At 51.4% G+C, this 57,671-nt stretch carries 39 protein-coding genes (1 of these 39 running past the window's edge); 17 read left to right on the top strand and 22 right to left on the bottom strand.

Annotated features, from left to right (window positions below; all coding sequences use genetic code 11):
* The 4 genes from B036_RS0107885 to B036_RS0107870 form a co-directional block, all read right to left on the bottom strand.
* Nucleotides 1-66, bottom strand: partial view of a carboxypeptidase-like regulatory domain-containing protein gene (locus B036_RS0107885; RefSeq protein ID WP_020568154.1) — the beginning only. It extends 1,137 nt beyond the left edge of the window; only the first 66 of its 1,203 coding nucleotides appear in the window; the start codon lies at nt 64-66; its stop codon lies off the left edge, out of view.
* 229 nt (nt 67-295) lie between these two features.
* Nucleotides 296-1,111, bottom strand: coding sequence for an SDR family oxidoreductase (locus B036_RS0107880; protein ID WP_026231791.1), 816 nt, complete (start codon nt 1,109-1,111; stop codon nt 296-298).
* A 279-nt stretch (nt 1,112-1,390) separates the two neighbouring features.
* Complete coding sequence (locus tag B036_RS0107875; RefSeq protein WP_020568152.1) at nt 1,391-2,137, bottom strand: LytR/AlgR family response regulator transcription factor; 747 nt, start codon at nt 2,135-2,137, stop codon at nt 1,391-1,393.
* Nucleotides 2,134-3,258, bottom strand: coding sequence for a sensor histidine kinase (locus B036_RS0107870; RefSeq protein WP_020568151.1), 1,125 nt, complete (start codon nt 3,256-3,258; stop codon nt 2,134-2,136). The genes B036_RS0107875 and B036_RS0107870 overlap by 4 nt, the downstream gene beginning before the upstream one ends.
* Nucleotides 3,259-3,408: 150 nt before the next feature.
* Here B036_RS0107870 and B036_RS0107860 point away from each other — a divergent pair, with 150 nt between their 5' ends.
* The 6 genes from B036_RS0107860 (at nt 3,409) to B036_RS0107835 (ending at nt 10,689) form a co-directional block, all read left to right on the top strand.
* Nucleotides 3,409-4,128 (top strand): tetratricopeptide repeat protein, encoded by a 720-nt coding sequence (locus B036_RS0107860; RefSeq protein ID WP_157472076.1) that lies wholly within the window; start codon nt 3,409-3,411, stop codon nt 4,126-4,128.
* A 212-nt stretch (nt 4,129-4,340) separates the two neighbouring features.
* The gene (locus tag B036_RS0107855) at nt 4,341-6,467 is read left to right on the top strand and encodes a carboxypeptidase-like regulatory domain-containing protein (RefSeq protein WP_026231789.1); all 2,127 of its coding nucleotides are present in this window, start codon (nt 4,341-4,343) and stop codon (nt 6,465-6,467) included.
* A gap of 171 nt (nt 6,468-6,638) precedes the next feature.
* Nucleotides 6,639-7,163, top strand: a complete 525-nt coding sequence (locus B036_RS0107850; protein WP_020568148.1) for a DUF1761 domain-containing protein — start codon at nt 6,639-6,641, stop codon at nt 7,161-7,163.
* A gap of 1 nt (nt 7,164) precedes the next feature.
* Nucleotides 7,165-8,523: a helix-hairpin-helix domain-containing protein gene (locus B036_RS31805; RefSeq protein ID WP_020568147.1), complete on the top strand. Its 1,359-nt coding sequence runs from the start codon at nt 7,165-7,167 to the stop codon at nt 8,521-8,523.
* 258 nt (nt 8,524-8,781) lie between these two features.
* Nucleotides 8,782-9,663: a cysteine synthase CysM gene (gene cysM / locus B036_RS0107840; RefSeq protein WP_020568146.1), complete on the top strand. Its 882-nt coding sequence runs from the start codon at nt 8,782-8,784 to the stop codon at nt 9,661-9,663.
* A 114-nt stretch (nt 9,664-9,777) separates the two neighbouring features.
* Entirely contained in the window at nt 9,778-10,689 is a 912-nt protein-coding gene (locus tag B036_RS0107835) for a competence protein CoiA family protein (RefSeq protein WP_020568145.1), read from the top strand.
* Here B036_RS0107835 and B036_RS0107830 read toward each other — a convergent pair.
* From B036_RS0107830 to B036_RS0107775, 10 genes are all read right to left on the bottom strand, one after another.
* Nucleotides 10,686-11,435, bottom strand: coding sequence for a hypothetical protein (locus tag B036_RS0107830; RefSeq protein ID WP_020568144.1), 750 nt, complete (start codon nt 11,433-11,435; stop codon nt 10,686-10,688). The two genes, B036_RS0107835 and B036_RS0107830, sit on opposite strands and share 4 nt — an antisense overlap.
* Nucleotides 11,432-12,136, bottom strand: a complete 705-nt coding sequence (locus tag B036_RS0107825; protein ID WP_020568143.1) for a hypothetical protein — start codon at nt 12,134-12,136, stop codon at nt 11,432-11,434. Before B036_RS0107825 ends, B036_RS0107830 begins: the two co-directional genes overlap by 4 nt.
* A 398-nt stretch (nt 12,137-12,534) precedes the next feature.
* Nucleotides 12,535-13,122, bottom strand: a complete 588-nt coding sequence (locus B036_RS0107820; protein WP_020568142.1) for an SOUL family heme-binding protein — start codon at nt 13,120-13,122, stop codon at nt 12,535-12,537.
* A 124-nt stretch (nt 13,123-13,246) separates the two neighbouring features.
* A complete protein-coding gene (locus B036_RS0107815; protein WP_169435040.1) occupies nt 13,247-15,769 on the bottom strand; it encodes a LamG-like jellyroll fold domain-containing protein in 2,523 nt (840 codons plus the stop codon).
* A gap of 393 nt (nt 15,770-16,162) precedes the next feature.
* Nucleotides 16,163-17,977 carry an FAD-dependent oxidoreductase gene (locus tag B036_RS0107810; RefSeq protein ID WP_020568140.1) on the bottom strand — a complete coding sequence of 605 codons (1,815 nt, stop codon included), beginning with the start codon at nt 17,975-17,977 and terminating at the stop codon, nt 16,163-16,165.
* Between the two features lie 171 nt (nt 17,978-18,148).
* Nucleotides 18,149-19,945 (bottom strand): thiamine pyrophosphate-binding protein, encoded by a 1,797-nt coding sequence (locus tag B036_RS0107800; RefSeq protein ID WP_020568139.1) that lies wholly within the window; start codon nt 19,943-19,945, stop codon nt 18,149-18,151.
* A 416-nt stretch (nt 19,946-20,361) separates the two neighbouring features.
* On the bottom strand, nt 20,362-21,564 hold the full coding sequence (locus tag B036_RS0107795) for a radical SAM protein (RefSeq protein ID WP_020568138.1): 1,203 nt from the start codon (nt 21,562-21,564) through the stop codon (nt 20,362-20,364).
* A 59-nt stretch (nt 21,565-21,623) separates the two neighbouring features.
* Nucleotides 21,624-23,261: a hypothetical protein gene (locus tag B036_RS0107790; protein ID WP_020568137.1), complete on the bottom strand. Its 1,638-nt coding sequence runs from the start codon at nt 23,259-23,261 to the stop codon at nt 21,624-21,626.
* Between the two features lie 591 nt (nt 23,262-23,852).
* Entirely contained in the window at nt 23,853-24,956 is a 1,104-nt protein-coding gene (locus B036_RS0107780; protein WP_020568135.1) for an aminotransferase class V-fold PLP-dependent enzyme, read from the bottom strand.
* 45 nt (nt 24,957-25,001) lie between these two features.
* Nucleotides 25,002-26,411: an HTTM domain-containing protein gene (locus B036_RS0107775; protein WP_020568134.1), complete on the bottom strand. Its 1,410-nt coding sequence runs from the start codon at nt 26,409-26,411 to the stop codon at nt 25,002-25,004.
* Nucleotides 26,412-26,645: 234 nt separating this feature from the next.
* On the opposite strand from B036_RS0107775, the gene B036_RS28485 reads away from it, so the two are divergent.
* Both B036_RS28485 and rfbC read left to right on the top strand, forming a co-directional pair.
* A complete protein-coding gene (locus B036_RS28485) occupies nt 26,646-27,197 on the top strand; it encodes a DinB family protein (RefSeq protein WP_020568133.1) in 552 nt (183 codons plus the stop codon).
* 157 nt (nt 27,198-27,354) lie between these two features.
* Nucleotides 27,355-27,882: a dTDP-4-dehydrorhamnose 3,5-epimerase gene (gene rfbC / locus B036_RS0107765; protein WP_020568132.1), complete on the top strand. Its 528-nt coding sequence runs from the start codon at nt 27,355-27,357 to the stop codon at nt 27,880-27,882.
* 115 nt (nt 27,883-27,997) lie between these two features.
* Here rfbC and B036_RS28480 read toward each other — a convergent pair whose 3' ends face one another.
* On the bottom strand, nt 27,998-28,852 hold the full coding sequence (locus B036_RS28480) for a glycoside hydrolase family 16 protein (protein WP_020568131.1): 855 nt from the start codon (nt 28,850-28,852) through the stop codon (nt 27,998-28,000).
* A 138-nt stretch (nt 28,853-28,990) separates the two neighbouring features.
* Here B036_RS28480 and B036_RS0107750 point away from each other — a divergent pair, with 138 nt between their 5' ends.
* From B036_RS0107750 to B036_RS0107735, 4 genes are all read left to right on the top strand, one after another.
* The gene (locus tag B036_RS0107750; protein ID WP_020568130.1) at nt 28,991-30,109 is read left to right on the top strand and encodes a glycosyltransferase; all 1,119 of its coding nucleotides are present in this window, start codon (nt 28,991-28,993) and stop codon (nt 30,107-30,109) included.
* On the top strand, nt 30,109-31,887 hold the full coding sequence (gene asnB, locus B036_RS0107745; protein ID WP_020568129.1) for an asparagine synthase (glutamine-hydrolyzing): 1,779 nt from the start codon (nt 30,109-30,111) through the stop codon (nt 31,885-31,887). The genes B036_RS0107750 and asnB overlap by 1 nt, the downstream gene beginning before the upstream one ends.
* A 399-nt stretch (nt 31,888-32,286) precedes the next feature.
* Nucleotides 32,287-32,970 carry a 5-oxoprolinase subunit PxpB gene (pxpB, locus tag B036_RS0107740; protein ID WP_020568128.1) on the top strand — a complete coding sequence of 228 codons (684 nt, stop codon included), beginning with the start codon at nt 32,287-32,289 and terminating at the stop codon, nt 32,968-32,970.
* Nucleotides 32,955-33,812 (top strand): 5-oxoprolinase subunit C family protein, encoded by an 858-nt coding sequence (locus tag B036_RS0107735; protein WP_020568127.1) that lies wholly within the window; start codon nt 32,955-32,957, stop codon nt 33,810-33,812. Before pxpB ends, B036_RS0107735 begins: the two co-directional genes overlap by 16 nt.
* 156 nt (nt 33,813-33,968) lie before the next feature.
* On the opposite strand, the gene B036_RS0107730 is transcribed toward B036_RS0107735, so the two are convergent.
* Both B036_RS0107730 and B036_RS0107725 read right to left on the bottom strand, forming a co-directional pair.
* Nucleotides 33,969-38,477 carry a DUF7619 domain-containing protein gene (locus tag B036_RS0107730; protein WP_020568126.1) on the bottom strand — a complete coding sequence of 1,503 codons (4,509 nt, stop codon included), beginning with the start codon at nt 38,475-38,477 and terminating at the stop codon, nt 33,969-33,971.
* A 414-nt stretch (nt 38,478-38,891) separates the two neighbouring features.
* Nucleotides 38,892-42,179, bottom strand: coding sequence for a DUF7619 domain-containing protein (locus B036_RS0107725; protein WP_020568125.1), 3,288 nt, complete (start codon nt 42,177-42,179; stop codon nt 38,892-38,894).
* Nucleotides 42,180-42,387: 208 nt separating this feature from the next.
* Here B036_RS0107725 and B036_RS0107715 point away from each other — a divergent pair, with 208 nt between their 5' ends.
* On the top strand, nt 42,388-43,791 hold the full coding sequence (locus B036_RS0107715; RefSeq protein ID WP_020568123.1) for a hypothetical protein: 1,404 nt from the start codon (nt 42,388-42,390) through the stop codon (nt 43,789-43,791).
* 55 nt (nt 43,792-43,846) lie between these two features.
* Here the strand turns inward: B036_RS0107715 and B036_RS28475 are convergent, their stop codons facing one another.
* On the bottom strand, nt 43,847-44,656 hold the full coding sequence (locus tag B036_RS28475; protein WP_169435039.1) for a DUF547 domain-containing protein: 810 nt from the start codon (nt 44,654-44,656) through the stop codon (nt 43,847-43,849).
* Between the two features lie 427 nt (nt 44,657-45,083).
* On the opposite strand from B036_RS28475, the gene B036_RS0107705 reads away from it, so the two are divergent.
* Together B036_RS0107705 and B036_RS0107700 are read left to right on the top strand one after the other, a co-directional pair.
* The gene (locus B036_RS0107705) at nt 45,084-46,235 is read left to right on the top strand and encodes a helix-turn-helix domain-containing protein (protein ID WP_020568121.1); all 1,152 of its coding nucleotides are present in this window, start codon (nt 45,084-45,086) and stop codon (nt 46,233-46,235) included.
* 163 nt (nt 46,236-46,398) lie between these two features.
* The gene (locus B036_RS0107700; RefSeq protein WP_020568120.1) at nt 46,399-48,780 is read left to right on the top strand and encodes an outer membrane beta-barrel family protein; all 2,382 of its coding nucleotides are present in this window, start codon (nt 46,399-46,401) and stop codon (nt 48,778-48,780) included.
* Nucleotides 48,781-48,790: 10 nt separating this feature from the next.
* Here B036_RS0107700 and B036_RS0107695 read toward each other — a convergent pair whose 3' ends face one another.
* Nucleotides 48,791-49,678, bottom strand: coding sequence for a porin family protein (locus B036_RS0107695; RefSeq protein ID WP_026231785.1), 888 nt, complete (start codon nt 49,676-49,678; stop codon nt 48,791-48,793).
* A 323-nt stretch (nt 49,679-50,001) separates the two neighbouring features.
* On the opposite strand from B036_RS0107695, the gene B036_RS0107690 reads away from it, so the two are divergent.
* Nucleotides 50,002-50,616 carry a NifU family protein gene (locus tag B036_RS0107690; protein WP_020568118.1) on the top strand — a complete coding sequence of 205 codons (615 nt, stop codon included), beginning with the start codon at nt 50,002-50,004 and terminating at the stop codon, nt 50,614-50,616.
* 179 nt (nt 50,617-50,795) lie between these two features.
* Here B036_RS0107690 and B036_RS0107685 read toward each other — a convergent pair whose 3' ends face one another.
* Complete coding sequence (locus B036_RS0107685; protein ID WP_020568117.1) at nt 50,796-51,425, bottom strand: porin family protein; 630 nt, start codon at nt 51,423-51,425, stop codon at nt 50,796-50,798.
* A 484-nt stretch (nt 51,426-51,909) separates the two neighbouring features.
* Between B036_RS0107685 and B036_RS31800 the strand changes: the two genes are divergently transcribed.
* A complete protein-coding gene (locus B036_RS31800) occupies nt 51,910-54,372 on the top strand; it encodes a zinc-dependent metalloprotease (protein ID WP_020568116.1) in 2,463 nt (820 codons plus the stop codon).
* A gap of 260 nt (nt 54,373-54,632) precedes the next feature.
* Here B036_RS31800 and B036_RS0107675 read toward each other — a convergent pair whose 3' ends face one another.
* Together B036_RS0107675 and B036_RS0107670 are read right to left on the bottom strand one after the other, a co-directional pair.
* Nucleotides 54,633-55,286: a hypothetical protein gene (locus B036_RS0107675; protein WP_020568114.1), complete on the bottom strand. Its 654-nt coding sequence runs from the start codon at nt 55,284-55,286 to the stop codon at nt 54,633-54,635.
* Nucleotides 55,287-55,493: 207 nt separating this feature from the next.
* Nucleotides 55,494-57,545: a hypothetical protein gene (locus B036_RS0107670; protein ID WP_020568113.1), complete on the bottom strand. Its 2,052-nt coding sequence runs from the start codon at nt 57,543-57,545 to the stop codon at nt 55,494-55,496.
* Nucleotides 57,546-57,671: the final 126 nt, after the last annotated feature.

The following is a 57,671-nucleotide window of genomic DNA, read 5'->3' as shown; positions in this document are numbered from 1 at the left end:
TAACCCCTCAATAGCTTCGTCCATACGATCCAGCTCAATAGCTTTTCTAATTTCTTTTGGGGTCATATCCAGGTGGTTTGTTGTGCAACAAATATAGAATTTATTACTCCATAATAAAATGCTTTATTGTTGCTCTTTCTAAGCAGAAAGAAATCGTAGTAAGTTTCAGGCTACCTCCTCAAGCGCAGCGAGCTGACTCTTGCGGCAACCCTATCAATTTATCTTCTATCAAAGCCCAAGGCCGTCTATTAAGAAAACGAGCGGAGCGAGTTTTCGCCTACTTTAGGCCTCCGGCCTATAGCCCCGCAAAATTAGAGAACCCCCCATCCACACGAACCACCGTACCGGTAACAAAGCTTGAAGCATCGGAAGCCAGGAAAAGCAACGCCCCCTGTAGTTCTTCCGGTTCACCAAAGCGGCCCATCGGGGTTTGATCGAGGACCTGTTTGCCACGTGCGGTGGGCGTACCGTCTTCGTTCATGAGCAGGGCGCGGTTTTGGTCGGCGATGAAGAAGCCGGGGGCGATGGCGTTGACGCGTAGTTTGCCGTCGTAACGTTGGGCGAGTTCGGCGCCGAGCCAGCCGGTAAAGTTATCGACGGCGGCCTTGGAGGCGGAGTAGCCCCCTACCCTGGTCAGCGGCCGATCAGCGGCCATGCTGGAGATATTGATGATACTACCACCTTCGGTCATCGCCTGGCCGAAGATAATACTGGGTAAAACGGTGCCCATCAGGTTGAGATCGATGACGGAGCGCCAATCGGCGGCAGAAGTGGCGAAGAGGTCGGCCGCTGGCATTACGGTGGCACCAGCGCGGTTGCCGCCGGCGGCATTGACCAGGATGGTGGGGCGCCCCCAGGTGGATTTCAATTCCGCCAATGCTTCGCGCAGAGAGTCTTCGTCGGTAACGTCACAGGAAAGTGCCAGGGTTGGGTTACCGGAAGCTTTCGTTAGCTCCTTACACGCTGTCTCCAGCTTTGATTTGGTCCGGCTGAGCAGCGCCACCTTCGCGCCTGATTGAGACAAGGCATGGGCCATTGCCATACCCAGGACACCGGCTCCGCCGGTTAATACGGCTACGTGGCCAGTTAGGTTTGCGGTAAGATTGGACATGTTTTCGGGGGTTGGTTTGTGCAAGTTTAGGGCTTTTTGGGTAATACTGGCAATATTGAAACCTTTTCGTGTCATTAAAACACAGTTTAGGCGCAAACTACCTCACTTCCTCTTGGAGGACGAATGAATTATTGGAAGTAGTAGTGTTATAAAATTAGCTGGCAGACAAACTTTTGTCCGGCTTCGCCAGGCCAAAAGGATTTGTCGGACGGCCAAGCCAACCATCCGACGGGTTTTGGAAAACAGGTGTCGTTGTAGACCCTTAATAAAGGGATACGCCTACAGCAACCGATCCCCCACCAATCGCCGTTCCAACTCCTCCCGATTAGGCCGGCTAATGGGTAGTAACTGCGTTCCGATCCGCACCTGATTTCCTACAATCGCATCAACCGCCTTCAGGTTAATAAGGTAAGAGCGGTGAACCTGAAAGAAGTCATCGGCTGGCAGCGCGCTCAAGAGTTCCTTTAGCGGCAACAGCGGCAGATGGCTGCCGTGCACGGTATGGATCCGGCAATAATTCTGCATGCTTTCTGCGTAGAGGATGTCCTTCAGCAGCAGGCGTTCCACACGGCCTTCTTCTCTGATGAAGAGGTCTTCAGGGACAGTATGTTCAGGCGAGGCCGCAGGTGCAGGGAAAGTTAATGGAGCAGGGCTGGCACCCGGCAACAGTTTGTTCCGGGCCTTGAGCACTGCCTTAAGGAACCGGGGAAAAGAGATAGGCTTCAGCAAATAATCAAGTGCGTTCAGTTCAAAGCCTTCCACCGCAAAACCGGGATGCGCCGTAGTAAAGATGACTGCGGGCGGACGCTGCAGGCTTTGAACCAACTCAGTGCCACTCAGGCCGGGCATTTGCACATCAAGCAGCAGCAGGTCAATGTCCTGGGTTTCGATCATAGACAAGGCCTCCATACCATCCCGGGCCTGGCCGGCCTCGGTCAGGAAGTCTACCCGCCCCACGTAGTCACTCAGTCCGGTTCTTGCCAGGGGTTCATCATCGACGATCAGTGTGCGAACGGTGTTTTTCAAGCGAGGGGTATTTCAAGGTTTACGGTAAAGTGCTCCTGCTGCTTAGAAGTCTCCAACTGGTGATTTCCAGGAAAAAGCAACGCTAACCTCCGGCGGATATTGGTTAGCCCAATTCCGCTCGCCATAGGATCGGTTTGTAAAACCTGCTGGCCAATCCGGTTCGTCAGCGTAAACTTCAGTCGTCCGGCATCTGCCTTACAGGTGCCGACTATTCTGCCCCCCTGAGCGGGACCGTATTTAACCGCGTTTTCCAACAGTGGTAACAGCAACATCGGTGGGACTTGCTGTTCCTTCAAACCGGCGGGTGTTTCCAGGGCGAACACAAAGTCTTCTTCCAGGCGCAGCCGGCTAAGGTCAATGAATTGTTGCAGCTGGTCCAGTTCCTCGGCAAGGGGTACCAATGCTTCTTCCGACCGGTACAACTGGTAGCGCAGCAAGTCTGAGAAACCGCTCAATGCTTCCTGCGCCTTATCCGGGCTCCGGGGGATCAACACGTAGATGCTGTTGAGGGCATTAAACAGAAAATGAGGGTTGAGCTGCCCGCGCAGGAAGGCCAGTTCCGTCTGCGTCCGGTCGTGCTCCAGTTCGCGTTCCCGTTTTTCCTGTTCGCGCCGTCGGCCGAATAGATAGATGGCGCCGGTCAGGGCCACGGCCATGGTCATGCCACCCAAGATGGCGCCAGACCAGTAATTCCAGAACCCCTGGACAAAGACTCCAGTGGACTTCTCGCCCAAGACGGCGGCAAAGAAGGCATAAATTTCAAGGCCACTTAAAACCGAACAGACGGTGATCAGCAACATTACGCCAAGGACATACAAGGGCAGGGAGATCAAGCCATTGGTTCTGGGGCGGAGCAGGTAGTAATGATGCAGGTAAGTGGCGGTGGCCTGCCAAAAAGTTAGTATTCCCGAAATGATGAGGTTGGGCCACACTAATGTTTCCGGAGAAAATACCAGGTGCCAAAACATACCGTACAGCAACCAGAATGCCAGGTCTGCCAGCGGTCCGCGACGTAGCACGTAAGGGAAGGATTGCTCCTTAGGAATTATAGTTTGTGATTTGGCCACACCCGAAGGTAAGGAACGAACCAGCCAGACCATGAACCAATTTATCGATTTCATGACTTACTTGACGAATCGGCAAAATTGCTTGATGAACGGTAAAAGTGCCATTCATCAATGAATTCCCGGCACCCGACAAGATGATTTTGACTACGGATGAATTCCCTGCTTCTTGAAAGTAATTCCTTCATCACCGTAAACAACCAAGCCATGCTCTACCTCACTTTGCTCCTTGTACTTATTGCCTGCACCAGCGGCCGCGCCCAGTGCGACCAACAAGCTACCCTCCAGACCGAAGCCCGCAAGGCCTACCTGAATAATGACCTCGATGACTGGGATAAAGTACTCGCCACCGCCCATGCTTTGCCTGACACCCCCGACAACCAGTTATCGACTGCCCGTCTTGCCTTTGGTGCCGCCGGAGCCGCCATGGCCCACCAGAGCGACGAACACCTGACCACCTATCTGGACCTAATGGAAGCCTCCCTGGACGAGTTCTGGAAAACCGACAAAAAACACCCCGCGGCTCATGGTTTATACAGCGCTTACCTGGGCATGCTCATTGCACAATCTCCAATGAAGGGGATGTTGTACGGCAGCAAAGCCAACAAATACGCCGCCAAGGGCGTCAATTTTGGTCCTACCAGCCAGGAAGCCCAATACTGCCTCGGCTCGTACCTTTTCTATACCCCCACCACCTGGGGCGGAGATCCGCAAAAAGCTGTGGAGCACCTCAAAGCTGCTGCAGCCACCGCACCAGCCGATCAGGCCTCCTGCGACTGGTTCCACCTCCAAACCCTTGCCCTTCTGGGCCAGGCCCAGGCCAAAACAGGAGACACCCAGGCTGCCCGGATGACTTACCTGCAAGCACTGAAGCTGGAACCTGAGTTTGCCTACGTTAAAAATGTTTTGCTGCCAGGGTTGGATTAGGCGGGCAGGGTTGAGTGTTTAGGATTCAGGTCACGCACCCCAGTTCAGACCCGGAGGGTCGTCCTGCGTAGTGAGGGGTGAGCGACGATCCGCAGGATTGAGCGGAGCCCCTCGTGTTCGTTGGCTATCCAGGCCGTTTGCCCCGCATCATCCATAAAGTAGTTCGCCCCTATCCGCACCAGACCGCATCCCGCCCCCAAAATCCCACCATCATGTACAAAACACGCTATACCCTACTAACCCTGCTCCTATTCACCCTGATTTGCACCAGCGGCCGTGCTCAAATCACCCTAAATGGTACGGTACAGAGCCAGGTGGATAAGCTGCCTTTACCAGGTGCTTATGTTTACCCGAAAAACGATCTAGGGAAGGTTACAACGACGGATAAAGCGGGGCACTTTGACCTTAAGCTGGAGCAACCAGATACTATATTGGTGAGTTTTCTCGGTTTCCAGGCTTTTAGCCGTTACGTTACCGCATCCGATACGGGTCTGGTATTTAAGCTACTCCCAGCTTCCGCCGCTTCGATGGATGCCGTTACCGTTCGGGCACGGAAAATTCCCAGTGGCGAACTGGCCAGTACGCAAATCAGCCAGCTGGACATTTACCTCAATCCTGCGGCCAACGCCGATCCGCTACTCGCGGTTAATACCCTTCCTGCGGCCACAAATGTAGACGAGACCGCTAACGTTTCTCTGCGCGGCAGCCCGTCGGCGGCCACCGGTGTTTACCTTAACGAAGTACCCATCCGATCGGCCGTCCGCCTCGACCAGAGTAATGGGGTTGGCCAATTTAGTATTTTCGGGCAGATTCCGCTGTCGGCAGTCCGGATTTACGCCAGTTCGCCACCCGTTAATTTTTCTCAGACCAGCGCGGGAGCGGTGGCGCTGTACACCAGCAAAATGCTGCCGACCGAACGTACTTCGGGCTTGTCACTTAACCTGGCAGGCGGCGGACTTTCCCATGCCCGGCCACTGGGTAAAAAAAGTGGCATACGCGCCTTCATCAATTTCTCCAATCTCGATGCTTTTAGACGCCTAAACCGCCAGGGGCTCCCAGAGTTAAAAGCCTCCAGTGGGTTCGATGCAGCGGTACAGCTGGTGCACCAATTCGACGACAACTCTGCCCTCCAATTGTTCTACCTGGGGTTCAATGAGCGCTTCCGATTCGAAACCACGACGCCTTACTACTCGGGCGATTTCGAGCAACATAAACCCCGGCACCTGGCCATCCTGAATTGGCAACTGGACCGGGGAGATTGGTCCTGGACCCTGAACCAGTCGGTTGATTGGGAAAATGCGGAATATAGGTTTGGCAATAGTCTGACGGCTCCACGTCGGCTTACCGGCCACCTGGCGACCCATGGTCAGTACAGTAAGCCGGGGGTGAAGCTGCTGACGGGCGGGACGTGGAACGTGTATGCCGACCGGGTAAAGGGCCAGTTCCCCCTCACCGGTTATGAACTGAGGCCGGAAGACCCATCGGGAAGTTTTACTGAAAACACCGACCATCAACTGGCGGAAGCCTACGCCTACACCCAGCTAAGGCTGGGCGACAAATGGCTGGCGGGATTTGGTCTGAAGCCATTATACCGGCCAATGGCGGGAGAAGTGAAGTACACCGTACAGGCATCCGTGAAATACCGGGCGGGCAATTGGCATCGCTTCAATCTTGGCGGCGGAACGTTCGCTCAATTCCTTGCCCCCGGCCCTGACATCCGCGAATGGCAGTGGCTGGAGCTACAACAGGCAGCGTTGGAGTACACTTACGAACGGCGTTTCTGGCAAGTTGAAGCGGCGGTATTCATCAAGCAGGAAAGCTATGAGCAACTCCCTGACTTAAAGGTTTCGGGGGCTGAAGGTCGGGTGACTTTCGACGATAAAAGTCTGCGGGCCTGGGCGAGTTTGGCTCTCGTAAAAAGCAAGTCGGTAGCAGGTGACATTCCTTCGCGGCGCGATCTACCTTTTTTGGCGCGGGCGCAGGTGCAAAAAGAGTTGGGTGGCAATGTGAACATCGGCATTGCCGCAACCTGGCGCAGGGGGACCTACTTCCTCCCGGTAATTGGCCAAACGCCGCTACCGGGAACCGAAGGCTGGCAAGCTCCCGTTTTCGCCGCACCTTTTGCCGGAGAACGACACCCAAATTACCGACGTATCGATTTGTCTACCTCCAAAATCCTTCCCCTGGGAGAAGGTCAACTCATCCTTTACCTCAGCGTCAACAATTTGCTGGATACAGAGAACATTCGCAACTACACTTACGACGCTACCTATCTGGAGCGGTCGAATGAGGTATTCACCCGGCGGATCGTTTTTGTGGGCGGGGTTTATAATTGGTAGTGGGTAGTGGGTAGTGGGTAGTGGGTAGTGGGTAGTGGGTAGTGGGTAGTGGGTAGTGGGTAGTGGGTAGTAAAGTTTTAAAATAAACACAAATAAACAAATTATTAGTAAATATTTGTAACTACGCGGCGCAACACCTAGATTTAGCCTAACCAAACTACTTACTAAACTATGGTACCTACTAATTTCTGGGTTAACTTCCTGATCGCCCTGGTTCCCCTTGCCGTCGGAGCTGTTTACTACGGTCCGCTCTTCGGCAAATTATGGCAGCGTGAAGCTGGTGTTACCGATGAGCAGATGCAGAACGCCAATATGCTAAAGATTTTTGGCCTGACGTACCTCTACAGCTTCCTATTTGTCACCTTCCTACCGCTCCTGGTTGTACACCAGACCGGTCTTTCCGGCCTTTTTGGTATGCTTCCAGAATGGGCAGAAAGCGGTAGTGCCCTTTGGCAGGACCTCAACCTACTGGACGAAAAATGGGGGATGTACTCTCGCCACCTTCACTTTGGTCATGGTGCTTTGCATGGTGTCCTTGGTGCGCTGTTCATCGTAGCCCCGGTCATCTGCATCAATGGTCTATTTGAGCGTAAAAGCTGGAAATACATGCTTATTCATGTGGGTTACTGGATAATTATCATGGCATTGATGGGCGGGCTGGTGTGTCAATTCCTCAACTGGCCATTACCTTTATAGCATGCAATACCGCTTTGGTGCGTATACCCGTGCACAGCGGATGGCCCTTCTTTTTCTCGTTTTAGTGGCTACCGCCGGCTGTTGGCTGGCGGGCAGGATTTTTTTGCTGGGCGAAGCGACCTTACCGGTCATCAAAGCAGCTGCGATGCTACGTAATGAACGGGCGGCGGAGGACGCGAAAAATTTCCGTCCGCCGCCTGCCTCATTTGCTTTTGATCCCAATACGGTTTCTGCAGCAGAGTTGGTTAGCCTGGGGCTGAGCGAGAAACAGGCGGCGGGTTGGTTGAAATTCCGGGGAAAGCGCAGCAATGCCTTCCGGGCTCCCGAAGACATTGGTAAACTGTACGTGTTGAGCGAAGAGGATAAGACTCGTCTGATCCCTTTGGCCTACGTGCGTGAGCAGACGGGAAGGTCTTCCCGCAGTACTGCGAGACAGGTGCAGGGTTTTGTTTTTGATCCCAACACCGTCGGCGCAGCCGACCTGGAGCGTTTGGGGCTTAGTCCGAAACAAGCCGCCGCATTCGTCAAGTACCGAAGTAGCTCTAAATACGGCCGGGCCTTTCGCAAACCGGAAGATCTGCGTAGGTTGGGAACAATGTCTGACCAGCAAAAGGACCACCTGATAAGATTTGCCGAGATTCCTCCGGAAGAGCCATCGCCAACTACCCCACCCCAGCGTTTCAGCTTTGACCCGAACACCATCTCGGCCGACAGCTTTGCCTTACTGGGCTTTCCAAACTGGCAGGCCAAATCGTTGCTGCGGTACCGGGGGGACCGCCCGGTAACTTTCCGCCGCGCAACCGACCTGCGGAGGGTAAAATCATTGGACTCCGCACTTGTCGAAGCGGTCATTCCGTTGATTGATATTGCTCCTCAACCTTATAATGCACCAGCGGCCGCGCAAAATACTCCTGCCCGCCCAACTACCTATAGCTACCGTCCTAAAACACCACTGCCACCGCCCGGAAGCTTCGACATCAACTCCTCGGACACCTCTGCCTGGCAGGCTCTTCCCGGTATCGGGAGTTACCGAGCCATGCGCATCGTCAGGTACCGGGACGCTCTCGGTGGATTTTACTCCGTCGACCAGGTGGCCACCACCCGGGGGCTGCCCGACAGTACCTTCGCCGCCATCACTGCTTTTCTGAAAAGCAGCCCTGTATACCGACCGATGGCCATCAATAAAGTCAGTTATGAGGTGCTAAAAAAGCACCCTTACATCAACCGAAATCTCGCCAACTCCATCGTCAACAACCGGGACAAGGCCGGTAGATTCAACGGACCTGAAGACCTCAAGCGGCTGCGGCTGATTAAAGCATCGGAATTACCCCGACTTATCCCTTATTTTTCCTTTGAATAATCAGGTTGCCTGCCAACAATAGCTTTTTAACTGGGAGTTCTGCAAATCTGTCCCGGCTCTTGGTTTCCGCGCAAGAACTAACAGCGATCACGCGCGGAAACCAGGAGCAAAGGAGGATCGCGGAGAAGGCAATTCTACCAGACTGATATTGATGAAGTTCTGAATTTCCTAATTGTCCAGAACCTACCCTATCGTCGTGATGTTAGCGTGCAGCAACGATCAACTGCAACAACCTACCTACAAAATTTACTACCCACCATGTCTAACCTGTTCTCCCTAATTGGCAATACTCCTTTGCTTGACCTGTCAGATTTATCCGACAACCCCGCCGTGCAGATTTTCGGCAAACTCGAAGGCCAAAACCCTGGAGGTAGTGTAAAAGACCGGGCAGCCTTAAGCATGATCCTTGGCGCCTGGGAACGCGGCGATCTGGATGGTGGAAAATCCATCGTGGAAGCAACTAGTGGAAATACGGGTATTGCCATGGCCATGATTGCCGCTAAACTTCGGATTCCGATTACCTTGATCATGCCGGAAAACTCCACCCCCGAGCGGGTGGGCACCATGAAGGCCTACGGTGCTAAGGTGATGTTGACCCCATCAGATAAAACCATCGAATACAGCCGGGAACTTGCCCAGGAGATGGAAGACTCGGGAGAAGGCTACATTCAGCTCAACCAGTTTGCCAACCCTGACAATTGGAAGGCGCACTATCGGACGACCGGTCCCGAAATATGGAGGGATACTGATGGGGAGATCACCCATTTTGTTTCCAGTATGGGCACCACCGGAACGATAACCGGAACGGGGCGCTACCTGCGGGAGCAATCAGATACTGTACAGATTATCGGTGTACAACCAACGGACGGCAGCAGTATTCCCGGGATCCGCCGCTGGAGTCCGGAATTTGTGCCCAAGATCTATGACGACAGCGTGGTACACCGTAAAATCGACGTTAGTACGGACGAGGCCGTGGCTACCATGCGGACGCTGGCGCGGGAGGCTGGAGTCTTTGCCGGCATGTCATCTGGCGGGTCTACCGCAGCTGCGCTGCGGCTGGCAGAAGAGATCGATGAGGGACTGATCGTTTGTATTATTTGTGACCGGGGGGATCGGTATTTGTCGAGCGAGCTTTACTAGGAACCAGGCAAATAAAACCTATATTTGTTTAACGGCGCGCAATTATCAACATTTTATCCGACTTTATCGTCCTTCCCCGCTCGCGCAAATTCTTTTCCATAAACTGCCGGCCTTATGTCTGCCGCAAGACTGCCCCTCATCGTTGGTGTGGGGGAAGATGGGTTACTTATTCCCATTCGCCGCGCGCAGCGCGGCCTCAAGTGCAAATGTGTCTGTCCCGCCTGCGGGGCCCGGCTTTCCGCTAAACGGGGAAAGATCAAAGCCCACCACTTTGCCCATTACCGGGTGGAGGAGTGTGCGGGGGCAGTAGAAACAGCCCTGCATCGATTTGCGAAGGCGGTGTTGCATCATCATCCAAAGATCGTTTTGCCTCCGGTATATGCCCGGGGCGTGAAAAGGGCGATTGAGCCCGTTCGTCGGTTCGCCTACCGGCGAACGACGGAAGAGGCTGGGGTTAAGGGTTTTGTAGCCGACGTTGTTTTGTACGGAGCATCGAGATTGATCGTAGAGCTAAAGGTCAGCCATGCCGTTGATCCTTACAAGCAACGGGTATTCATCCGGTCAGGTATTCGCTCAGTGGAGATCGACGTGCTGGCGATTTTCAAAGAATTGGTACAGGAACATCGGGCGGCAGATACGAAGGAGCTGGCTCGCCGGATCATTAACTTTGGAGGTCGGGAGCATGGGCTCGACGTCCACGGCCACTGGTTATTTCATCCGGCCCAACACCAGGCGGAATATCGGCGGCGGCAGGCGGCGGCGTTATTGAAAGTCCGACACTCGGAGTGGAAAGACCGCCATCATTATCGGACAATTGGCTGCCCTTGTCCGGAACGGCAGCGGTTTACCCGCGGCGATAACTGGCAACGAGCTTATGCTAAAACCTACCAGGATTGCGCAGGATGTCCACACTTGGTAGAACTGGTACATGATTTTGCCTGGGTGGGCTATCAATGGGTACCGGTGCGGCTGGCGGGGGTGCGGTGTGGGTTTGCGTCTAGCAATGAACGACTACCTATAAATTAAGTCATTAGGTTCCAGGTTTCTCCTTCAGCATCTATGAAGGCTACGATGCCTTGATTGTAGTTGTAGTAAAACTTGAATAGTGGGAGCCTTCCCAGGTAAATATTCGGATCGCTGGTAATGACGTCTTCGTAGTTTTCTCCATTAAAGGAAATGCTGTCGTAGTTCGTTCTGGGATAAAGTAAGACCGTAGTCATTTCCGAATCTCGCTGTCGGTTCACCTCAAACTCGAACTGGCCATTCCTCATTAAGGGGACATCCTCGATTCTATCTATTTCCAACATGTCCAGGACAATCAGTTCATTTTGGTCTGATAGATTGTAGACACGAGGAGAAAGGGTAACGATAAACCTGTAACCCAACTCATCAATGTCCAGCCTGACTTCCTGACTAAAAACGTCCCGGCAACTCTGTATATGCATACCTGGCAGATTACAGGCATTTAGCCTTTGGCTAGTCCGCAATCGGTAAAAATCTACGTTCGCTTTGACTTTCATAGTTACCGATCTACCCGCCGCATTGCTAAAGGTGTACTGGGTCCCCGCTCTTCCGTAAGGGATGGCCTCATAGGAAGATTCTAGTGGCTCAAAAGCACCGAGATATTCTGCACTACAGGCATCTTCGTCAAGTTCTCCGCATGTGCCGGCTGGCACATCAATATCAAACCCCAAGTCTCTCTCGTCTTCCGGAAGGCAACTCGCAACAGAAAGGGAGAGAAATGTCCAAAGAATTAAAAACATCTTTCTCATAGCAGGTCGTATTTAAGCGAAAGCCCATATTGACGAATCCGATTATCGAATAAAGGAGGCCCCACAAACCTGCGGGAGAGATTGTATCGGCTCCATAGCTGTATACTTACATCTCGGTTTTTTACTGTAAAAATTCTACTTCCAATCCCGTAAGTACAAGCCCAAACAGAGTTACCGTTAATAGGATCGAAGTCTCCAAAACTACCCATACTTTGTAATTCACCAAACTCATAAAATGAGGAAGTGTATTTTCCAGACAAGAGATATTCCTTATCTACCCTGCCAAAAATGAAAACAGGCTTAAACAGTTTGAATTGAGCGCTCAGCCCAATTTCAGCAGTAGACAGGTTAACATCGTATCGCCTTAATAAACTACGTCGATTAAACACCAACTCAGGAGGGGTGTACTGTTCTCTAAAGTAATTTTGGCGGCTGTAGATCAAGATAAGTCCTAAACTCAATCTATTCCATTTGAACTTAGGGTTCATCCCCACTTTTATTCCATCTCCTGGAGCCGTCCGGTGCAATTTGGCCCGGTAGCTGTCTCCCGGGATTTTATGGACAAAATTCCGGTTGTAAGACAATTGAAAGGTTAGGCCGAATTGGCGATCAATTATGGTGTCTGTATGCCCCGTCTGTGCACAAGTAGTACTGGATAAGCTAAAAGCAAACCACAAAAAACATAAAGTTCTAAAGGCCATTCCAGGTAGACTTCAAAAGTTAATAAGATAATGTCTGATAGGTGCTTGAAGCCTATTTTCGCGTCTCAGTTGAGTACTGAGAATTGAGTTTCAATACTTGTCGGTAGCTGTAAATTTACAATGAAAATCCGTGACGAGTTCGCCCTGTTTCAAATCGTGTGCAGAACAATTCTAGTCTCCATTTCAGATCTTCGGGAGTATTCGACGGAGCCGTGCAGGCCGCTCAGGATGCCTTCTCCGGTGGCAACAACTCCGGTATCGGATATAAGGACTCTAAGTGAGCACTCACCGAGTGCCAAATACCCTAACCTTCCAGTTCAACCACAATTTCACTCTACTTTGCAACATGTATGTTGGGGATGGCCCAGGCTCAAATTTCATGCGGGACCGTTATCACGCTACCCTTCTAACTCGACAATGATCTCATTCTTCCGATTCAAAACCTCATAAGGTGGATTATAGCCCAGCAGGTAAAATCGGTTGGTAAAGGCAATTCCTTCAGCAGTCAGGGCTGCTGTCAATTGTGCTTTATACTTTGCGATCTTTTCATCATTCGCCCAACCGCCGAAGGTAATGGCTGCCACCGTTTTTGCCTGGACTTCCCGGAATTCGATCTCAGATCGATCAGGCTTTGGTAAGGTTTCTTTTTTATTTCCTTTGGGTACCATGAACATCATCGTCATGGTATCGTCCAATGACATGGTGACCGGGGAAGTCATGGCAATCTTTTCCTTGCTTTCGTTTCCACCGAAAATATACCCAGCCAAAATGGAGAAGCCCCTCCTTGATGCTTCATCATATTTACCCGTAGATAGCTCGACGGCCGTGAAGAGGCTTGCTTCGTAGCTGCGTATCTCAAAGCTCTCGTATTGCTTTTCGACTACGTAGGGATAGGTTTCAATGTTTCTCTGTCCGTTCATGGCAAATATTTGTACGACGACAAAGGCAATGAAGAGAAGGGCTAATATGATTAATACAATTTTCATTCGTTGGTGTTGGTGGAGGGAATAAATTAAAAACCGAGGGGGGGAGTTTTTGGTTCACCTCCCTGCTTTTGGCGCCTTCCTTCGCACCTATGTCCGTGCAAAAAAACATAAGTCATCCCGACCTCTAGTTGACCACTACTTTCTGATAATACTCCTTCCCGCCTACCGTCCGAAAACGAAGCAACGCCAGTCCTTTTTGCTGAAGGTCAATCGCCATGTTCAGACTTTCCATACGCAGGGATTGGAGCACCCGTCCATTAACGTCGATTACTTCCAATTGGCCGTCGATGAAAGCTGGCGTAAGGTTAAGATTAATCCGGTTGTTCGTTGGGTTAGGATATACAGCAACCCCCGCTTCGCTGGCGCTGCTTACCGCAACCGTGAAGATTGTCGTAGTAGTATTGGTCGCATCATCACTAACATTCTCATCACCAGCAGCCGTTACTCTGGCAACCACATCAGAACCTTCAAAGTCTGTAATACCCGTTGGCGCCTCGAAAGTATAGGCCATCGTTCCACCGGCAGCAATGATTTCCGTGAAGGTCTCCTCCGCTACCAGATTCCCATTTACGAAGAAAGCGACATCGCCGCCGACAACGTCTTCGGATCCCGTATTTTTGAGGTAAAGCACCAGCTGGTCTTCCGTCGGAGCCGTGGGCTCACCGGCCACGAAGATCTGAATCGAGTCGGCCCGTAAATTGATCAGGGAGTTGTAATGCGATTCGCTTTCTTCCACGATGTAAGCAGCGATACGATAAAAAGGCTCGGTATGGCCCATGTCGTTGTAACCGGTATTCAAAAAGTTGGTGTATTCCTCCAGTTCATAGTCCATCGTTATGTCCGTCCCCGCGAAGCGGTCTCCCCCCAAATCGTAAACGAAAGGCTGTACGGCCTGGCCCGGGCACCAGCCAGCCCGGTTAAATTCCCAGGTTCCAGCCTGATCGGTACACTCGTTCTGTAGGCAATCATCCTTCCATAGATTATGAACAGTCGCGAGTTCCCCCTGGAGCATCAGGTTGTGCGTTTGGTTGCTGAACTCTGCTGCGTTATTGGTATTTCCCTGTCCGTGACCGGTCATTGTCAGGCGGAAGCGATTTTCAGTGGTCTGCGAGGCGATGGAACTTGTCAATTCGGGGAGATCATCTTCAATTCCTAAGTCACCGTAAACGTGGTACTGCGTATTCCAAAGCGGCGTTGTCCTTTGGTACTTAGGCCTTGTCCCCCCGACCATTTCCAGGTTGGCATTCAATAACCAACCGGATTGTCCGAATACCTGGATAAAAGACTTAATGGTCACCCTTCCGGAAAGCATGTCTTTGAAATCCGTTACGTCCACAACCCACTCCGGACCACCGCAGGCAATGCGGTAGGGCGTGATGAATCGGGCAATTTCGAATTCCCCATTTTCCGTCACCACACTGACGTTGCCCGTCTGGTCCCAGGGATCACAACCGGTACCGGGACATTCAACCGAGAGATGGAGCAATAATTGACCGTAATCTTCCATATTCACGGGCATATTGACGGTAGAAGTCCGGGTTTGGCCAGCAGCCGCAAAATTGTGCTGTTCTCTGTTTCTGATGCTGACCAACGGGCCGTTGTCACCCTCGGCGGGCCGACGGTAACGGTAACTGGTACCGTTGTTCAAGCTATTCAGGTCGGTGGAGAGCGCCGTCGATGCCGTAAGCAGATTGGTGTTGTTTCCCGTCAGGTCAAGCGGTTGTTCAAAGACGTAATTGACGGATGCTCCTGGCTGAATATTGCCGGTGTAGGTCCCCGTCAAGGTAGGCACACCATTTACTGCCAGGGAAACGGGAACATCAGCGACCACCTCGCTTCCGTAGTTGTTGAGGATAACTTGTGTTTTTACCGGCCGGTTGTAGATACTGATGACATCCGGAGCAGTTACGGCAGACACCCCAACATCAATGGCGGGGATGGAGTACCCATCCGTCCAGGCGTTTTCGGTCAGGTCAATGAAAGTACCGTTACAACTAATACTGCCCAGGTTGGCAGTTGTCAGGCCTGTTCCTTCCTCAAGTGGAGCGTAGAGTACCAGGCCAGTCTCGTTTCCGGTGAATTCAGTCGTCTGGTTATCCGCAATCTCTTCAGCCGTTCGCGCAACGTTCCAAACCCGGACCTCATCCAAGTTCCCATTCCAGGTCCGGCCGGGAAAACTTGGGGATTCTCCAATCGTCAGGTTGGCCTGCCCATTGGATGGTGTACCAGTGTAAGAACGCGTTGCCTGCTGATTCCCATTGATGTAAAGGCGAACAGTGCCATCATCAACAACAGCCGCTACGTGGTACCATTGGTTGGTGTTCATAATGGGGTCCGTACTGGTTTCAAACCAGAAGAAATCCACGGACATGACCAGGTTAAGCACACCGTTCTTGCCGGCACGAAGAGCGTAGCCCAGGTCAGGTCCTTGTTGGTCTTTGTTGACAATGGAGCCTTGCCAAAACTCGCTACGCCACTCAGGGCTGAAAATCCAGGCTTCGATGGTAAAGCCATCGACAATGTTTAGTTCGTTGTCGTGACAGAAGGAGATACTCCCCGAGGTACCGTCAAATTGAACGCCCGTTGTTTGAGCTTGCAGGTTTGACGACAGGCAACAGACTAAAAAGAGAAGCAGCAGTTGTTTCACAATGGCTTTTTTGGGTGCTTGAGGTTGAAGGTTGGTAAGATGCGAGTTAGGCGGGTAACCTGCAAGCTTCAACAAGTCAATTCTATGTGACACGACATTTTTGCGACAATAAGACGTTCTCACAGCAGGAGCGATCATTACCCAAAGTCACTGCTTAGTACACTGTCCACATTTTGAATAGGAAGTGGCGCGGACGCAGGTACAGAACAAGAGAATGAAGGAGCAGGGCTTAACAGCCATCGGCCGAGATATCTGGACAATCGCATAACAGTTGTATTAGAAAAGAGACAAAGCCGGCCTCCTCTGCCTTTACAACCAATTATTGCGCCTGCGGCCGCGCCTCTTCATCAACTATCAAAGAATAGGAATTAGATGAGCCCAGGCCTCCCGTCCCTATCCCCATACGCCACCGAATCCCTGTTTCCGCCGCTGCTCCACCGGAGCAGCCTCTAATCCACGAGCAGTAACCTTCTCTTCACCAGGCAAAGGCTTAATCTTGAAGTGAGCCAAGGCTAAATCCGCCGACCGGAGGGAGCCATTCACCCATGCCTGCATGTCTGAGATGGCCTCGTTACAGAGGTAGATGCCCCTGTCTTTATACGGCTTAGAGAGGTAGTCCCGCGTCTTGCTGTCCTCAGCATTGAGCTTCCACTGGTGGTAGGCGTACTCAAAGTCATCTTTACCGTTCCAGGCACGGTAACTGGTAAGGATAGGCTCGGGCAGATTGGTGGCACCAAACAGTATGGCCAATTGCTTCATCATCTCATCAGCCACCGCCTGGGAGGCGGGGAATATCACCTGGACTTTAGCCTTGGAGAAATGCTTTTGTAAATCAGAGGTAAACATTGGGGTGATGTTCTGCAGCCCTTCCCAAAACTGGCTCTTACTGAAATCTGTGTATAAGGTTAGCGCAGCGGGGCGGTCGTAATGATCAGGCCTAAGCGTGACGTCGTCCCCCTTGACGTCCAGACTTTCAATTGCGTAGAAAGGGTAAATGGCGTTCAGGGGCAGCGTCGTAAAGTTGCCGCCAAATTGAATTTCCGGGCGGCCCGTCATGCCATTCAGCCACCAGGCTTCTTTAAAGTAGAGGTTGATCTTCATCAGCTCCGCACCTTCTACCTCATTAATGGCCTTCCAAAGTCTCGGTGCCTGCTTATGCCGGTACAGCGCCGGTGATTTATAGAAGATATCCTGGATGCCCTTCACGGCTGTAGCCAGGATGACCTGCTTAGCACATACCGACTTGGTTTTTTTGCTGAAAGGGGTAGCATTGTGACCAAATTCTGCTTCAGCCAGGCGCAGTTCGTAGCCATGTGCGTCTTCGTGCAGACTGTTCAGGTTAGTACTCAGGAAGATTGACACCTGATCTGTGAAGCTTGCAACAATGGCATCAGGCAGTGTGCTGAACCCATCAATAAAAGTATTGTAGACCGGGTTTTTGGGGAAGTCCGCCAACAGCTGGAAGGCCCCGCCGGCATTGGTGAAGGCCTTGAAAGTGTCCGGAAAGCCGGTAGTATCTGCCAGCATACGGATGCATTCCTCCGAGTAGCCCATATCCCGTAATAAGCCCCAGATGTGCCACTTATTGAGGGTCTTTCCCTTCCACTCTACTTCTTCACGAATTGCCGTCCATTCGTCGGCAGTCAACTCCTCCCCCATTTCCCAGTTATTGGCTTTCAGGATGCGGTTGAAGGCATTCGAAATAATTTGGTTAGGGTCCAGGCCTGTTTCTACGTCTTCAATATCGTATAAGGTTCCCCAGATGTCATCATTGCTCGCAGCAGCATCCGCCACTGAGAAGCCATGCCCACGAAAGAAGAAACGGTTGGTATTGACGGGGGCTTCTCCTTCTTTAAGTACCACTTCACTCTTCATGGGGAAGGGGACGATTTGGTCTTCCAGATCCAGTTTACGAATCAGGTTCATCAGCTCTTCCATGCTGTCGTTGAAGCGCATACCTCCCTGCTCCTCCTTGATGGTATTGACGTCTTGCTTTTTCTTACCCTTCACCAGTTTTCCATTGTTGGTGAGCTTGATGATGTCCGAATTTAAACGTCCCCCCGTGCGGTTGAGGCGTTCAAAGATGGCGATCTTCAACTTGGGCTTGTGCTCAAGCAGGCGGTAAGCGGTGTAGAGCCCGGCGATACCGGCGCCGATAATGGCTATGTCGTATTCTGCTTTAGTATGGAGGTCTTTGAAGTGTTGCATTTATGGGTTGAGTTTAAGAGGTTGGAGGTTGGAGGTTACAGGTTGCAGGTTGGAGGTTACAGGTTGCAGGTTGCAGGTTGCAGGTTGCAAGTTGCAGGTTGCAGGTTGGAGGGGATGCAGGGCTACAACAACTGCAACCCCTGCAACGGGAACGAAGTAACCCTGCAACGCTTAAAATTTTGCGGCCGGCGGCCAGTTTTTGTTGGCGGTTTCATCTTCACCGACATATTTGGCTGCTGCCAGCAGATCAGCAGGAATGTCAGTTTTGGGTACGACTATTTCTACCAGGAAATTCCTGATGGGGTTATCTTCAATTTCACAGAGTACGTCGGCTAGTTGAGCTAAGGTTTCCACCCGCCGGCCGATACTCCCGAAAGACTCGCCCAGTTTCACAAAATCCCACTGGTGAAGATCATTATAGCTGTACACCGAGTTGAGAAGATCGTCCTTTTCTGGGTAATCCACTGGTGGATCCCGAAAAGGATTAGGGTTAACCAGGAATTGTTCGATACCGTAGATGGTATTCGACAACACGAAGATCACGTTGTTCTGGCCGTGGAAGTTTTGGTCGGACACTGCCTGGCAGACTTCCTGGAAGGCACCGTCACCAATAACTACGAAGACTCGTTTATCCTCCGCAATACGTTTACATGCCTGGGCAACGCCCGTGGCAGCGCCCACCGGGTAGCCGATGGATAACCAGACGCCGTCCGTTAAGTACCCATTCTGTGCCACGCCCCGTAAGTAAGAGGCTATACTGAGGGTAAAACCTACTCCGGACAGCAGGATATCGTTAGGGTTCCAGTTGTTTTGCAATTGGTGAAAGAAAGTGTCAAAAGTCAGGTCATTCCCCAGGATAGGGGCAGGCAAATCAACTAGCGTCTTGCCGGAAAGTGGTAGCTGTTCCTCTGCCTCAGCCAGTGCCGTTTTTAGTTCCGCAATGAAGTCGGACAACGCCACCATTGGGAAGAACTCGGCACCGACCAGGACGCCGTCGTTGCAGGCAACGATCAGACGTTCGTCCCTGATGTTGGTACTGGCAACATTGGCATCGACCGTCCAGCCACCAATTCCCAGCAGACAGTAATCCTCTACGCCATCCGCTCCCATATTTTTTCCGATCACCCGGCAGCTATCGAACAGCGGATGACGTTCATCGAGGACCGATTTACTGAAGAAGGAGGTGATGAATTTAATTGGCTGATCTCCTTCGGGCACCCGATCGTTAAGTAGTTGAAGGAGTTCTTCAAAGGAACCGGTCAGCTTTTGCTGCCGCAGTTCGATTCCCGCCCAGGTCACTACCCTCGGGAATTTACCAATAACCTGCACGGCCGCAGCTACCGCCTGCTTCACTTCGGAGACCGAAGTGGTGCGGCCGGGGTCCACCTGCAATTGGCCAATGGGAGGGGGACAAGGTGCGCGCCAGACGTCTTCGGCCACCTCCAGGTAAGCGGGTTGGCGGTAAACGATCATGGCGGTAATGGCCTTATCGATCTGGTAAGGCGCGAGGTTGGCATTAGTAATCCGTTCGGCGGCTACGGTCACTTTTTGGAACATGTCCAGGTCTGCCAACTGGTTCCCCGTTGAATGTGAGAACAGTAAGCCTGCGTTTTTCTCAATATTGTTTTCCTTATTGGTTGGCGCGCCGTTGATGACGAGCACCGGCACTTTTTCCACGTACGAACCGGCGGTGGCGTTGAGGATGCTGAAAGACCCAACGCCGTAGGTAACGAAAGCACCTCCGTAGCCGTGGTAGCGGGCGTAGGCATCGGCGGCGTAGCCGGCGTTCATTTCGGTACTGGTGCCCAGCAACTTGATCCTTTGTTGTGGGTCTGCCAGCACCGTATCCAGAAAGGGCGCAGCGTAGTTACCTGCTACCCCAAACAGGTCCTGTACGCCCAATTCGATCAAACGAATTCTGAGGTAATTAGCGACGGTGTTAGCGGCGGGGGCTTTGAGTAGTAGCATTGAAAATTGGATGATTTATCAAATACACATGAGGTGTACAATGTATCGAAATTTTCAATATATCAGGAACAAAGCACCACAAAACGGGGGTAAATACCTATGCGATTGGGTAAAACATGAAGCCTCAATTACGAAATCAGGTAGTTGACGAACGGCTTTGGAACCAGGTTCAGCGCTGCGTTATTTTGGCGGGAACGCGGGTGCAAGGGGGAGGTTTTGAGGAGCAGGTGACTTCACATATCGCTTCACCATTTGAGGTGACTTTATCCCTATTACCGAAGCAATAAATTTTGAATTCCCGATGCAGGCAAATCACGCAATCCGACTACTATTTCCAGTCGTATCAACCTTAAAGGCGCTTGTTACTTCTGACATCTGGCTCCAGCTTGTGAGCAAAAATAGTGCAGGGCTACACTTCAAAAATCACTTTTGTCGAATGCATGACAGGCATGTTGCCCTACTAAATTGACCATGTCCTCTGCGGAAAATTGCAACGTATTTGCCACCTTATTCGTACAAAATGGACAGACATGAGCATCCCCATCAGTATCAATATAAAAGAAGCGATTGCCCGCTCCAAAGCAGCCTACTCTTCTTTGATGGTAGCCCAGGTAATTGACGATGGGGAAGTCAACATATGCTGGGGTAGTATTATATTCTATGTACGTTTTTTCAAGCAAAAGGATTTCCTCCTTCCCTAATTCCACCTCCTTCCCCTTATACCTACCGCTTGCTCTGGGCTCCAGTATCTGGACAAAGGAAACACCTAAGGACTTGGCCAGATTCATATAAGCAGCCAGATTTTCTGCCGTAGTAAAGTCTTTGGTAGCACAAAGAGATAAGGTGGTGACCAGTCCTGCCTGATTGGCATTTATTACCGCTTGAATGGCGCTGTCATAAGCGTTTTCAAAGCCTCTAAATTCGTTATGCTTGTTAGCTTCAAAGTGATCCAGGCTTATCATTACGCCGGTCAGGCCTACCTTCTTCAATCGATGAGCTCGTTCCAGGTTTAATCCAAGTCCGGAAGAAATAATCCAGAAGTCGGTGCCTGATTGGGCTGTTTTTAATACCTCGCAAATATCATTGACTCGAAGCATGGGTTCGCCGCCACTAAACATTATTTGCGAAGTCCCATACTCCTGATATTTAAGGACGATCTGAACGAGGTTGGCCGTACTGAGTTCTTCCTGCTGGTTGAGGTTGTCCCACTCAAAGCAATGCTCACAATTCATTGGGCACTTTTTGGTGATCGCAAACAGCAAGGAGCGTAAGCCAGTAGGTTGCTGCCCTGAAATAAAGCGGCTTACCTCATTACCATGCACCCTAAGCGACGCTTCGGAAGGAAACCCCGCGACTCCTAAGTGCCAAAAATAGCGCTTGCCCACTTTTGCCACTTTAGTGGGCATGGGTTCACCGAAAATCGTTTGAAATTTCCTCATCATCTCCCAAACCATCCGCAAAGCAGCAAGAGGTTTGCCCGTTTTATGGAGGATTATGCCAAAAATTTGGTGAAACACCCGCAGTTTAAGTCTGGTTCTTTCAAACCTATCTCTAACCAGCCTGGAGGGTTGTTGAGAAACAGTTACGCTTTCTTTGATGGCTAATTCCTGTACGCTCATGATCTTTATTTTTACACACAACACCTAAATCGAAGGTATCAATGCGACACGTTTTCTAGTTATTCCACCTCTCCTTCTCTGCCCAACACCTTAAAATAGCCAGCCCTGGAAAACGTTGAAAAGTAAGCGCCATCCTTAAATTTATTTAATTCAGCAATTTTGGGGAATCCCGTAAAATCCCGAATCAATTCATAATAACCACGAGTGTGCAGGAAGGCTGATTGCACCTGGCCAGCGGGAACAGGTGGCACGGCATACCTTAACTCGGTCACCTCCCCTACCTTCTCCTGCGCCATATAGTCTTCATCTGTTTTTTCGAGGGCCGCTTTCCAATCCTGCTGGCCAGTACCGTATGCGCTAAGTGGTTGTAAATGAGCAATGCTTAGATCAGAATTGTCTGTAAAATCCATGGCGATCTGGTCTACCTCCCAAAACATAAAGCCTGTCTCTATTTTGATTTCAATTTCTTCGCCGGGGTATTTTCCCAGGTCAATCGGAACGGCAAAATCCCGGGCAGCCAGTGGCCCGACGGTCATCAAGTAATCTACTAATTCCCATTCCCCATTTCGTTTGGCATAAATTGACAGCGGGAAATTATTGTCCCGTATTGTTTCCAACTGATCCGGGCTGGATATTTTTCCTTGCTTTTTCATAAAGGCGCCAAAATAGCCTCCGTACTTTTTAAAAAACTCGCCAATTACATAATCAAACCAAAGGGTATTCTTTGCCGAAATCAACAATCTCCCAGAAGGTGCATGAGCTGGCTTTTTAAAGGTCAGGACAATCCCGTTTTCAGAAAAATCTTCATCATTAAAAAGATACATCTCGCTATCTGCTTCTACCATTGATGGCAGTAGGTCAGTGCCACTGTAAGATGTAGCTTTAACGGGTTCTTGCAGATTTTCCAGGACCTGTACGTTACCAGTCTTATCCAACAACACTTTTTGTTCTGGCCGGTGATTGACTAAAATAAGCTCAGCCAAGTCTGTATACTGTTTTTCTTTCAGTTCATTGGTAATCCGCAATTGATAAGAACCGTCAACTGGCGCCATAGCGGGCAAAGGCATATAATCATCTCTGACTAAATTGGCTCCAACGGCACCACCAAAAGCTTCTCCCGTAAAAACAAAAGTCTCTCCGCTATTGACATAAACGTACGGACAAGAGCTCATTTGAGATGGAGCACTGGAGTTACTAAAAGCTAATGCAGCAACTGCTATCACCACTGCTCCTGCAACCGCAACCGTACTAAAAACATAAGAAGCTGTGGTAGCGCCATTATCTTTATCAATGATTCTGATTTCTAGAACATCGGTTAAGGGAATATCTGCGTAACCTACTTGCAAAGCTTCAGTTCCCGCTCTCAGGTATACGTGAACTTCATTTAGAATGCTACGTTCGTTCTCCCTAATTCGACTTGTGCGACCTGGTCTATATAATACCGGTTTTTTAATCGGCATCAGATTTCCCGAAACACTTGTTGAATCTACCGTTAATCCGGCAAGCTCATACATTGCATCTCCGTCATGCAGAACGAAATATTGATAGGTGTCTCCAATATTATTAATACTGGTTTCAAAGTCAGAATAGGCTACTTTAGCTTTAAAGTAAGTACAACTGTGTGCTAGGAATAACAGCACGATGGATACAAGGTAAACCCCACTCTTTCTGACGATGGTAGATATCGGTGCGTTCATGATTATATATTTAGTCCAATAATGGTAAACTCTAAAATAAAATCAACAGCACTTTAAATGAATGGTCTCTTTTATTTCACTCCAAAGCAAATGGCTTCTTGGTGATAAAATCAATGATTTCTGTCATGTAATGAGATGACCTTTATCTTTCAATGTCTATACAATTTGGACATAAAAAGTCGCATAAACGCATACGACCAATGCAGCTTTTCTTGCTTTTAGTCCTTTGGTTGCATCCTGCGGCCGCGCCCCTAAAATAAGCGGGCGAGTGGCCAGTCAATATTGACTGGCCAATTGTATAGATTAGCGAACTGACCATAAACGTCTCAAGCTTAGTCGCCCAAAAAAACATCTAATTCTTTAGGCCAAGCGCCACTTGCAGATGTTTTAGCCCTACACTATCCTTTGCCAGTAAACCATTGTTGATAAATCCGAGCATATGGGCGTAGGCTTTAAAGTCTGGGTTATCTTTTTCGTTTAGGAGCGCCACCTCCATCGCCATCTAGCGTCGGAGTGTATGGAGAAAGACACGTTTCATACCATCTATGACAAGTGGCCCGTAGGCAGGTTAGAAAAGCAAACGGTCACCGCTTACACCAAACTCAGGAATAGGCCAATTTCCTCCTTTGTGTTAAAAAAATTCGGGCTAACACGAATATTCTCCGCTTGTAAAGTCACTAAAACGCGCTCATTTTTGAGCTTTTCGTAAAGCCCTTTAGTGGTATCATAGGCCCCTGTATTAAAGTGAACAATGGCTGTTCGCGCTGCTCGTTTATTTGTTGGCGTCACAATTCGGTATCCCTTTTCACGTAGCCCTTCAAGCAGCAAGTCGGTGTTTTCCAGCGCTTTCTCGTAGATGTTTTCAATGCCAATTTCAAGTAGCAATTCTAGTCCGGCAATCCAGGCATTAAAGAGTGCGTAGGCGATGGTACCGGTCTCAAATTTCCTGGCGTCTTTGTGAAGCAAAAGTTCGTCGTACACTTTACTTGCGGCGTACATACCAGGCAGTACCGGATCAATCCTATTCACGACCCTGTTACTCACGTACAGAAAGCCCGTTCCGTGCAGGCCGAGCAGCCATTTGAACCCACAGCCCGACATTACGTCAATCTGGTCTCTTTCGACATCGATGGGAATCATCCCGGCGGCTTGCGCCGCATCCACTACGAACAGTGCTCCTTTTGCGTGGGCTATTTCCCCGATGGCCGCCAGATTTGGTCTGAAACCGCTGTTGAACCTTACCGCAGCGATGGCAACTACCCGTGTATTGTCATCAACAAGTTTTTCGATGGTCGCGGGGTCAATGCTGTTGTCCGCGTTGAGCCTTGCGAACCTGATCTCAATACCTTTTGCTTCGAGTTGTAGCCAGGGAAAAGTGTTGTTCCAGTGCTCGCGTTCGGGGATTACCACATTGTCTCCCTCCTTAAGGTTGAGGCCCTGCGCCACCATCCCCAGGCCAACACCCGTGCTGGTGGTTAAAGCGTATTCTTCCGGGGAACCACCCAACAACTTTGACAGCAATTCACGTACCGTCTCCCGGCGAAATCCTTTTCGACCGATCGGATTTAGCTCTGTGGCTACATGCGCTTGTAATCTGTCGTTCACCAAGGTGTTCAGCGGCGCCTGGGAGGCGCTGTTTAGGTAGATGGCTTGTTTTGTGGCTGGGAACAGGGATCTGATTTTGGGGGTGGTCATATTGGCTGCTTTACGATTAGGGCTTATTGGGTTAAGTTAAAGTATTCACTCCCCCTCCCCCAAAACCCATTCCTTAGCCCCCCACCATTGCCACGCCACCTGACTTAGGTCCACCTCCGGGTCAATCAGCGGCACGCGGGGGCCGCCGTTGAGGCGGGCGGTGAAGCGGGCGCAAACGGCCACGTCCTGGCCGGCGGCAGCCCGTTGGTCGCGGAGCTTATGGGCGTACTGCAAAATCATGTCGGGGTGAGTCGACATTTTACGGTACTGGACGCGGGTCAGGCTATCGATGAGGGTGACGGTTTCCTCCGCGCCGGTGGCGCGGTCCACCAAGCGGTAGTTCCCTGCGCCCTGCTTGCTGCGCAGCATCATCCGCCAGCTGTAGCGGTGGCCTTCTTCGGACCAGGCGACGTCGGACGAAAACAACCAGTGTCGCAACGGAAGGAAGATCATAACGCCACCAACCAGCACTAAGCCGAAAAGGATGGGACGCACATTCGCTGGCTTAAACTGCCAGCCTTGTCCCCGGATAGTTGTCTTTAGCTCGCCATTCGACAGACCGCCACTGACCCGGGCCTGCCATCCATCAAGCCAACCCTGCACCGGCGTACGCGCCCACTTCCTCCCGATCCATTTGACGAATCGCTTCGGCCAATCCGGGGCAAAAAACATACTTGTAAGGACCATAGAGAGGTAGGGAAAAATGCCGATGTTGAAGATCAGGTGGTTGGTGGCATGAAAGCCGATCAACAAGGCCAGGGCCACCCACCGCAACCGTTTATGCAACAGCAAGAACACTGCCGTAAAATCAAGCAGCATGCCTCCCCAAGCCATGATGTAAGCCGTACTTTTTAGCGCCCAGATTGGGCCCAGGATGGGCATTTGCGCCCTTCCCTTCAGCCACATATGCAGGGGCATGGCTTCCATCAGCCAGTCGTGGTTCATCTTGGCAATCCCTCCGAAAAAATACACGATGCCCATCAGTGCGGGGAACAAATACACGCACCAGGCCGGGGCCGTTGGCGACCATTCCGCTGGTTTTCGGCGGACATCCAGCGAGAACTCCCGCCATGCCGGCGTCAGGGCCAGCAACCAAACAAGCCAGGTAAATAAATAAGCGTGGTTCAGGTAATGGGCTTTCTCCAGCAGAAACAGGTAGCTAAAAGCCAGGGCAAACAAGGGGGCGGTGATCCGGAATCGCCAACCCAACGCCACGGCAATCCCCAGCAGGAAGCCGCCAATGAAAAACAGCGAAAAGAAAGGTTCCGGCAGCGGGTGAACCCACTCGAAACCATAAAAACGGAAGGTATAACCGCTGAAATCATCGAGGTACCAATGGAAATAGATGCCGTTGCCCAGAATGTCGCCACCGCCCAGTAACCCCAGCGCAATCCTCAGGAAAACTAGGGTGCCGTTGTCTACGGGGCGGAAAAGGGATTTTAGTTCGTTGGGCATTGGGCTGGTTGAACTATTGGTCTATTGGGGCAAGTTAGTATTTCTGCCGACAAGGTAAGTTTAGGTTGGAATGATTTTTCATGTAGGGCCGGAGGTCCGTCTCTCGTAGCGAGGGGTCAGCGCAGATCCGTAGGAGCAAGCGCAGCCCCTCGTTTTCGTTTAAAACGTTCAGCCCGACAACTGCTCCCCTCGACAATTTGACAACTTGACAACCTGACTACTTACCTTTACGGCATGACCAAGATCACCCTTTCACTTCTCCTTCTGTTTTCCCTCGGCCATTCACTCTCCGCCCAGGAAAGCGTCGACTTTCCTGCCCAGGCCGAATGGCTCGAAAAATGGGAAAACTCCCGGGCATATACCCTCGAAGCATTGGCTATTGTTCCAGACTCCAGTCTGGCTTTTCGTCCAACGGAAGGGCAAATGAGTGTACAGGAGCAAATTCAGCACATCTCCGGAAACATGTTCGGGCTTTCCCGTCGGTTCCTGGATTACGAACCAAGCGACTTCAACGAAAAAGCCCTCAGCGAACTTCTTAAGGCCGAAACCCTTGATCGGGAAGCATTGATTTCCCTGCTCAACTCCGCTTATGACTACGGCGCTGCTGCCGTTAGCAACCTGCCGGCAGAACGTTGGGAAGAGGAAGTCCCCAATTTCTTCGCCGGCCCCAAAAGCCGCCGCGTCATCGTCTATCTCCTGCAGGATCATGCGACGCACCATCGGGCTCAGGTGCTTATTTACCTCAGGTTGCTTGAGCTGGATCCTCCCCGGTACCGGGGTTGGTAAATCAAATTGCAAGTTGCAGTGTTCGCTTGCGCTCACGTTCCTGGTTGCAAGTGTTGCAGAGTTCGTACTTTTGCCGCGCTGCCCCTCCTGCAACCTGTAACTTGCAACCTGTAACCTGCAACCTGCAACCTGCAACTTGCAACCTGAAACTTGTTCCTTGCCCTTCTCCCCCACCCCCATTGCCGACCTGCAACTATTCACCCCCCAAGTCTTTGGCGACGAGCGGGGTTACTTCCTGGAATCATGGAACGAGCAGACCTTCGCGGCAGCCGGCATTGACCGTCCTTTCGTACAAGACAACCAGGCCATGAGCCCCCGCGGAGTACTGCGGGGGATGCACCGCCAAACGGGCGAATACGAACAAGCAAAGCTGGTACGCGTAGTTTCCGGCGAGGTCTTCGATGTAGCGGTTGATTTAAGGCCGGACTCCCCTACCCTACACCAATGGTTTGGCGTGGTGCTAAGCGGTGAAAACCACCGGCAGTTATATGTCCCCCGGGGCTTCGCCCACGGTTATTTGGTAATGTCCGAGACCGCCATTTTTTCTTACAAATGTGACAACTTCTACGCCCCTCAGGCCGAAGCGGGCCTGCGGTACGATGATCCAACCATCGGTATTGAATGGCCAGAACTAGACGTTGAATTCACCGTCGCGGAAAGGGATTTGAATTGGCCGCTGGTTTAAGAAAAGCGGCCCTTTTCTTAGTGTAGATCTTAATGCCTGTCGGTTAGAACTTTAAGCTAACCGACATGCCTAAGTGCCTTAATGGTTCCCCGCATCGCCTGCCACAATGGGTTACCTACTTCTGGTAAACCCGAACGTAATCGATCAGTAAATTAGCCGGAAAGTCCTCTTCCTGGTATTTTTCGGACCTAGCCCCCCGGACGCCACCGACTGAAACGTTGATCACCATATAGAAAGGCCAATCGAATGGCCAGCCTTTTATGCCTTGTCCAGGCAGCGGCTCATAGTTCCAGAAGGGCTTTCCGTCGATGGTAAAAGTCATCAGTTCATCGGTCCACTCCAGGCCGTAAACATGAAACGCTTCCGTGGCCGTTGGAATCAGCGTTGATCCCCCAAGTTGGCCTTTTCCGTTCCAGAAATTAGCTGGCGTCTGAACCGCAGCGCCGATGGCCGTGGGGATTTTGCCGTAGTGTTCTACAATGTCTATCTCACCAGCCAACGGCCATCCAATTTTAGAAACCGTATCTCCGACCATCCAAATAGCGGAACGAAGGCCTTCTCCGGGAGGAAATTTCGCCCGGAACTCAAAGTAACCTTTCTCGAAAGTAGCCTTATGTTTCGTAACCAACCGAGTACTGGAAAAAGGGTACCTCTTATCTTTCTCAGCCTTGGCCGTAATGCGTAGCAGGTCATTCTCCACTCCGACGTTGGCGGAATCAGCTTCAGTGTACATCTGGACTTCTTTAGCCGTCCAGCCATGATTACCCGTCTGGTAACCCCAGCGGCTGGTATCGGGCATCGTGCCCTGGTCAAATTCGTCGTTCCAAACCAGGTTATAACCATCGGGTACGTATGATTCCCCTTCGGGGCTAATCTTTGTAGGTTCAGACATGCTGACCTGAGGGTCATTTTTGCAACTGGTGAAGCCAAAAGCAAAGCAGAGAATAAGTAAGTAGATCGAGGTTTTCATTGGATTCGTGGGATTGCTGCCGCAAAGGTAGCAATGTCGGTGCTTCTAGCGTAGTTTTGTCTTACGACTCTTCTTAATTTCGGCCAAATTCAGCCAACTATCAAAATCCTCCTTATCACTCCCTGGTTCCCCAACCGTGTGCATACACAGGACGGCAACTTTGTGCAGCGGTTTGCGGAACTGTTGTCCACGCAGCATCAGATAACAGTTTTGCACGTGACGCCGGACCCCGAGTTGAAAGGGTGGACAATCGAGCTGGCGTCTCAAAATGAGGCTTTCGGTAAGTTGATAACGGCTTATTATGCGGGCGGCGGCGCGCGGGTGCAACGATTGGTTAACAGGAGCAGGGCCTGGACGGCGGTACGGCAGGCTTACCGGGGGAGGCCTGAACTCATCCATGCCCATGTCCTGATCGACGGAGGCATCGTTGCCATGCGTTTGGCCCGGCAACTCGGGGTCCCCTTCGTCGTCTCCTGCCACTCCAGTCGTTATCTGGAAGGAGAAACCTGGCGGGATCGCCCGCTGGATTACTGGTTGGCCAATAGGGCCGCCCGCAAGGTGTTCGCATTACTCCCCGTTAGCAAGGCGCTGGCCAACGGCCTGCGAAAAACAGGTATGAAAGCCCGGCTGGAAGTCGTCCCTAATCTGGTAGATCGTACACACTTCTCTCCGCCCGACCAACTTCCTGACCAACAAGGCTTCCGACTACTCCACCTGTCCGATTTCAGTTGGCAAAAGCGACTTGATGTGCTGATGGTGGCGTTCGACCTGGCGCGACAAAAAGACAAATCTCTCCGGCTTACTATTGCCGGAAACGGAGACCCGGACCTCGTTAAAGAACTCCTCACCAGACATCCTGAAGCGGCTAAAGCGATTACACTGGAAGGTGAATTAAGCCAATCGGAGGTGGTCAAGCGAATGCGGGAACACGACCTGTTCGTCCTTTCTTCCGAAGTAGAGACGCAGGGCATCGTCCTTACTGAAGCCCTTTGCTGTGGCCTGCCCGTGGTAACGACCGACTGTGGTGGGCCGGCAGACCTTGGCCTAATGCCAGAAGACGGAACCATCGTCCCCGTCAATGACCCCAGAGCACTGGCTACGGCCATTCTGGAATGGGCAAAAGCTGGTGCCTCCAGTTTAACCGCACGGCAGGAACGCCACCAACGCTACGTGGGCAATGACACCCCTCACCAGATTCTACAGCAATTGGAAGATGTATATCGGGAAGCCCTTGCCTCCACAAAAATCAGTCGCTGATGTGTGGAATCTACGGCATCATACAACCCGGCACCAAAGCAGCTGACCTCCGGCCAATGGGTGAAGTGGCTAACCGGGTGCAAGCCCATCGTGGTCCTGACCAAACGGGAATAACGGCAGCTGACGGTTGGCTCCTCGCGCACCGCCGGCTATCCATCTACGACGTAACCGAAAGCGGGCGCCAGCCGCTCGATTATGCAGACCGGCTGACCATTGTCTTCAACGGAGCCATCTACAACTTCCCTGAATTGAGGGAGGAACTTCGGGCAAAAGGCTACGCCTTCCAGTCAAGTACGGACACCGAAGTCATCCTGGCCGCATGGCTGGCCTGGGGACCGGATTGTTTCGTGCGCTTCAATGGCATGTGGGCCCTGGCCATCATTGACCATAAAGAACAACAGCTGATCCTCAGCCGGGACCGCATCGGCATCAAGCCACTTTACATCCATCAGACCCAGGGATTACTGGCCTTCGCCTCAGAACCACGTACCCTTCGTAAAACGGTGGTCGGGGGAACAGCACTTAACCTTGAAGTGGGCAGGGATTTCCTGGTACATGGTTGGCAGGATCACCGACCGGAATCTATTTGGGCGGGAATCAGTCAATTCCCGGCAGGCCACTACGCCGTCTGCCCACTGGGCGCGCCGGATGAGTTGACGTACACTTCCTACTACCACTTACCCACGGCTATCAGGCCCGGACCGATCGCCGCCTTACACGAAGAATTCCAGGCCCTGTTAACGGACGCGGTCAGGCTACGCACCCGGTCTGACGTCGGCTCTGGCCTTACCCTATCGGGCGGAATTGACAGCAGTTCAATTGCTGCGGTGATGGGGCCGGGCCACCGCTCTTATTCGGCCCTGTTCCCCGGTACGCCTTACGATGAATCGCCCTACGTAGCTGCGGTCATTCGCGACACCGGAGGGACGAATCACCCGTTGCTACCCACCTGGGACGATTTTCTCAAGAGTTACGAAGCCTGCGCCCTGGGCCAGGACCAACCTTTGGCTTCCGCAGCAGTCGTCATACATTACCGGCTCATGCAGCTCGTGCAGGCAACGGGAGAAAAGGTAATCCTGAACGGGCAAGGGGCTGACGAGATCGGTGCGGGTTACGATAAATTTTATGGGCCTTATCTCCGGGAGATGCTTCATCAGGGTATGCTGCCAGGTGTTAAGGCGACCTGGCAGGTCGCCAAAAACTACCGCATGGCTCCCGATAAATTGAGCACGAGATTACAACGAAGGTTTGGCAACCTTGCTCCTGAAACGTTCCTGGCACCTGCGTTCGCCGCCAAAGAAACCTTCGTTAGAAACCAGGATAAAGATGTTTTATCCACCTCCATCAACCTACTGACCCAGGTTGGCCTGCCCGTTCTACTACGCCACGAAGACCGCAGTGCAATGGCCTGCGGCATTGAAAGCCGGCCGCCTTTCCTGGACTTCCGGATCGTTGACTTCCTCCTCTCCGCCCCCACCGAATTCAAACTCCGCAACGGCGTGCGAAAAGCCGGCATTCGGGAAAGTCTGCGGGCCTTACTGCCCAAAGAGGTCTATGCCCGAAAGCGGAAACTGGGCTTCGCCACCCCCCAGCAACGCTGGCTTGAGGAGCACTCAGACTTTTTCCTAACGGAGATCAAAACCTACCTCTCCCGCCCCGACGCCCTGCTGAAAGCTGAAACTTATCAGTTTGCCCAACGGGTGCTGGAACGTAAGCAAACCCGGCATTATCCACTGGTTTGGCGGTGGTGGGCCTGGGCGGTTTTTTGCAGGAAATAGTTTCTTTTGCGCCGGGTGTCCAATTAATGCTCCGTTGGGCCTAATTTCACTTCCTGCTAAAGGAGCATCATTCCGTATCGGTTTGAAAATCTTTAGAAATTCTTGGCTATATAACCCTAACAGACTCCGCAGGAGTCAAATTTCATTACCTCCGGATGAGGCGGAACGCCCTAATCCGGGGTTAATGGACGGGGTAGCAATTGGCGGCGCGCAGCGCCGCAACGTTTGTATATTTCCTCATGCCCCGGGTAAAAGCCCGCTTTGCGGTTTTTCACCCGGGGCAAATAAGGTTCGACCACAACGTGGTCACCGTTTTACCGAATATCTCTGAAGCCTTCTACTATTACGATAACTGCCAGGCAGGCCTTTATCCGAAACCCATCAAAAATCAGAATCCCCATGCGTCTTCCCCGACACATTCTTCCTTACGGCCCCGACGCCCTCCTGATCAATTGGGAACAACGGATTGCTCCGGCCATCAGTACCAGCGTCCACGCCTATGCTGCTAAGTTGCTGGAGCACCCGGGAGTCTTAGAATGCATCCCGGCTTACGCCTCTTTGATGGTGCGTTTTTCTATCCCGAAAATTAGCGCCTACCGCCTCCGGGAATTCATCTTTGAACTTCGTCTTTCAGCGCTCGAAATAAAAAAACCGGTTGTCCATGAACTTCCCGTGCTGTATGATGGGCCTGACCTTGACTTTGTTGTGGGAAAACTCCAACTGAGTAAAAAACAGCTAATCAACCTTCATACCAAGACGGACTACCTGGTGTATCAAGTCGGGTTTCAGCCAGGCTTTGCCTTTCTGGGGGACACCGCCGAGGCACTTACGATTAACCGGAAGGAGAGCCCCAGATCAAACGTCCCGGCGGGTTCGGTTGGGTTAGCTGGCCGGCAGACCGGCATTTATCCCGCAGACGGGCCGGGCGGGTGGAATTTGATCGGGCGTTGTCCCTGGTCAGTGGTTCGCCCGGGGGACGATCCGACGAGGCTGCGGGCAGGTGACCGGGTCAAATTCCGATCGGTTTCAGCCGCAGCCTTTCTTAAATTATCTAAATCTCCTGCGCCATGGCCGGAACGTTAACCGTACGATGCCTGAAGCCAGGCGGCGGTGCATTTGTAGTAGACGGCGGCCGGCCGGGCTACCGGGCCCAGGGGATCGCCACCGGTGGGGCCGCCGACTTACGCGCGCAAAGCGCAGCAAACCGACTCCTGGGCCGGCCAGACCAGGCTACCTGCCTCGAACTTACCCTGGTTGGCGGCCATTGGCTGCTAAGCGGGAAAGGGCAATTCGTCCTAACCGGCGCCGACATGAACTGGCGGCTTAATGGCCGCCTATTAGAATCTTATACTGTTCATTACCTCGACGGAGACGGATTACTAACTGGTTCTATGGCTGTCCAGGGACTACGCGGCTACCTGGCTATTCTGGGAACCTGGCCACTCCCGGAAATACTGGGTAGCGCAGAGACCGGCCTCCCGGGAATGTCCCCGGTCACCACGGGGTGGACAACTTCGGTCAATTGGGAAGCAGAGGTTCCCTATCAGTCAGATCTTGAGGTCCATCTGCATTTTCCTTCTGATCTACACCTCCTGTCGGTGTCCCCCGGTCCGGAATGGGTTTGGTTGACGCCGGCTCAGCAGGCTATACTTTTAAAACAGGTATTTCTGGTTAGTCCGGACAGTAATCGCCAGGGCATAAGGCTTACTGGCCAACTCCTTCCTTTTCAGTTACCGTCCCTGATCAGTTCACCCGTCCTTCCCGGCACCGTTCAGCTCACACCGGCTGGCCCGATTTTACTCGGGCCGGAAGCGCAGACCGTCGGTGGATACCCCCGGGTATTGCTGGCCAATGAACCCGCTAACCTGGCCGCAGCTTTCCAGGCAGCCATTGGTGGGGAGGTTCAGTTCATTTTTCAAAAATGAGCCGGTTTGAGCGACTGCGTCGCGAACTGTCCTTAAACAATCGCAAATCCACAGCCTCATTGCTCCTTTTACTTCATATTGCACCTGCGGGCGCGCCATATTAGTGCATAGTTCAGTAGTTCATAGTCTGGCCGCTATGAACTACTGAACTATGAACTACTTACTAACTACAAACCCGGCACGTCCCATTGCCCTACCCTGCCTGTCTGTGACCACAACGAGGTAATATCCGGCGGGTAAATGGCTGACATCCCAACCATTGGCAGCAGAAGCATAATTTGCTTTAGCCAGTTGACGCCCATAAATATCCGTAATGAGAAGAAGGTCCGTAGCCTGGATCCGCTGATCTGGAATTCGTACGTTGATCCGGCCCGTTGAAGGATTGGGGAAGATACCAACGGCTACCTGTTGAGCAAGCTGGTTTCGGGTTCCGGTTGGCAAGCCGTCCTTGTCGATCGTGTGCCGGCTCAGGTTGGTGATGATCGGCTCGTTGAAGTCGAAGTAGATGGCAGCCTCGTTCAAAATCACATCTCCCGGCTGCAAACCGACAGCATGATCTATGCTGAAATTAACTACCCCCTGGCTACCCGCGAGGTTCACGGAACTATCGGGCAGCAGGATATTTTCGAAGACAAAACTTAGTACCCGGTGGGTGTCCAGGCTAACCGTGTAGGGGTGGCTGGCAGCGTCCATTTTGATGGTGGCAAGGTCGAGCGATTCAGGAATGGTGTCCCGAATGATCACGGTGAAGGCCGTATCCGTACCCGTATTCTGGAAGCGGATGGCGTAATCCAGGCGGGTTCCCTCAGGGATAAAGTTTTGAGCCCCATAACCAAGTGGGTAGCCATACTTATCGTTAGGATCGTAAGCTCCACGGTTTTCCCGGCAGACGGTAGAGGTCGTCAGCGGTCCATTCGCAAGGTTGAGAATATTACCAAACCCGGTACTGAAACCATTGCCGCCATTTCCATTACAGCCTTCCAGAACAGCCGTTGGCTCTGGGTTGGCCGGTGCATTAGGCTCCTGATTAGTGATCACGTGGTACGTGCTGCCGTTGGCGGGAAGCATGATGTCCATCACTTCGCCCACCATCAATAGCCCGTTAACCTGTGGTGCTGCGAAGAGCATGATTCCGTCTTCCACGATGACGTAACTGAGCGGGACGGACATTTGCTCGACGCCAATATTGGTGATCCTAAACAATACGCTGTCACCGTTACAGCCAACAGCATCTACGTTCACCAGGGCACCATCCCACAACGGATCAGGGTCACAGGGGGCATCCGGCGTGATGGAAGCTTCCACACAGTGGTTTTGCCCGATCTCCGCATCACAACTTACCCGGAAATGGAAAAAGATGAGGCCTTGTTGGAAGGGAGCAATGTCGCCAACGTTAAACGTGTAGGTCTGGCCATCCTGACTAACCGGAGCTGGCACAGCGGTGACGTCCTCGAAGAAATCATCGAGGGTAACGGTAACCTGACCATTAATGGCCGTAGCGGTTCCACGGTTTTCATACTCCACCCATGCGGTGTTATTGAAACAGCGCCGGAGGAAAGGCATGGCTACCGTTGTCGTTAATTGCGGACACGAAGCGATGGCCGGCATAAAGACGTTCACGCCAGTAACGGGAAGGTTGCCCAGCGTGACCGATGCGGCGGGGTCGCAGGTGCCAAAAGGGCTTCCGGGAGCAAGGGAGGGCACCACGGTATACGATCCTTCCGGAACTTCCAACTGCCAGAAGCCGTTAGCGTCGGTCATCACATAATACATCTCGCCGGTGTCCTCATTAGTAAGCATCAGGACGTAGTTCGGGACGGGGGTATCTTCGGGGTCGAGGTCACAATCCGCCGCCTGGTCTACCCACAGCTGGCCACTGATGGAGCTACAGCCTCTGGGATCATCAAGGACGACTGAACGAACGATGGTGTCGCATTCCGTAGTGATCGTCACCCGGTGCAAGCCGGGATAGAAGGTACAAAGTGTACCGAATGGGTTAGCGTTTGCGATGGAGTCCGTTACCGGGTTAGGGGTTTCCCAAAGTACGTCTACGCCACCGGGGATAGTACCAAAGAACGGACCTTCCCAAATAAGCCGGATACAGTTATGTTCTGCACAGATCGAATCATTAGGAAATACCAACAGAATTGGGTTGATATCCTCCAGTGAACCACCGACCACTTCCGCCTGCCCGGAAAAAGAACAACCGTTTTCACCGAAGGCTTCCAGGTAATAAAAGCCGGGCATAACCGCCCAGAACCCGGGGCCGTCGAATATTTGATTGAGTGGGCCGAACCAACGATAAGTATAACCATCTTGTATGGAATCTATACTAACATAGACGGAATCCATATCACAACCGATTACAAAAGGTTCTTCGATGATGAAGAGACTATCGTTCTGATTGCCATTGGCGACATAGATCTCCGAGCCGAAACAACCGGTAGTCTGATCTGTGACGGTAACCGCATAGGTATTGAAAACCACCAAATCGGTAATGCTGCTGGTGGTTTCACCAGTACTCCACTCGTAGAACAGGTTCACAGGATCGACGTTGGGGACAATGGCCGTCAGCGTAGCGGGATCATCGTCAGTACAAATGGAACCAGTTTGTTCGATGACAACGTTGAGGCCCTGAATTTCTTCAACGTCTATACCTTGTTCCACTGCACAGCCTAGTGAATTGGTAATAAGCACTGCGAAGAAACCTGTTTCGGTGGCCGTGAAAACAACTTGTTCTTCAGCCTCAAGGGTTCGTGATTCAATTTCATTCCCGTTACCGAAGAGGGTTACTTCTACCGGGTAATCCGCAGAAAAGAAATTAACGATGATGTTGGGAATGTCTCCACAAGAAGTCGTTTCATGTTCAAGGTCCAGGCTAATGAAGAGCGAATCACAGTTGGATTCGATCCAACCAGCGTCGATACAGCTAAGCTGGTCACCGCCGTTAACTTGAAAAGGCAGAGTAGTCCAACTATTCTGATCAATGTTGCTGTCTCTGCATTCATCGTCACCGACGAATGGCGTGGTCGCATCCACCTCCTGTCCAATGGGAGAAAATTGCAACATATAAGAACCTTCGAGGAGGTTAGAGAAGAAGAAGAATCCATTCTGGCTGGCTACGGCTACCTGTTCAATATCTCCGGCCTCATTCAATAACAATACCTCAGCGGATACGCCCACTGTTTCGCTGACGTCCTGAATACCGTTTCTGTTAGTATCCAACCAACTCCGTCCCTGCAGGGAGGAACAGAAATTGGCCTCTACAAAAAAATCTTGCTCGGCAATGCAACCATTAACATCGGTAAGAACAACGCGGTAATCCCCCTGGTCGAGGAAGTCACCGTAGATACCCGGTGCGAATAAAGAGTCGAGAACAACCCTGAAGCCAGATGGGACAGTAAATATTTCGATAGACATGGGATAGGTCCCGTTTACCGGTATGAATTCCCAAACATCACCGCTTTCGCAGAAAGTGGGGAGGGCTGGTCCAGCATCCACCCTAAAGCCGAAGCACGGAAATTCCGGGCAGGTAGCGGCGGGCAGGTCACGGGTGATGGAACATTCAGGGACATCGGACAAGCTAAAATTAACCCGGCCACCAAAGTCAGGGCCAAACGGCCCGGCCCGAAATATTTGTCCGGTATTACTCTGTCCGGTCATATTAATCTGTAGTGCCTCCCAGGTTCCATCTTCAGTACTATTGACGGTAAAGCGGAAGAATACGCCCGAACCGTCGAGCGTGCATTCGTTTTCCAGGAACTCGACCTCGATTCCACATGGGTTTAATTCACATTGAGGAGCCTGAGCTTCAAACAAAAAGCTACAGTCGGGCTCGTTGGCATCCGTAAATATGAGCCTTACGTTCGTATTCGCAGGAAAAGGGCCAAACGTAGTGGTCTCATCATAATTTCCCTGAGTCACGAACTGCCCAAACTGATTCGTAGCGACCCATGACTCCAGATTCATGCCGTTTATAATGATGTCCATAAAAAAGACATTCTGGGTAGGATCACATTGAGTAGCGACCACCTGTGCAGTAAGGATACATTCCTCCACTGAGCAATCGGGACCATCGGTTTCAAATAACAGCTGGCAGGCAATATTATCAATGTCCTCAAAGAATATCCTCGCAGTTGTCCCTCCATCAAAGGGGCCAAAGGTGAAAGTAGTTCCGTAAACGCCTTCTCCCAAAATCTGTCCTTGCTCGTCAGTAGCAACCCAGCCGGAATTGTTATTATTATTTAGGTTATCTACAAAAGTCTCCAGGTAGTAAACCTCCTGAATGTCGTCGCAAAAAGTGTTTTCTGAGAAAACTATGATCTCGCAATCAACATTTGGACAATCAGGCGAAACAAGCTGAATGGTATCGTGGCAGCCGGTAGTGGAGGTGTCTGCAAAAAGCAGCAAAATGTCCTGGCCAATAAGGAAAGAACCTGAGGTGAAAATCCCCGGGTAAGTTCCACTTCCGAGGACATTGCCTTCAATGTCAGTTACTTCAAAGCCTCCCGCAGTTCCTGGATTTACCCCCCGAACTTCGAATTCGGCGGTGTACCGCTCAATATCTACAATACAGGAGGTGGAAAGAAGCTCCGCTTCAACGAGGCATTGAGCCGAAAGTGCGAAGGATAGAAATAACAGTAGGTAAAGTAGATAGTGTCGCATGGGAAAGAGATTATTGGGCAAAGCATTCAGCGGAAGACAGACTCTCCCACATTACAATAATCCGGCAACAAACACAAGTAGACAAAGACACTTTTTTAAATTTGTTGAAACTACTTTATACAAAAAATAATAAATATCCTTTTAAAATATAGCATAAAATAGTCGCCCAATAATCAATTTGTTGAAAACACCCGATCAACTTCTGTTGATCGGGTGGGAATTAGACTCAGGTAATTTAGCAGGTCAGGAGGAATGGTTACCTCAATACTGCTATTAAACTCAACACATTGCATCCTGCGGCAGCGCCTCTTTATTAGTCTTGTAGTCTTGTGGTCTTGTAGGCTGCAGCGCTAGGATGCTCGCTACGCTCGTGCGCCTTTGTAGTTCATAGTACCTCTAACTATGGACTACAAACTATTGACTAATTACGAAACCAGTTCGTCCGCGGGCGAGGCCGTTTTCATCCGTTACGACCAGAAGGTAGAATCCTGGTTTAAGGTGGCGGACATCCCAAGTGCCGCCCAATTGGCCATAGGCCGTCGTTGCGAGTTGGCGACCGTAAAGGTCCGTGATCGTCAACAGGTCAGTTAGTTTGATGTCCCGGTTAGGGACGCTGATGTTCAGCAACCCGTTCCCCGGGTTCGGGTACACCCCAAGGCTCACTTCCTGCGCCCGCAAACTCCGCACACCGGTAGGCAGACCCTGCTTCTCGATGCGGTGATGGCTGTTATTCGTGATGATTGGCTCATTGAAGTCGAAGTAGATGGCCGCAGCGTTGAAGATATCATCACCTCGAGATAAATCAGCGGCATGTTCGATGCTGAAACTGATGGCTCCCTGGCTAGCCGCCAGGTTAACATTACTATCGGGCAACATGATGTTGGCGAAGGTAAAGGTGATCACCCGGTGGGTGTCGATATCAATTGTGTACGGGTGGCTGAAGCTACCTCCTTTGAAAGTGGCCAGGTCGAGCGCCATGCTGATCGTATCCTTAACGACAATATTAAAGGCTGTATCCGTACCGGTATTTTGGAAACGGATGGTGTAATCCAAACGGGTACCCAGCGGGATATTGTCTTCAGCACCATGGCCCAGCGGATAGCCCAGCTTGTCGTTAGGGTCATAAGCACCTACGTTTTCGCGACAAACGATCGCCTGGGCCGGCACACCGTTACCCAAAGCAAGCATATTACCTAAACCGGTAGTGAAATTGCCGTCGGCCGGCACTACACAGCCCTCCGCCATGGCCGTTGGCGTACCGGAGGCCGGCGCATTTGGCTCCTGGTTGGTAATCACCTGGTAGGTTTTTCCATCAGCGGGCAGGGCAACCGTGAAGGTTTGTCCGGCATCCAGCGCCTCCACAACAACGGGGACGTTGGACATCATGATTCCGTCTTCCACCACTACGTAGGAGAGGGGGACACTCATTTCGTTTTCACCTACATTACTAATAGTGAAGTTCAGGTTATCCCCGTCACAATCGGGCGAACTTACGTTCACCATCGCGCCGTTCCAGTCATCAGGGCTATTGCACACATCGTCTGGTGTGATGGCTGCTTCAATGCAGTGAATCTGCCCCAACTCTGCCTGACAGCTGACGGTAAAGCTGAACCAGATACGTCCGTCGGCAAAAGGAGGAAGGTCACCAAGATCGAAGACAAAGGTATTTCCATCCTGGCTTGTTGGCGTGATATTGGGTACTGGATCAACGAGGAAATCATCTAATACAACGGTCAACCGGGCATCCTCTGCCGTGGCGGAACCGAGGTTCTCATAAGTAACGTAGGCAGCGCCGGAGAAACAGCGCCGGAGGAACGGCATGGTAATGTCGGTGGTTAGCAATGGGCAATCCGACAGTGCCGGAAGGAAGGCATCGAGTACCGTTGGGCCAGCTGTTGTAACGGTGGCAGTGGCCGGAGGCTCACAAGTTCCAAAGGGCTGGGTCGGCTGTGTGATGGGACGGACGGTATAGGTGCCAACCACCACTTCGGTGCCGTAGCGTCCGTCAGCATCGGTAATATCGTAGTAGAGCGCGCCGGAGTCAACCCCCCTTATTTCTACGACGACGCCTGCGGCGGGTATGTCTCCGGCATCAAAACCACAGTTTGCGTCTGCATCGATGTAAACGGTACCGTTCAGGTCCGCACATTCGGTATTGGCTTCCAGGATAGTACTAAGGGTTAAGGTATCACAGGGGCCAACGATTTGCAATACGTACAGACCGGGATCCTCTACACAGATCCAACCTCCTTGTTGTGAAACGGTGACGCTGCCGTCAGGCGCAGTCCAGATGAAGGTGATGGCCGGACGCAAAACAGTGGGTTCCTGAGAAATAACATACATGCAACGTTCAAACCCACACTCCATAGAATCAAGCATGACGATCTCGTAGCTATCACCTAAGCTTGAAGTCATCACAACAGCTTCTCCGGTGATGGTACAGCTGCCATCGCCGGAACTACCAAAAAGGCTGTAGGTACCTTCTTCCATTGCCTGAATGGCTGGTCCGTACAGGGTGTCGTTACTTGGGGTAATCCAGCGGTATTCATAACGGTCCGTAGAGTCTCCGGTTGAAATTTCGACTGAGCCGCCGTCGCACGGCAGGAAGAAAGGGGAGAACCAATTGATGGTGGAAGAACCGCTACCGCCCAGGGCGGTCCAGGAAACGTTTTCGGTGCAACCGAGGGCATCCGTAACTACCAGCGTGTAAGTGACTCCGGTGACTGGGTTTTGAAGTTCTTCCTCGGTACTCACCAACTCTCCCTCAACAAAATAAGCGTAGGAATAAGGCTGCACACCTCCGAAGACAAGAGGATTGAGGAAGTGCAGCGTATCGTTAGCGCTACAGTTGCCACCGATCTCCTGCAGGCTGAGTCGAATCCTTGAAGAGGTTCCAACATTAATTCCTTGTACACTTACACATCCGTCCGCATCAGTCAGGGTTAGTGAGTAGAAGCCTGCGGTCAGCCCGTCTATGTTCTGGGTTGTTGCGCCATTGCTCCACAGATAGGTAAATGGTGGGGTACCGTTTGGCTCGGCCGTAACGAATCCATCATCAGAACCAAAGCAAATTCTATCTTCAGCAACCAGTACGGCGGAACAGTTACCGCCATTACCGCAATTGGGATCGGTTTCAATAAGGAAAGTTATCTCGGTAACACATTGTCGAGCGTCGGCGACGGTGACACTATAGGTGCCACCACTTAGCCCAACAAAAGTGTAAGATTCCTCTTGAGTGGTTTGTTGAGACACCACATTACCGGTTTCATCCGAAAGGGTTAAAGTGTAGGCACCGGCTCCTCCCACAAGCTGTATAAATGCGTCACTTTGACAAACGGTATCACCGGAAATCTCAACAAAGGCTGCAAAACCGAAGCAAGGATCTGTGCCTACGCAATTTTCCGGCCTATCCACCGTCAGGGTAAACACACAGTTCGGGTTATCAATATCACTGAAGAACAGGGACACCGTTTCATCGAAGAAGGGGCCGGCCTGAATGATTTCATCTGTATTATAGCCACCGGTCAGCTGCAGTTCCTGGACTACCCAGCCGGAATCACCACCGGTACCTTCCACGTCGAAAAGAATGAGGAAACCACCATTCGGGCTACAGACCACTGTGTCGACCTGAACGGATATGCTACACTGTCCGGCCAAGGCACCGGCAATTAAGATTAAGAGAGTAGTAAAATATGTACGCATGGGGGAGATGATTTCAGTTTCAAAGAGCGAATTCCCAACCGGGGGATTCTATAACACTACAATGATCAGGCTAAAGGCCGTTGAAAGCAAGTACAATAACCCTCTGTTGTTGAATGAAAAACAAACAAAGACAAATACATAACACTATTTTAGCTAGCTAAAATAGTACATTACGGCAAAGTTTGTTGAAACCTAATATATTAATCTCGTGTCTCTACTCCAACAAATCATCCACAATTTAAGTGTTGCCGAAGCGAAACGTGCTGAACTGTGGCTGGAAGCCGCATTGCACAACCGCAGAGAGGACGTTCGAATACTCTTCCGGCTTCGTCGCCAATATTTGACCGAAGGTATTGCCACGCCTTCTCCAAGCGACGAATTTGCCATGATTTACCCAGGAGAGCCCGACGAACCAGCCAAATTTCGTCAGTTGGAACATCAGCTGTTAAAACGTCTGGAAGCCTTTCTTGCCTGGGACACGTTTAACCGGGACGAGTTCGGCCCTGATGAGTATTTACTGCGCGCCTACCGCGCGCGCCGTCTCGACGATCACCGCCGGACGCGAATTCGTCGTTACCGCCCTACTCCATTGCTCAGCACAGAGCGCCTCCACCTTGAATACCGGCTGGCGATGGAAAAATATGACCTCGACATTGCGGCTTCCCGTGGTGGGCGGGTCGATTACCTGGCCCCCGAAACCACCCTCGAGCGCTACTTATTAGCCCTGCGTCTACGTCAGGCCTGCCTTACCCTGGCCCATCAGCGGTTACATAAAACGGCCAACAGCTATGAAATCCCCCGCCTGGAACTTCTCCTGCAAGCCGCCAGCCGTGCCCCGTACAATAAGGACCCCTATATCAGTCTGTTTCTTCTGGTTGCCCGGCTACAACTGAATGCAGACATCCCCCCAGACAAGGCCGAATCCTCTTTCACCCAGCTCACCGCTCAACTTAGTGCTATTTCGGAATATCTTTCTCCCGAGGATCAGCGCAATCTAATGCTGTTGGCCATCAACTACGGTGTCCGAAGAGCGAATTCTGGTACCGAATCCTTCATTTCTGCCACTTTTACCCTCTACAAATTAGCGCTTAGCCTTGGCTTCCTTTACGATCGGGGCCGGCTCACCATCTTCACCTTCAACAATATCCTGGCCCTCGCTATACGCTTAAAGCAGGTGGATTACGCCGCTAGTTTTCTCGACGAATACCAGCACCAATTACCCGAAAAGGGCGGCAGCGAAGTATTGGCCCTTGGCCGTGCCCGGCTGGCGCTGGCGACCGGTCAGGACGGCGATGCACTATTCCACCTGCAACAGGCCGACTTCAAGGACTTCATCCACCACTTAACGGCCAGGGTTATGCAGTTGAAAATCTACTTCAGGCAAGACAACTACGGTCTGTTGCAGTCCCACATCAGTAGCACCCGAAAGCTCCTTACCCGCCGCAAACGTATTGGATACCACCTCCAGAATTATCGAAATATCTTTCAGTTCGCCAATGCCATCATCCGCTTGGCTCCTGGAGATAACAAGGCCAAACAGCTCCTAATTAAGCGGATTGAGCAAACTGATCCTTGTACGGAACGTCCCTGGTTATTGGAACAGTTGAAGTAGTGGTTAGTGAGTAGTAGATCGTTAGTAGTGCTACCTGCTGACGGCCCACTACAGGCTAATCCTCCGCCCAAATCCCCGTTTTCAATGTCCAGTCATAACTGGTGTATTCCCGCTTCATTTTCTTATTCTCTTTGCTGAGGACCCCGTATTCCACCAAAAAATCGTCAATTCCGTCACGATCGCGGAAATCGCCACGGAACCAGGAGAAAAGCGGCGAGGTATAAACTACCTTCTTTCCATCTTCCTCTTTAATCTCACTGTGTTTAGCGAGGTATTTACGGACGCGATTATTAATCTGTTCATCAAAAGTAGCTGCTTGGTAAACCTCTACCGGAGGGCAATCGGCCGCGCCGCAGTTCAGGGCAAAGTGCACCCGGGAATCACCCCCCTTTATTTTAAAGGTTCGCTCAAACTTGTTTGGAAAGAACTGCGGGATGAACCCCAGGCCGAAGCGGTTTTCACCACCACGAATAATGCCGTGTTCCATTTCGTTGGGGCTCATCAGTTTACCGGCTACGGTAAAGCTGGGGGTACTGAAGAAAGAACTACTATCGTCAAACAGCTCGGGGTTTCGCGTTAAAAGATACTGCACCATTCCATTATAGGTATTGACCCAGAAGGCCAGTTTCTTATTGCGGGTATCCAGGTTGGCCGCCAATTCCTGCGGTTCCAGGGCCGCCAGTTGGTCAACAAGGGGAGTGGCGTCCTGTCCGTTTTTGATGGTCTCCAGAATCTCCTGACTCAGTTTCAGCGGCGTCGGGCCGATAAAGTCTGCCGGGGGGTAATTCTCTGCTGGTTGGTAGCGGCCACAGGAGGCAAGTACTAGCAACAAGCCAGTAAATAGTAAAATTGGGAAGACGCGCATAATGAATATTTTATTCATCCTAACACCAAAGTCCTAAGTTTTGTGCATATGTAAGCAGTAGACTGTCGGCATAGGGCAAATCCCGTGCCGCTACTGTCCGGAATCACCCTTCCTTTTCTAAGGACTTAACCAGTAGTCTCACGACTTATCAAAAAACAACTTTCTTTGAGGGGCAGCCTACCTTAATGGCTTACCCCGTCGGCATTTTGGTTTAGGTCGGTTTGATGATTACTAGAGATTTTATTAAATGGGGGGACGGGCGCTCGCAGGACCTCATCAATTTCGCCGCCGGCTCAATTGCTGAGGTCCTGCGAGCGTCCAGTTCAGAACATGTCCAATAGTCTGGCCGGTTTGTCAAGACGGTTACCAGACCCGGCTCACTGTCCCGGAACTACCACAGAATGGATACCTTAGCGGTTGAAAGAAAATGACCACAACTACCCTCCTCGGCATCCTTACCCTGGGCATCCTGTTCATAGCGATGCTGATGGCGCTGTTCGCCCTGGTGGTACCTACTCAAAACAGGTTAGCAAACCGATTGATCGCCGCTTACCTGATGATCCTGGCAGTAACCATCAGTGTATTTTTCTACCACCAGCACTATTCACCGCCACTGGTCATTGAAAAGCTGCGCGACGACATCAATTTGTTATCCGCTCCCTTATTCTACCTGTTTGTACGCTCACTATTGTACAGAGACTTCAAGCTGCGGTGGCAACACCTTTGGCACCTCACGCCATTTTTACTGACTACTATCCTGTTCATCCCGCGTTTTTACGGCGTTCCAGAGGTCGTCCGCAAGGAATTCTTTCAAAATTACTTGGCTCATTGGGAAACCTATGCCGCAATGGTCATCGGCCACCTCCAGGCAATTGTTTACCTCGTATTAGTCTTTGTTGAGCTGGCACGGTACCGCAAAATATTGCGAGAAAATTATGCTGACAATGGTTCGGAGACCCACAAATGGCTCTGGCAAATGAATGTTCTGTTGTCGGTCCTGTTCCTTTTCTCTGCTTTTAAAAACGTCTTCAAAAGGTTGGTGGACAGCTACGAGATGATTACGCTGGTACGCATTGGTATGGTGAGTTTATTGCTCGGCTTTTTGTGCTGGCTACTCTTTAAGATCATGCTGCATCCTAATCTGTTTCGTGGCGTGGAATCGCGTTTGGTGCCCATCAGAGCAGGAGGCGCGGTCGCAGGTGCAATGGAAGCTGAAGAGCAAGGAGAAGACGGCCGCATTGGCACCCTGCAGGGCCATATGGAAACCAAGCGCCCCTACCTCAACCCCACCCTTACCGTCAGGGAACTCGCCAACCAGCTGAGTTGGCCCGACAGAGAGCTTTCCTTACTCATCAATCAAGACCTTAACTGCCATTTTTTCGATTTCATCAACGACTATCGAATCAAGGAAGCCAAACGTATGCTCCTGGCCCCGGAAAACCGGAAGATGACCGTACTGGAGATCCTGTACGCTGTAGGCTTTAACTCCAAGTCTTCCTTCAACGTAGCGTTCAAGAACCGGACGGGAAAGACGCCTACTCAGTTTCGGCGCGATTATCAGGCGTCCCGCCCGAAGTGAGCAGGCCGGTAAGCCTTTCCATCAGAGCGAGCCCCCCCTTAACAACTGATAAACAGCCGCTTGTAAAAAGTCGAACGCCTGCTAAAAAACATCGTACCATTTAAATCCGTTCGACTTTGCGCATCAGGTCGCCCTGCACCTGCGGCCGCGCCTTCTTTGCGGTATGAAGTATAAAACACTCCTCTACGCAACCTTAGGTCTTTTACTGTTCCTCTCCGGCCACCTCTCCGGCCAGCATCGTTTAACCGGCATCATCGTCGCTGATGGCACACCATTGCCCTACGCCGAGGTCTTACTACAGGACACGCTCGGCAATTTCATCAAAGGCAATTTCACCACAGAAAGCGGAAGATTTGAATTCTCTGTCCCTGCTGGAAACTACCGGTTAAAAGCAAGTTACCTCGGCTACGCGGCACAGAACATACCCATCTATATCGACTCTGACCAAGACATTGGCGCGCTGGATTTACCAACCTCCCGGGCCAACCTAGAAACCGTCACCGTCTCTGCACAACGACGGTTGATCGAGCAACGTACCGACCGCCTGATTTTCAACGTCGAACAAAGCGTGGCCGCCACCGGCGGCAGTGCGCTCGACGCCCTCCAACTCGCACCCGGCGTACGACTGCAAAACGGCCTGCTGGAGTTGATCGGCCGGGGTACCCCGGCGGTACTACTTAACGGACGTCTGCTACAGCTCTCTGGCGACGAGCTGGCAAATTTCCTGACCGGGCTATCTGCCGATGACATCGCTACCATAGAAATTATCAGCAACCCACCCGCCCGCTATGCTGCCGCTGGCCAGGGAGGCCTGCTCAATATCGTCCTTAAAAAAGGGCGCAGCGACAGTTGGAAAAACAGCACGACCCTGTCCCACACCCAGGCCTATTACGGAAACACCAACCTGAACAACACTTTCTTTTATCGACACGACAAAGTCAGCCTATCGCTGAATGCAAGTGCCCGCAGGGGGTTCCAACAAGATTTTGAGCAAATAACCGCCACCTTCCCCTCTGCAGTCTGGGATACAAAAATGCACCTGAAAAGCCAGCAAGAAAACCAGACGGGCCGCCTTGCCCTTGACTATGAGGTCAATAACCGATTCAGCTTCGGGGGACAATATTTGGGTAATTTCGGCCAGCCCAACTTCATCGGCCCTGCCGTTACAAGCGTCCTGAACCGGGAAGGCGGGACAGACTCCACCTTAGTGAACAATCTGCAAGCTGACCGCTCCGTCATCAGCCATACCGCCAACCTTCATAGTCGGTGGGTCATCGACACTAATGGCCGCAGCGTCTCCTTTGACCTCGACCTCTTTGACTATGACAATGAACTTAAACAAGGAAGTCAGGTAAAAACGTTCCTCGGCGACGGTAGCTTCTCCGGGCTCAACCTGGCACAAATCAATGCTTCCGACCAGCTTATCGACAACCTGAGCGTCAAAGTCGACGTCGCACACCCGATTCCCGGCCTGGACCTGAGTTACGGCCTGTCTGCCACCTGGACCACCACCCTGGGCGACCAGGAAAATTTCGATACCCGCAGTGGTAACCCCGTCTTCGACCCAGTGCTCTCCAACGTATTTAACTACGAAGAGAACGTACAGGCAGCCTACCTGAACGGCAGTGGAAAATGGGGAACGGCCTGGCAATGGCAGCTTGGTCTGCGTGCCGAAAACACCCAAACCGAAAGCTACTCGTTGACCCTGGACCAGCGGACGCCGAACAATTACTTCAAGCTATTCCCGACCCTGTACCTCAGTTTTCAGCCCAACGAAAACCGCAACTACACCTTTAGCTATGGCCGGCGAATCAACCGGCCAGGGTTCAGGAACCTGAATCCATTCCGGGTTTACGTCAACAGCAACAGCTTTTCCGAAGGCAACCCCTTTCTCCAGCCATCCTTTACCGATCTGCTGGATTTCACCCACGCCTGGAAGGGGCTGCGCACCAATGTTTTCTTCAACCGGACCATTGCTGGTCACGGCACCTTGTTCTCCGCAGAGCCGGAAAGCCAGGTGCAGGCCACCATTCGGCGCAATTATTTCCGGGAATACTACTTTGGTATCGGCGAATCTTACACACTGGAAGTTGGTAAATGGACGAGTAGGAATCAGGCTTATCTCTACGCCGGGGTTACGGAGGTTCTGCCGGGATTCGTGGTGGACAATCAAAATGGAGTCCAGTTCAACCTAAGTTCTGATAATACTCTTCAGGTTGGCAAGGGTAAGTTACAGGTGAACGGTTGGTACAATGCCCCACACCGCGCCAACGTTTTCGTTGTCGGTGCCACCTATGGACTGACGGTGGGTTGGCAGCAGCAGATTAGCAAAGCCCTTAACGTATCCTTCCTGGCCAACGATATTTTCGACACCGGGAGCCTGCGGTCCCTGGTCTCTGAGGTCAACGGCGTTCGTACGGCGTACGGACAAAACTATGCCTCCCGCCACGTTCGGTTGACGATCGGATATCGGTTAGGAAATGAAACCGTACAAGTAAAAGAACGCGGATTTGGGAATGATGGCGTTCGGAGAAGAAGCAGGTAGCAGAAGCCTGCTAGAAACGAAACCCGATACTTGCCTGAAACGAACGGCTATAGTCCTTATCGTCCGCATTGTATTCCCGGCCACCAATCTGGTCTTCATTGGCACGCCTCAAATCATTTTCCGGACGCGTCAGGTCGGTAAGGCCATACTGATACCGGCCACCAATGAACAGGCCATTGTTCAGGAACACATTGAGCCCTCCGATCAGACCGAAATCGAAGCGGCGGTACAGCGGGTCATTACTGCTATTGTTGTAGTAGGCGGAAATAACTTCGGGAGGTAACACTGAGGTACTTGGAAGTGGCGTAGAGGAAAGGCTGATGATTCCTGCTCCGGCAGCCTCGTCGCTGAAATACCGGCCATCCACATTCAGAATGATGGGGTTATCCCCACCGCCAAAACGAGTGTTGGTGTAGGTCTTGCCACCAGACACCTCACTATTGACCATAAAGCCCATGCTGGCACCGGCTTCCAATTCAAAAATTCCAATTCTGTAGTAAGCCAATACCGGGATATCAATATAGCTGTTTACCACATCTATCTCTGAATTGAGGGTGCCGAAATTTACCTCCCCTTCGCTATCCTCCGGGCCGGAGTAAAGATAAAAGAAGGAAGGCGTGTTGGTGAAGCGCCGCTCCCCACCCTTCTGGCTGTACATCAGGTCTGCTTTTACGCCAACCAGATCAGTGAACGCAAGGGCAAAAGTGGCCCCAACGTGAAATCCGGTCGTCCGCTTAAACTCTTCGAAAGTGATGGAACCATCGGCACTCATTTCCGGATCACCATCGAAAGAAATAAAGTTAAGGCCGGCACGAAAGCCGCCGCTAAATTCTTGTGCGAACAGTGGGGTGATAAGGGAAACCGAGCACAGGGTTAAAGTCAGTAGAAAAATGCGCATGTTTAAATTTTGGTTCATTGGAATCTGAGTCCCCGGCCTACTCAGCCTGAACTACAGAGCAAAGATGGGGTTTTGTCCGGTAATGGTTGGCGAAAGGTGAAAATCAATGTGTCTTCCCTTGCTCCTTCTGTATTTTATTGCACCTGCGGCCCCGCATTGGTCAAGTTGTCGGGTTGTTAAGTTGTCCGGACACACGACAACTTGACAACTTGACACCTTGCCCCCTTGACAACCCGATAACTTGACAACTTGCCCCCTTGATTAAACCCAAGCGGCCTAAAGGTGTTTAATCGACCAGGGCAAAGGCCCGAAAAACAAAAATTATGAGTCAAACTGCCACCAAGCGCCCCGTACTGCTCTACACCGAGCAGACCCCCAACCCGGAAAGTTTAAAGTTTGTGACCAACCGCATGCTTTACAATGGCACGGCTGAATTTAAAGAAGAAGAATTCGCCCGTGAATGGTCGGAGCTGGCCGCTGCTTTGTACGATTTCCCCTACGTAAAGAAGGTCTACATCGCGAACAACTACGTGACCCTGACCAAAGAGTTCAACTACAGCTGGGAGGACGTCATGCTCAAACTCAAGGAGTACATCAAGGACTACCTGCAGGACGACAAACCGATTATCAAAGAAGGTTTTGCCGAAGAGGTTGCCCGCATTGAGGAAGAACGTGGCGTGAGTTACGAATACGATGAGGACGACGCCGAAGCAGTAAAGCAGATCAAGGAACTGATCGATACTTACGTTAAGCCAGCCGTTGAAATGGACGGTGGCAACATCGAATTTAAAAGCTACCATGAAGGTATCGTGACGGTCATCATGCAGGGCTCCTGCAGTGGTTGCCCCAGCTCAACGGTGACCCTCAAGTCCGGTATCGAATCCATGCTCAAGCGGATGATGCCACAGGTTAAGGAAGTAGTACAGGAAATGGGATAAATTGGTCTATTGGTCTATTGGTCTTTGGGGCGGATACCTTAAAATCCTACCCCCCCGATTGGAATTCCATTCAACGAGCTACAGTCAGGGTTCAGGTTTCTCCTTCCGGCAAAAACAAAAACGGCACGCATATTCATGCGTGCCGTTTTTGTTTTTGAACAGGTCGGTTTGATCATAAATTAGTTGCCGAGTGGAATCCGAACACCGCCGTTGATACCGATGGAGTTCCATTTCGTATCCCCCTCTCCATCTTCGCCATCACCCAGGCTGCTAAGACCGGCCATGTACCGTCCTTCAACGAAAAACTTCTGTCCAAAAGTGAGGCCTGCGGCTCCAGCGAGGTTAAGGTTGGTCCGGTTAAAGCCATCTTCATCATCGAATTCGATGTCTTCCTTGTCCCCATTTGTTTCAACATTACCGCTCATGGCATAGCTGACAACGGGTCCGGCCGCTACGTAAAACCCGACCGATCCGTTGTCTACGATCATGTATTTGGCCAGCACCCCCAGGTCCAGGTAAGCCAGATTGACCTTAGTTTCTATGTTCGTGCCCAAAAAGTCAAAGTCGACTCCATAGCTGCGGCCAACGAAGCTCAATTCGGGGGACAGCATGAATTTTTCTCCGCCGAGTGGCAGGTCGAGGAATAAGCCCAGCATGAGGTTAGCCTGCCGGTCGAAAGAAACGTTAGCACCATCGGTATCAACGGAAATAGTGGTTAAGTTGAGGCCGCCGCGAACGCCAAAGTTCTGGGCGGAGAGGTTGCTGCCACAAAGGGCCACAACAAAAAGAAGAGAAAGAATTGTACGCATGGTTATAGGATTTTAATGAATGTGCGTGGCGAAGATAAGGGCATTCTGAAAATAAAAAACACTCTTTAGCATAGGTTACTGCGGAGGCTTCTAATCCTATGGGAGTATTTAGAAAATCAGGCGCGGCCGCAGGTACAAAGAGCCTTAAAGGAGCAAGCAGGGCAACTTACATTGTTTTTTAGTTAATATTTTCTGCCCCCTTGGGCAATAGAATCAGCCGCCTCTCGTTTTTCGGGCATCTATTCTACCAGTAATAGTTTTTTTTACCATTTGAGTTGTCCTTGCACGGGCGGCTCGGTAAGCTTCTAAGGTCTTTCCTTCCCCACAAATTTTGAACTAAAAACTACTGCCTTCGCTGCTTGCAGCGGATGCAATCTATTTTTTGTCTGAACGAACACCCCAGCATAGTTTAAGGATCAAAACCAACGCCCACCGTGCCTGCACGGTGTGCTCATTTTCATAGCTTTCTAACATAAATGCAACTATGCGCATTATTACTTTCTGTCTAGCAGTGCTTTGCACGGCCCTGCTGACCACCCTTGGCCTTACGGCCCAGGATTTACGGCCCGCTGTACTCATTGAAGAGGCCCGCGCCGAAAAGAGTTTCGAGGAGCGCTTTGCGCTTTTCTCCTTCGCAAAAAGCGCCGCTCCGGTCGCTACCCTGGATAAAGCAGGTGCTCCGTACGACATGCTAGACCTCAATACCCAAGCACTCACCGAGTTACGGGAAGCCGCCCCAGAAAACCTCGAACTGATGCTGCCCGGCAATATCGGTAAGGTTGCGCTGGTTCGCGCTAGCATCTTTTCCGACGACTTCAGGATCACTGAAAGTGGTTCTAAGTATTACAAAAAAGCTGCACTGGGCCTGCATTACCGGGGCATCGTCTCTGATGACCCCAACAGCCTGGTGGCGATTTCTGTCTTTGAGGGAGAAGTCAGCGGCATCATTGCTACCGATGCGGGCAACTTCGTTCTGGGAAAACTAACCAAAGGAGAACAGCACATACTCTACAACGACAAAGACCTCCCCCCACCTGACCTGGGCGAATGTGCCACACCTGACTCTGGCCTACCCTACAGCCCAAAGGAGCTGATTGACGTGGACCCCAGCCAAAAGGATGCCAACAATTGTGTCAACGTATTTATGGAGGCTGATTATTCCATCTTCCAGCAACGAGGCAGCAGCTCCGCCGTTACCAGCTTCATCACCGGTCTATTCAATCAGGTGGCAGTCCTCTACGCCAATGAAAATATCAACCTGGTCATGAGCGAGTTATTTGTCTGGACGACCAACGACCCTTACAACAGTGGTTCCAGCGGTGGCAACCTAAATGCCTTCCTGGCTAACCGTACCAGCTTCAACGGCGACATCGCCCACCTCGTGTCTTTCCAGGCCAGCGGCGGCGTGGCGTATGTGGATGTGCTGTGCTCCAATAACTACGGATATGGTTTTAGCTCAATCGACAACAGTTTCAACAACGTGCCCTCCTACAGTTGGTCCGTCAACGTAATGGCACACGAATTGGGTCATAATTTCGGCTCGCAGCATACCCACGCCTGTGTCTGGAATGGAAATAATACAGCCATCGACGGTTGCTATCCCACTTCCGGTGGCTGTGCCCGGCCAAGCATACCAAGTGGTGGTGGCACCATTATGAGTTACTGCCACCTCACCAGTGCAGGCGTAAACTTCAACCTGGGTTTTGGCTCTCAGCCAGGCAACCTTATGCGTAACCGCGCCTACAACGGCAATTGCCTCAGCTCCTGCTCTGGCGGCGGCGGTGGCGGTGGCGGCGGCGGTGGCGGCGGCGGCAGCTGTACCGACAACGTTACAACGATCACCATCCTTACTGACAATTACCCAAGCGAGACCGCCTGGACGCTTACCAATGCTTCGGGCTCTACCGTTGCCTCCGGAAGCGGTTACACCAGCAGGAACACTACCTACACTGAAGAGGCCTGTTTACCTGACGGTTGTTACACCTTCAGCATCACCGACTCCTACGGAGATGGCATCTGCTGCTCTTACGGCAATGGTGCTTATACCATTAACCTAAATGGTACAGACGTCGCCACCGGCGGCAACTTTGGCAGAAGCACCACCGAAGATTTCTGCGCCCAAACTGGCGGCGGTGGCGGCGGCGGAGATGATGATGGTGGTGGCGACACTACCTGCGACGCCTTGAGCTTTGTCACGAACCCACCAACCACCTACGGCGGAGCTCAGGACCGTGGCACAGTAGCCGTAATGGACGCAAATACGATCATGATCCAGAATAATGCCTGGAAGAGCATCAACCTTAACTACACGGTTACGTCCAATACCATCATTGAATTCGAATTCGGATCTACCATCCAGGGGGAGATTCACGGCATTGGTTTCGATAACAATAACGGCATCAGCTCCAACTTTACTTTCCAGATGTTCGGTACTCAAAACTGGGGCATCGGAGCTTTTAACACCTATTCACAAACGGGCGTTTGGAAGGCTTACACCATTCCTGTAGGCCAATACTATACCGGAAACTTTAACCGACTGTTCTTCACTGCTGACCACGACGGTGGTTCACGCAATGGCAACTCCTTTTTCCGCAATATTCGGATCTACGAAGGCAGCAGTTGCGTAGCCTTGATTCCCGGCGAGGGAGAGCCCATCGTTACTACACCGGAACCTTCGGTAAACAACCAGGATGAAACGTTGCAGGTTTTCCCGAACCCTGCATCCGATCTGCTCAACCTTGACGTAAGTGTAAAGGAAGCGACTACCGCAAGTATCCGTATTGTTGATGTTACCGGCCGTACAGTGCACAAACTGCAACAGCGGCTCACACAAGGTAACCAACAGGTCACCATTCCTATCCTGAATTTACCGGTTGGCACTTACTTACTTCGCCTCGAAGCCTCAAGTGGCTATAGCACAACAACCAAGTTTACTGTTGCCCGGTAGGGTTTTCCTGTAAAACTGGCGGGGAACCGACCTGATGGTCACGTTCCCCGCCAATTTTGCAAAGATTAACTTGTTTTGAACCAATCGGCTTTCGGCCCCGTCGGACTTACCTGGCGGGGCTTTTTTTTAGTACTCAGGTTTCAGTATACAGGGATCAGTTTTCAGGAACCAGTGTTCAGTTTCCAGAATAGATTCCTGTTTGCCATTGAAACTTGAATACTGAAAACTGAGTTCTGAATGCTGAATCCTGAGTACAAAGCCTACCAGCTGAAACCAAAACGAGCTTCCAACTGAACAATGGCACCTGATACGTCCCGATCTGAGATCAGTTCACTATCTACCCCAGTACTGAAACGGTAGCCACCTTCGGCACCAATACGGAACCACTGGAACAAGTTGAGTTCCAGGCCAACCATTGCCTGTCCTACCAGCATGCGGTCCCGGCCTTCGCCGGCTACATCAACTTTACCTGGCCCGAAGATGGTCGTGATACGTGGATGTATGGCGTTATCAGAAAATGGGGCATAAGCCAGAATCAATCCGCTGTGCTTGAAATCGAACTGCGGAGAAGTTGTCACCGGATCATCAACAGTGAAGGACTCACGACCTTTCCATCCGCCGTAACCGATGAAAAATTCTTCACCGAATTCAAGACCACCGAAGCCACCACGGACCAGTGCCCAGTCATCTCCGGTCATGGAGTAATTATAGGTAGGGCCACCCCATGCGCCGGTAAGGTCCAGGTCACCGAGGAGGGTGCGTTCGCGGCCCCGGGAGTTGAGGCCAAGATCAAGTGCTTCGGAAGCATCTTCAGCCTGGTAAGCAAGAACGGGGCCATCGTAATCTACGCTTACGTCTTGTGCCTGCAATGCGGAAAAGGTGAATACACAGAAAAAGAAAAAGAGGAGTCTCATGATATAGTCTTTTGTGAATTAAAATTTGTTGAGTTAGGTATTTGATAAGGCCACAATGGTCTTTTCAAAAGGGTCATTTACCCTAATGGCGTTTGCCGGTAGGTAAAGGTTGCACCTGAAAGTCTTAAAATTTCAGCTCCGGACAATTAAAGGATCGTTAAGGAAGTAGGGGATACCTTCGAAAGGAAAGGGGATAGGGGCCACCTATCAAGCGACTTCTACCAGCATTCCTCGGTCCACAAACAAATCGATCAATCCACTGACATCGTTCGGGTCCAATAAGGCCCTTGATTTGGTGGTCACAATCTTTGGCAGCACCTTGTCCTTCTTTCTGGTGGCCAATACCCGGTAGGGCTCCTCCTTTTCCACAGCGATGTACTCTCCGGAGCCTCCATGCTCCAGTGCTTCAAATAAGTAGCACGGCCAATACTCTTTACCCGACAGCTCGATGGCTCGCCTGAAGACGGGTAAAAAAGTGTCGTAGAAGGGCAACCAACTCTGGTACCGGCTGATGGAAAACAATAGTTCTCCGCTTTTCAATTCTTCGTTCAGGGTTCGTGCGCCCACCAATAAGTGCTCCCCAAGATGATAAGGTTTATGTATGGTATGTTCCTTAAATCCGACGACCAACTCATTCCGGTGCCCGGCTCCGTCGAGGTGTAGCGGGCCGGCGTTGCCGGCCTTAAGTACTAAGTCTTCCTCCTCTCCCTGGTAGGTGAGGAATGTCGCCCGTAAAAACGCTTCGCCCTGTACCAAAAAGGTTTCGGAAAAATTAATCCCGGTAATTGGGTTAGACGCAAAACAGGAACTTTGGGGCTGGTCCGGATATTCCGTCAAGTCTTCAGGCAGGGTGAAGGTGGCGAGGGTTTCCAGTTCCAAGTCTACCAACCGGGGAACGGCTCCGCCCAAAGAGGCTAAAGAAACATGTTGTAGAAAGCGATCCCCGATCCGGTGCGGAGCACCGGTAGCTGCTTCTATCCGATGTCCGTCGGCCATTGCCAAGGTAAGTTGTTCTGCCCCCCGCCGTAAGTCAAGCACCAACCGCTCTCCGCGGGTTCCCCGCGCGTTTACCAGCTTAGTGGGAGATTTGCTCAAAATGTTGGCAATTTCTAGGTTTTCACTACCGAGGCGCACCACCTTCAGGTCATGCTTGGTGCATAGTTTTGATGCTCCGTCAATTAATGCCAGGAAGAACCAGGCTTCAAACCCACTGACCTCCTCAATGGAAGTAGGTAAAATATCTTCGCCTTCTAACTTAAATGGCCGGTTGTTACGTGTATCATACACAAAGAATTTATGAGCCGTACCGACATCATAAAGCACTACACCTGGTACACGAACCGGCTTATGGCTAATGGTATGGATCAATTCTTCACCGGCGGCCGCCAGCCGAAAAGGTGCCCTGGTTTGTAAGTCAAAATAAAAGTCTTTACGGCCGTCGGTTACCCGGACGATTTCCCGGCCGTTTAACTCCAGGTAGGTAGACATATCTACCTCCAGTGGTCGGTTCAGATAACTGATCACTGCGTCGGCAGCGTTCTCTACGGTGTATGTTCGCTGGGCAGATCGGAGCACCTCAAAATGTCGTATCCCCCGAATTTCTCCGCCAAGATGAGCGATGATTTCTTCATCGTTAATCAAGAGTGGTGCACCGGTAAACTCGTTAACGAACGCCCGCTCGGTTCGGCCCCGGCAGACTTCCTGCCACTGGTCCTCCCCACCGAAGCTGATGTGCCCCCGCCCTAAACCAGTAATTCTTTCTCCAAAATACCGTATTGCCTCCAGATTGGTATCGAAAACCATTTTACCTACCTGAATCAACCGGGCTTGCGGGCTGATCAGTACCTCCTGCCCGGCAAATGCCCAGGACTTCCGACTTATTTTGCCCGGCAAAGACACCAGTACATCCCCTTTCAGGAATACCGGCACCATCAGGCGAAAACCTTCCAGATCATACCAGTTGTTTCGTTCATCTTTACGGTACAGACCTTCGGTTAGTGGCTCAAAATAAAAATCGGTCCAATGTTCCTCTTCCGCTACCGGTTGGTTGTCGAGGTCACGTAAATAATTCCCGGTGGCGGTACTGAGCAGAATAAAGTCATGGTTTGGGAAGCGGATCACCTTCTCTACCGGTTCTCCACCAATACTGTAAACTTTCTGGTACTTAGGGAAGCCTTTTGCCTGGTAGGCAAGGAGGTTACCTGAAGCGTCTGCGTTCAGGATGATGTCGTTAATAAGTTGGGGTTCGGTCGTTGTCATTGGAGGGACTAAGATAATTTATTTTTTATGTAGTTGCTCGGTAGTTATGCCAACCCGTACTTCTACGGAAGTACATTTTGCCAGAGCAGGCGATGGAGTAACCAACCCGTACTTCTACGGAAGTAC

This window comes from Neolewinella persica DSM 23188 (genome assembly GCF_000373105.1).
Lineage (GTDB): Bacteria > Bacteroidota > Bacteroidia > Chitinophagales > Saprospiraceae > Neolewinella > Neolewinella persica.
The sequence above is the reverse complement of the archived record's forward strand: the minus strand, read 5'-3'. Positions and strand labels throughout refer to the sequence as shown.

What these genes read in the sequence shown, in the direction of transcription:
- B036_RS31800 (WP_020568116.1), top strand. Translation starts at nt 51,910, where the DNA reads ATGCGCATTATTACTTTCTGTCTAGCAGTGCTTTGCACGGCCCTGCTG.
- B036_RS0107880 (WP_026231791.1), bottom strand. Translation starts at nt 1,111, where the DNA reads ATGTCCAATCTTACCGCAAACCTAACTGGCCACGTAGCCGTATTAACC.
- B036_RS0107790 (WP_020568137.1), bottom strand. Translation starts at nt 23,261, where the DNA reads ATGAACGCACCGATATCTACCATCGTCAGAAAGAGTGGGGTTTACCTT.
- B036_RS28475 (WP_169435039.1), bottom strand. Translation starts at nt 44,656, where the DNA reads ATGCGCGTCTTCCCAATTTTACTATTTACTGGCTTGTTGCTAGTACTT.
- asnB (WP_020568129.1), top strand. Translation starts at nt 30,109, where the DNA reads ATGTGTGGAATCTACGGCATCATACAACCCGGCACCAAAGCAGCTGAC.
- B036_RS0107725 (WP_020568125.1), bottom strand. Translation starts at nt 42,179, where the DNA reads ATGCGTACATATTTTACTACTCTCTTAATCTTAATTGCCGGTGCCTTG.
- B036_RS0107820 (WP_020568142.1), bottom strand. Translation starts at nt 13,122, where the DNA reads ATGAAAATTGTATTAATCATATTAGCCCTTCTCTTCATTGCCTTTGTC.
- B036_RS0107830 (WP_020568144.1), bottom strand. Translation starts at nt 11,435, where the DNA reads ATGAGAAAGATGTTTTTAATTCTTTGGACATTTCTCTCCCTTTCTGTT.
- pxpB (WP_020568128.1), top strand. Translation starts at nt 32,287, where the DNA reads ATGCGTCTTCCCCGACACATTCTTCCTTACGGCCCCGACGCCCTCCTG.
- B036_RS0107735 (WP_020568127.1), top strand. Translation starts at nt 32,955, where the DNA reads ATGGCCGGAACGTTAACCGTACGATGCCTGAAGCCAGGCGGCGGTGCA.
- B036_RS0107695 (WP_026231785.1), bottom strand. Translation starts at nt 49,678, where the DNA reads ATGCGCATTTTTCTACTGACTTTAACCCTGTGCTCGGTTTCCCTTATC.
- B036_RS0107670 (WP_020568113.1), bottom strand. Translation starts at nt 57,545, where the DNA reads ATGACAACGACCGAACCCCAACTTATTAACGACATCATCCTGAACGCA.
- B036_RS28480 (WP_020568131.1), bottom strand. Translation starts at nt 28,852, where the DNA reads ATGAAAACCTCGATCTACTTACTTATTCTCTGCTTTGCTTTTGGCTTC.
- B036_RS0107855 (WP_026231789.1), top strand. Translation starts at nt 4,341, where the DNA reads ATGTACAAAACACGCTATACCCTACTAACCCTGCTCCTATTCACCCTG.
- B036_RS0107675 (WP_020568114.1), bottom strand. Translation starts at nt 55,286, where the DNA reads ATGAGACTCCTCTTTTTCTTTTTCTGTGTATTCACCTTTTCCGCATTG.
- B036_RS0107705 (WP_020568121.1), top strand. Translation starts at nt 45,084, where the DNA reads ATGACCACAACTACCCTCCTCGGCATCCTTACCCTGGGCATCCTGTTC.
- B036_RS28485 (WP_020568133.1), top strand. Translation starts at nt 26,646, where the DNA reads ATGACCAAGATCACCCTTTCACTTCTCCTTCTGTTTTCCCTCGGCCAT.
- cysM (WP_020568146.1), top strand. Translation starts at nt 8,782, where the DNA reads ATGTCTAACCTGTTCTCCCTAATTGGCAATACTCCTTTGCTTGACCTG.
- B036_RS0107835 (WP_020568145.1), top strand. Translation starts at nt 9,778, where the DNA reads ATGTCTGCCGCAAGACTGCCCCTCATCGTTGGTGTGGGGGAAGATGGG.
- B036_RS0107780 (WP_020568135.1), bottom strand. Translation starts at nt 24,956, where the DNA reads ATGACCACCCCCAAAATCAGATCCCTGTTCCCAGCCACAAAACAAGCC.
- B036_RS0107685 (WP_020568117.1), bottom strand. Translation starts at nt 51,425, where the DNA reads ATGCGTACAATTCTTTCTCTTCTTTTTGTTGTGGCCCTTTGTGGCAGC.
- B036_RS0107690 (WP_020568118.1), top strand. Translation starts at nt 50,002, where the DNA reads ATGAGTCAAACTGCCACCAAGCGCCCCGTACTGCTCTACACCGAGCAG.
- B036_RS0107700 (WP_020568120.1), top strand. Translation starts at nt 46,399, where the DNA reads ATGAAGTATAAAACACTCCTCTACGCAACCTTAGGTCTTTTACTGTTC.
- B036_RS31805 (WP_020568147.1), top strand. Translation starts at nt 7,165, where the DNA reads ATGCAATACCGCTTTGGTGCGTATACCCGTGCACAGCGGATGGCCCTT.
- B036_RS0107730 (WP_020568126.1), bottom strand. Translation starts at nt 38,477, where the DNA reads ATGCGACACTATCTACTTTACCTACTGTTATTTCTATCCTTCGCACTT.
- B036_RS0107870 (WP_020568151.1), bottom strand. Translation starts at nt 3,258, where the DNA reads ATGAAATCGATAAATTGGTTCATGGTCTGGCTGGTTCGTTCCTTACCT.
- B036_RS0107850 (WP_020568148.1), top strand. Translation starts at nt 6,639, where the DNA reads ATGGTACCTACTAATTTCTGGGTTAACTTCCTGATCGCCCTGGTTCCC.
- B036_RS0107860 (WP_157472076.1), top strand. Translation starts at nt 3,409, where the DNA reads ATGCTCTACCTCACTTTGCTCCTTGTACTTATTGCCTGCACCAGCGGC.
- B036_RS0107775 (WP_020568134.1), bottom strand. Translation starts at nt 26,411, where the DNA reads ATGCCCAACGAACTAAAATCCCTTTTCCGCCCCGTAGACAACGGCACC.
- B036_RS0107825 (WP_020568143.1), bottom strand. Translation starts at nt 12,136, where the DNA reads ATGGCCTTTAGAACTTTATGTTTTTTGTGGTTTGCTTTTAGCTTATCC.
- B036_RS0107810 (WP_020568140.1), bottom strand. Translation starts at nt 17,977, where the DNA reads ATGCAACACTTCAAAGACCTCCATACTAAAGCAGAATACGACATAGCC.
- B036_RS0107795 (WP_020568138.1), bottom strand. Translation starts at nt 21,564, where the DNA reads ATGAGCGTACAGGAATTAGCCATCAAAGAAAGCGTAACTGTTTCTCAA.
- B036_RS0107800 (WP_020568139.1), bottom strand. Translation starts at nt 19,945, where the DNA reads ATGCTACTACTCAAAGCCCCCGCCGCTAACACCGTCGCTAATTACCTC.